This is a genomic window from Hamadaea flava, from assembly GCF_024172085.1.
Classification (GTDB): Bacteria; Actinomycetota; Actinomycetes; order Mycobacteriales; family Micromonosporaceae; genus Hamadaea; species Hamadaea flava.
On sequence record NZ_JAMZDZ010000001.1, the window covers coordinates 8,055,392 to 8,111,492 of the forward strand.

Here is a 56,101-nt window from a genome sequence, read left to right on the forward strand (position 1 = left end):
CGGCTGCATCTGGCCGGTCCGATGTCCCGGGCCGAGCTGGCCGAGGAGATGAACCTCAACCGCAGCACCATCATGGCCCTGACGACCCGGCTGAGCGCCGCCGGTCTCGTGCGCGAACGGCAACCCGGCGGGCTCGGCCGCTCCGGCCGCCCCTCGCTGGTCGTCACGCCCGCCGCCGATCGCGCGTACGTGCTGGCCTTCGACGTCGCGGTGGACCGGCTGACCGCCGCCCGGGTGTCGCTCGGCGGGCAGGTGCAGGACCGGCGGATCGCCACCCGGTCGCGTTCCGGGCCCGACCTGGACGCCGTGGTGGGCGTACTCGCCGAGTTCGGGCGGGACCTGCACCGCGCGGCCCGGCCCGGCGCGGTCTGCGTCGGAGTCGGCGCGTCCTACTGCGGGATGATCCGGCCAGGCGACGGCACCGTCCGGTACGGGCCCTACCTGGGCTGGGTGGACCAGGCCTTCGGCACCGAACTACGCGACCAGCTCGGGCTGGGGCTGCCGGTCCGGGTCGGCAACGAGGCGCACCTTGGGGCGTGGGCCGAATATCTGCGGGGCGCCGGCGTCGGCGTACGCAATCTGATCTATCTGCACGGCGACGTGGGTGTGGGCGGCGGTATCATCGTCGGCGGCGAGGCGCTCGACGGCGAGAGCGGCTACGGCAGCGAACTCGGCCACATGGTGGTCAACCCGCACGACGGCCGGCCGTGCTCCTGTGGCGCCCGCGGCTGCCTGGAAGCGGAGGTGGGGGAGCGGGCGCTGCTCGACGAGGCCGGCCTGCCCGCCGACGTCATCGGCCGCGAAGCCGTCCGTGACGTGGTCGAGGCGGCGCTGCGGGGCGACCCGGCGTCGCGGCGGGCGGTCGACCACGTCGGCGACTGGCTCGGCATCGGGGTCGCGAACCTGATCAACCTGTTCAACCCGGGGATGCTCGTCTTCGGCGGGATCATGCGCGACGTCTACCTGGGCGCCCGCGAACGGGTGGACCGCCGCATCGCCGCCCACGTCCTGCCGGTCTCCCGGCATCGCGTACGCCTGGAGGTGGCCGCGCTCGGCGACGACACCACCTTGGCCGGGGCGGCCGAACTCGGATTCGCCGATCTGCTGGCCAACCCCCTCGGAGTCATGGCTTCACTGGACGCCTAACGGACCCAGAACTCGTAGGGGTGGTGTCCGGGGCGGAAGCCCTGCGCCTCGACCATCGCGGCCGCCTCGGCGAACTGGAAGGCCAGCCCGGTCGGCTGATGGGCGTCGCTGCCGAAGCCGACCGCCTGCCCGCCCTCGTCGTACCACCAACGGACGATCTCGGGATTCCTCGGCCCCCGGGTGTTGACCTCCAGCACCCGGCCGCTGTCGGCCAGCGTACGCAGGGCGTGCCGGAACTCGTCCTCGAAGGCGTACGGGTCGAAGGGCTCGGCGTCGGCCGGCCAGTAGCGGACGGCGTAATCGATGTGAGCCAGTACGCCGAACTCGGCGGCCGTCGTGATCATCGACGGCAACTCGGCCAGATAGTCCCGCAGGACGTCGCCGGGCGGGCGTTGCCGGAAGTGAAAGGGCGGCTCGGAAGCCTTGTCAGCCCAGGGAATCGTGTGCAGTGAGCCGAGGATCCGCTCGAATTCGCCGACGGCCAGCAGCCGCGCAACCTGGTCCCGGTGCCGATGCGGCTCGCCCAGCTCGACGCCGCTGATGATTCGCAGGTCGGGAAACCGGTGCCGGCAGCGGTCAAGGCTTTCGAGGTAGCCCAGCGCGTCGAAGACGGGCGGGACGACCCGGTCGTCGGCGTCGAGGAGCTTCTTGAGGTGGGGGAACGGATCCAGCTCGGCTGGCTCGACCGTCCACTTCGTGTGGTCGACGTGCTCCGTGAACGCGATCGCCGGCAGCCCGAGCGCCACCGCCTGCGCGCAGGTCTCCTCCATCGCGCCGTGGGGCGCGTCCCACGACCATTCGCTGTGCACGTGCCCGTCGGTCGGCAGCATTGCGCCATTCTGCCCCGCCCCCGCCCCCGCGCGCCCGTGGTCGTGTCGCCAACGGGGTTGTCCGCCGGGTGTATACGCCGGGTGTATAGTCCTCGGCATGACGGTGCCTCTGACCCTCCTCGGCTTGCTCGAACGCGAACCGAGTCACGGATACGAGCTGAAGCGGGACTACGACGCCTACTTCGGGCGCGGGCGGCCGCTGCCGTTCGGCCAGGTGTACGCCACCCTCAGCCGGCTGGCCCGGGACGGCAAGGTCGTCATCAGCGACGTCGGCAAGGGCGACGGCCCGGACCGCAAGCGCTACATCATCACCGACGTCGGCGCGACCGAGGTCGACGCCTGGCTGACCGAGCCCGTCGAGCCCGAGCCGCACCTGCAGACCATTCTCTTCTCGAAGGTGGTGCTGGCGCTCATGCTCGGCCGGCCCGCCGAGGAGTACCTCGACACCCAGCGGCGCGCCCACATGCAGCGGATGCGCGAGCTCACCGAGATCCGGCGCAGCGGCGGCATGGTGGACGCCCTGCTCGCCGACCACGGCCTGTTCCACCTCGAAGCCGACCTGCGCTGGATCGACCTGACCGCCGCCCGGCTCGACACGCTGGCGAAGGAGATCCGCCGATGACCGCCCTGATCGAGGCCCGCGACGTCACGCTGTCCTTCGGCGAGACCCCGGCCCTGCGCGGCGCGTCCTTCCGGGCCGAGGCCGGCGAGATCGTCGCGGTCATGGGACCGAGCGGCTCCGGCAAGAGCACCCTGCTGCACTGCCTCGCAGGCATCCTCGTGCCCGACTCCGGCGAGGTGACCTTCACCGGGGACCGGATCGACCAGATGTCCGAGACCCGCCGCAGCGCGCTGCGGCGCGACCGGTTCGGCTTCGTCTTCCAGTTCGGCCAGCTGGTGCCCGAGTTGACCGCCCAGGAGAACGTCGCGCTGCCGCTGCTGCTGGGGGGCGTACGCCGGGCGGCGGCGATGGAACGTGCCCGCGTCTGGTTCGAGCGACTCGGTCTGTCCGGAATGGAGGGTCGCCGGTCGGGTGAGCTGTCGGGCGGGCAGGCACAGCGGGTCGCGCTTGGCCGAGCCTTGGTCGCCGAACCCGAGGTGCTGTTCGCCGACGAGCCGACCGGCGCTCTGGACTCGCTGACCGGCGAGCAGGTCATGGAGTTGCTCGTCGGCTCGGCCAGGGAACAGGGCACCACCGTCGTCCTGGTCACGCATGAGCCCCGCGTCGCCGCGTACGCCGACCGCGAGGTCATCGTCCGGGACGGCCGTGTCGCGATGACCGAAGGCGTCGCGTCGTGATCCGGCTCGGTCTGCGCTTCGCCGTCGCCGGCGGCCGGGAAGCCGTGGTCCGGCTGATCACGATCGCCGCCGCCGTCGCGCTCGGGGTCGGCCTCGTGCTGGCCACGCTCGCCGCGATGAACGCCGTCCATTCGCTCAACCACCGGTACGCGTGGATGAACACCGGCCTCGCCCCGGCGACCGCCATCGACGCCGTGCACGCCGACCCGTTGTGGTGGGCCCCGCGCGAAGACTTCTACGACGCGGACTCCATCGCGCGGGTCGACGTCGCGGCGACCGGCCCCGACTCGCCGATCCCGCCGGGCCTGACCCGGCTGCCCACCGCCGGGGAGTACTTCGTCTCCCCGAAGATGCACGACCTGCTCGCCAAAGCGCCGTCCGAGCTGCTCGGCGAGCGGTTCCCCGGCCACGAGGCCGGCATCATCGGCGACGCCGCGCTGCCGTCGCCCACCTCGCTCGTGATCATCATCGGGCATGATCCGGCCGAGGCCGCCAAGCTGCCGAACGCCCAGCAGGTCACCAGCATCTTCGGCACCTCGCCGGAGGACTGCGCCAGCTGCATCGTCGGCTATCGGTCGGCCGGATTCGACCTCATCCTCGGCGTCGTCGCCGGAGCGCTGCTGTTCCCCGTGCTCATCTTCATCGGCACCGCGACCCGGCTCACCGCAGCCCGTCGGGAACAGCGGTACGCGGCCATGCGGCTGATCGGCGCGACGAGCGGGCAGATCTCGAAGATGGCGGTCGTCGAGGCCGCTGTCGCCGCCGCCATCGGCACGCTCGTCGGCTTCGGCGTCTTCCTCGTCCTGCGAAGGCCGTTGGCGGCGATCCCCTTCACCGGCGCCCCATTCTTTCCGGAGGACATGTCCCTGACGGTCGCCAACGTGTTGTGGGTGGCGGCGGGCGTACCGGCGGCGGCGCTCGTCGTGGCCTGGCTGTCGCTGCGTCGCGTACGCGTCTCGCCGTTGGGTGTGACGCGGCGGGTCACCCCGAAGCCGCCGCGGGCGTACCGGCTTATCCCGCTCGTGGCCGGCCTGGCCTGGCTCTACTACCTGAACGGCCACCGGCCCGACACCAGCATCAAGCAGGTCGCCGTGTTCCTGCCCGGCTTCCTCGTGGTCATGTCCGGACTGGTGCTCGCCGGACCCTGGCTGACCATGGTCGGCTCCCGGCTGCTGGCCCGTCGGGCGCAGCGACCGGCCACCCTGATCGCCGCCCGGCGGCTGTCGGACAATCCGCAAGCCGGCTTCCGGGCGGTCAGCGGACTTGTCCTCGCGATGTTCGTGACCAGCGTGGCGGTCGGTGCCATCGGCACTATCAAGGAGGACCGCGACGCGCTCGTGTACGGCTTCGAGAACGGCTACGTGCGGCAGCTGTTCTGGCCGGGACCCGGGCCCACCGGTACGCCGGCGGTGACTGATCAGCTCAAGACGATCGCCGGGGTGAGCGACGTGTTCTTCCTGCGCTCCAACCCCGGCTTCGGCCCGGATCAGCCCGGCAAGTATGGCGACCAGCCGTACGTGATCGCCTGCGCCGACCTGGCCCGTCATCCTGAACTGGGCAGCTGTCCCGCCGGCGCCGAAGCGGTAGCGATATCCGACTTCGGAATTCCGAAGGGCATGCCGGTGCCGCCCTGGCCGGCGGCGGCGATCACCGCCGAGGAACTGGAGCGGCTGCCGATCGCCTCGATCCAGGTCGCCAACGACGGCTCCATCGGCGCGGTCGAACGGAGCCGGACGCTGCTCGAAGCCGCGTTCACCGGTGTGCACCGCCCGATCGCCGATCGCGACTACACCAAGGACACGACGAACATGTTCACCGGCTGGGTGCAGCTGGCCAACGTGATCATCCTGGCCAGCCTGCCGATCGCCGGATGCAGCCTGGCCGCCAGCGTCGCCGGTGGCCTCAGCGACCGCAAGCGGCCCTTCAGCCTGCTGCGGCTGACCGGCGTCTCGCTGCGCACGCTTCGGCGGGTCGTGCTGCTGGAGAGCGTCCTGCCGATGATGGTGGTGGCTGTCGTGGCCATCGGCGTGGGGTTGCTGTCGGCCCAGCTGTTCCTGCGGGCGCAGATGCACACGACGCTCGTGCCGCCGGGCTGGGACTACTACGCCATGGTCGCGGTCGGCCTGGTCCTGTCGCTCGCGGTCATCGGCGGCACCCTGCCGTTGCTGCGCCGGATGACCGGCCCGGAGGTCGCACGCAACGAGTGACACGCTGCTCACGGGCCAAAAGCGAGCCACGGGTACGCCGTGGGATTCGAACAAATGTTCCCGACACGCGGGACCAGCTCTTGACGGTGTCGTACCTGTGTTCGATAGTCGTCGGGTGGACACGGAACGGGAATCGACCCCCTGGTCCGACGGCACCCGACGGGTGCGCCGCTGGATCGGCCGGGGCAAGCTGTCTGATGAGAAGATGACGATCACGCTGGGCGTCCTGCCCGACGGCCGCTGGTTCGTCGGCTCGGCCCAGGCGAGCTGGACCATGTGGCAGCCGTTCGACCGGGAGCAGGACGCGGTCGCCGTGGCCGAGCGTCTCGCGGCCGGCATGCGCGAAGCGCCGGTGCACCGCGAGCCGGCGGTGTATCGCTCGGTGGCGGCCGTCCCCGATTTGGTCGGAGTCGCAGCCTAGGCTGGACCGGGTGATCATCACCTGGGACCGAGCATTCGCCTGGCGCATGCGCCGTCACCTGCTCGACCGTCCGGCTCGCGGCACCTCCGCCGTCGACGTCGCGCATCGGCTCTGTGGCGTGCAGGCCCAGGTGGCCTCCAGCGCCGAGCAGGCGATCGCGGCCCGGCAGGCCACCGCGCCGGCCGGCCAGGTCGCCCAGGCGCTGCGGGACCGCAAGCTGGTGAAGACCTGGGCGATGCGGGGCACGCTGCACCTGCTGACCCCAGCCGACACTCCGGCCTTGCTGGCTCTGATGGCCGCGACCAAGACCTGGGAGAAACCGGTCTGGCAGCGCAACTTCGTTACCGCGGCCCAACTGGCCGCGATCACCGAGGCCGCCTGGACCGCCCTGGACGGCGCCGCCCTGACCCGGGAGCAGCTCAGCCAGGCCGTCCTCGAGCGCAGCTCCGACCCCTCGCTCGCCGAGCATTTGGCATCCGGCTGGGGCGCGGTGCTCAAACCGCTGGCGTACCAGGGATTGCTCGTCTACGGGCCGAGCGACGGCAGCCGGGTCACCTTCACCCGGCCCGACACCTACCTCGACGGCTGGCCCGGCCTGCCCGACACGGCTGAGGCTGCGCGCGTGGCCATCCCGGCCTACCTGGGTGCGTACGGTCCGGCCGCGCCCGAGGCATTCAATCAGTGGATCGCGCGCGGTGTGCTGCGCAAGACCGACCTCAAGAAGTGGTACGCCGACCTCACGGCCGACGGCGTGATCGCCGCGGTCGAAGTCGACGGGACTCCGGCGTACGCGGTGGCCGACCAGGTCGACGCGATCGCCTCGGCGAAGCCGTTCGATGAAGTACGCCTCCTGCCTGCTTTCGACCAATACGTGCTCGGCCCCGGTACGCAGGACGAGCGGCTGATCGGACCCGGGCGGCGAGCCGAGGTCAGCAAGGCGGCCGGATGGATCTCACCCGTGGTGATCCACCGGGGCCGGGTGGCCGGAGTGTGGGACACCGACGGCGACACCGTGTCGGTGCGGCTGTTCCAGGAACGGTCGGCGGTTCCGAGGAAGCAGATCGAGGCTGAGGCGGCCCGGATCGCCGGTGGCACACCGAAGGTGGAGATCGCCGTCGGTTAGACCGGGACCGGGCGGAAGCTGTCGCCGTCCAGCACCGGAACCACGGTGCTACTGTCTACTTCGGACGCGATCTCGACGTCCTCCGGATAGCCGTAGCCGGCCAGCTCGATGCCGCTGGCACAGGCGTACAACGCGTCTCGCAGGTGGGGGGAGACATGGCGGTACGCCGCCGCCGCCAACTCGGCCTCGGGCGACAGACCGCCAAGCCCCTCGTCGAGCAGACCCTGAAGGAACGCGCCCGCGCCCCACAGATCTTCGATCGCCGGGCGCAGCGAGTCGTCGATCTTCCACCGTTCGCCGGCCGGGACGACCGCGACGGCCGCGCCGCTGGGCAGCGTACGGGCGGTCCACGCGGCGGCGGCGCGAGCGTTGCGCAGCGATACGCCGATGACGGTCGCGCCGGTCTCGGCCAGCCGCCGCGCGACGGTGGAGCCGTTGGGCGACGGCAGGACGAGCCGGGTGACACCGTGCGCGGCGCGGATCGTCGACGGCGACAGGCTGACCGGCTGCGCCGGGCCGACCTCGGACCGGCCGACGGCCAGCGTCGCGTTCTTCTCGGCGGCGAACGCGGCGGCCCGCTCGTCGCGCCAGCGGTAGGGGAAGACCTCGATGCCCTGGTCGGCCGCGACGGTGAGCGTGGTGGTGAAGGAGAGCACATCGACCACGGCCACCACGGCGGTGCCGGGACCGACCTCGTCCGCGCCGATCGGACCCCAGTCGCAGCGCACCGCGTACGGGGTCTGCGCGTATGGACTGATCACCGCGGAAGCCTACGACACCGGCCGCTCATCCCGGATCGCGCAGCCAGTTCCCCGCCGTCTCGTTCTCCATGGAGACGGCCCCTCGTTCGCCCGGTGCCGACGCCGCCTCGTCTTCTCAGGGGAGAAGCGGCAGAATGGGCGGCGAGTACGCCGGTCGCCTCGGGGAGGGGAGGGAACGGTGAGTGAGCTGCGTGCCCGGCTGGATGTGCCGTCTGGGGTCGATGCCCCGCGCGGCGCTCGCAAGACCGTTCGGCAGTTGCTCACGGCGTGGGGGTTCACCGACGGCGATTGGCTGGACATCGCCGATCTGGTCGTCTCGGAGCTGGTGGCCAACGCCGTGCGCCACGGTGGCGGGCTGCTGGAGATCGCCGTGCAGGCGCACGAGACTCAGGTGACCATCAGTGCCGCCGACAGCACGTCGGTGTCGCCCCGGCGGCGTACGCCCGACGACACGGGCGGCTATGGGCTGGCCCTGATCGAACAGCTCGCCGCGGCGTGGGGCGTCGACGACTACGAGGGCGGCAAACTGGTCTGGGTGCGGCTGTGGTCGCATCCGGCGCCGCTGCGCCCCGTCACGTGAGGCGTACGCCGACCACGGCCACGTCGTCGTTGACTGCCTCGTTGTGCAGCATGTTCGCCGTCGCCGAGGCGCACAGGCCCTCGGCGTCGCTCCCGGCCAGCCCGGCCAGCAGCTTCCCGATACCGTCGTCGATCGACTGACGGCGTCGCTCCACCAGCCCGTCGGTGTAGAGCAGTAGGCCGGTCCGGGGCGTCAACGCCAGCGTGGTGGTCCGGCGGGCGGCGTCCGGCAGAGCGCCCAACGGCAGGTCGACCGGGGCGTCGAGCAGGTGCCCACGCCCGCCCGGATCGAGGACGACCGGCATGAGGTGCCCGGCGACCGAGAACGTGACCGAGGTCCGGTCCGGCTCGACGACGCCGTACGCCGCAGTCGCCATCGCGCCCGGCTCGAAGAGCTGGATCTTGCGATCGAGCCGGGTGAGCACGTCGGCCGGGTCGGTCGACTCCAACGCGTACGCCCGCAGCGCGCTGCGGATGCGGCCCATGACGACGGCCGACTGGAGACCGTTCCCGGCGACGTCGCCGATGACCAGGCCGACGTGACCGGACGGCAGGGTGAACATGTCGTACCAGTCGCCGCCGACACCGACGGCGGCGCCGGGGATGTAGCGCACGGCGATGTCGAGGCCCGGGATCTCCGGCGGCCGGACGGGCAGCAGACTGCGTTGCAGGGCGAGGGTCGCCACACGTTCGGTCTGCGACAGCCGCGTGTTCGCGGCCACCCCGGCCCGGTCGGCGACCAGCCGCAGCAGTTCGATGTCGTCCTCGGTGAACGGCCGGGCCGCTATGCTGCCGACCCGCAGCACGCCGACGACGCGGCCCGCGAGCAGCACGGGGACGCCCGCCATCGAGGTCACGTGGTGGTCGATCAGCACATGGCTGAAGACGTCGCCGCGATCGACGTGCTCGATGATCAGCGACTCGCCGCTGGCCGCCACCCGCCCGGCGAAGCCGACGCCCATCGGCACCCGGATGTCGAGCTGCAACTCCTCCTCCAGACCGACGGTCGCGGCGGTGATCAGTTCCCGCCCGGTCGGGTCCAGCAGGAGGATGGTCGCGGTGTCGACGTCCAGCAACGCCCTCGTCCGCACGACGAGCTCGGTGAGCAGCGCGTCCGCGGGCAGGTGTGACAGTTCGGCGTCGGTGACCGCCCTGATGCGGTCGAGCATCTCGGGATCGCGGCTTGCCGTCATCCGTGGGCCTGCCCGGTGAGCAGCGGCCAGACGCCGGTCAGTACCATCACCCGGCGGACGAGGTCGCCGGCGGCGACGACCCGGAAGGTCAGGCCCGCCTCGTCGGCCGCCCGGCGGCCGGTGAGCAGCGTCGACATGCCGGAGGAGTCGAGGAAGTCGACGCCGGACAGGTCGACCTCGACGCCCTGGTCCGCGTCGCGGACGGCGTCGGCGAGGCTCCGCCCGAGCTCCTCCCGGGAGAGCAGGTCCACGTCACCGGTCACCGTGACGGCGACGATGCCGCCCTGCTGCGAAGTGGCGATCTCCATGGGCTCCCCCCGTTCCTCGGTCGTGAGATCATTGTCCCCGCCGCGAACGGTATCGCATCCCCTGGTCGCTCGTTCTGCTCAGATTCCCCGCTCAAACCTGCTCATATCGTGCTCATATCGCGTCTCAGATCGACCTGACGCCGATCTGAGACGCAGGCAGCGGAGCGATCAGGTGCGTCGCCCATATGCGTGCCGCCGTAGCACGAACTCCGCCCCGACGCCGACTTCTTCCTCGGTCTCGACCTGATTCTCGACGGGGTCGCCCAGCGGACCCGCGCGCTCCGCCGCCCCTCGGCGTAAGCCCCCGGCAATTCGGTTCTATCGATCAGCTCGGAGTCGCCTCAGAGCTGCCTTCAATCATAATCTTATATACAAGAGATCTTTTGTATGCCCTCCAGCCATTCGTTACTACGCATGGTGATGGGCTCCATGGCGGGCCGTAAAAGTTGTCCTTGACGATCTTACGTTCATGCATTTACGGTCACCTAACTCATTCGGCACTCACTACGGGGGTAAGCGCCATGTGTAGTACAGTCATACCCTTTTTCGACCGTCTGTATAGGACAGTCAGACCCAGAGCCTTGTGGCGGACCAGCTTCGTCATCGCGTCCATGCTGGTCTCGATGCTGGGCTGGACGCCCGAGGCGCACGCGGCGGCGCCTGATCTGCAGGCCGCGGCGGCGGAGGACCGCTCGGTCGCCGTTTCCGCGATCAAGACCTCGAAGTCGACCGCGCCCAAGATGGAGCAGTACAAGGGCCACGCCACGAAGTGGCCGTCGGCCGGGACAGCGTCGGTCGACCTCCCCATGGGTGGCGACGGCCTGCGGCAATCCGGCTCGACCACGGTGGGCGACCTGCCGGTGACCGTGACGCCGCTCGACGGCGACGGCAAGGCGCTGTCGCGATCCGCGCCCGGAAAGGCGGCCGAGGCGCCGGGGAAGGTCCGGCTGAGCGTCGTCGACCGCAAGCTCACCGAGCCCACGGGGAGCGCTTTGGCGTTCCAGGTCGGCCGCGAGGACGGCAAGCGCGGCGGTGCAGTCCGACTTCGCGTCGACATCTCGTCCTTCTCGCACGCGTACGGCGCGGACTGGGCCTGGCGGCTCAAGGCGACCGCGGTTCCCGAGTGCTACCTGACAACTCCGACGAAGCAAGGCTGCGCGGCGGGCAAGGTGGTGAAGTCCGCCGTTGACGGGGACGCTGGGGTGATCACCTTCGACGTCGCCCTCGACACCGCGTCGGCGGCAACCGAGACTGTGGTGGCGCTCGCCGCGTCGGGATCGTCGACCGAGACAGGCGACTTCACCAAGACCGACCTGAAGGAGTCGTCCACCTGGTCAGCCGGTGGAAACTCCGGCGACTTCACGTACTCGTATCCGCTCCAGGTCCCGCCGGTGCCCAGCAACCTCGTCCCCAGCGTCGCGTTCAACTACAGCTCGGGCGCGGTCGACGGGCAGACCGCCGGTTCCCACACTCAACCGAGTGAGATCGGCGAAGGCTGGTCCTACTCGCCGGGCTACATCGAGCGCACCTATCGGCCGTGCATCCAGGACAACGACAACTCGCCGAACTGGACCATGGTCACTGCGGATCTGTGCTGGCGGCTGCCGAACGCGCAGATCATGCTCAACGGCAAGTCGAGCGAGATCGTGCTGGGCAGCGACAACGTCTGGCGGCTCGCGGACGACGACGGCGAGAAGGTCGAACTGCTGACCGGCGCGACGAACAACGACATCGACGGTGAGCACTGGAAGATCACCACGATGGACGGCACCCAGTACTGGTTCGGCCTGGAGGATCTGCCGAACGGCCGGACGGGCACGGGCTCGGTGATGACTGCACCGGTCTACTCGAACCGGTCCAACGAGCCTTGCTACAACTCGTCTGCCGCCATTTCGTCGCGGTGCAATCGACAGGCGTTGCGCTGGATGCTGGATTACGTCGTCGACCGCAACGGCAACGAGATCTCCTACTGGTACGGCCGGACCGCCAACAACACGGCGATGTTCAACGACTCGACCTTCACGACCGGCTACTACCGCGAACTTCACCTGAACCGGATCGAGTACGGCACCCGTACGACGGATGCCGCGACGGTGACCGCACCGGCCCGAGTGGTATTCAACTACGGCGACCGCTGCGTGACCACGTCCTGCACGACCCACAACGACACCAACTGGCCCGACACACCCTGGGACCTGGTGTGCACCGGCACGACGTGCGCCAACAACATGTCGCCTTCGTTCTTCTCCACGCTCCGGCTGGAGTCGGTGCAGACCCAGGTGCTCGTCAACTCGTCGTACTCGACGGTGGACAAATGGACGCTGGAGCACACCTTCCCCACCCCGGGTGACGCGTCAGCTGTCTTGTGGTTGGCCTCCATCTCGCACACCGGATATTCAGACACTTCGTCGATCGCCACGCCGCAGGTGTCGTTCAACGGCACGCTGATGCAGAACCGCGCCGACTACGACGCCGGCGCCAGCATGCAGTCGCACAAGAAGTGGCGGATCTCCCAGGTTCTGACCGAAACCGGCAAGCAGATCGACGTTACTTACGCCGCGAACGACGTGCACTGCGCAGCCGGGGACACGCCGAATCCGGACAACAACCCGAACCGATGTTTCCCGCAGTACTACACCAACCCGTCCGGTGACTCCGGCTGGTCCTGGTGGCACAAACGGATCGTCAGCAGCGTCGTGGAGACCGACAGGGTCGGCGGTTCACCGGCGGTGGCGACGAACTACGCCTATTCCACGGCAAGCACCAGCACGAATGTGCTCTGGGCGCACGGAGACGGCGCGGCCGTCTGGGGATCCTCGATCGACTACCGGTCGTGGTCGGACTGGCGCGGCTACTCCGATGTCACCGTGACTACCGGCCCGGCGACGGGGACCAGGTCGCAGATGGGTTACGTCTACTTCCGCGGCTTGCACGGTGACCGCACCGACACCGGAAATCGGACGGTGAGCCTTTCGCCCTACAGCGGGTCGTGGAGCGATCAGCAGCAGCGTGCCGGCCACCTCATGAACGAGATCACATACGACCAGGCAGGCGGCACCGCAGAGAGGATCGTCCAGTACAACCCGTACGGGGCGGAGACTGGAACGCGGACGCTCACCGAGGCGTGGGCGATCCCGGCGACCTTCAAGTCATACATCAACCGCACCGACAACGTCACTACGTACGAGGTCGACGACGCCGGCACCATGGCGAGCCGGTCCGGCACGGTGGACACCTTCGACAGTCGGGGCCGCCTCGTCTCACGCTCGGACAAGGGCAACGTCGGCGTGGTCGACGAAACCTGCACGCTCTACGCGTACGCCCAGAACCCGGGTCTCTACTTGTACGCGTTCAAGCAGCGCGAACAGCAGTACTCGGGGGAATGCGACGCCAACGGCGCGGCGACTTCCACGGACCTGCTGTATGACCATGCCTGGCGGTTCGACGGCCAGACGTATGGCGCTGCGCCGTTGGAAGGCAACATCTCCCGGGACTACGTCTGGAATGTGGACGCCGTCAACGGGGTCACCGGTGAGTGGGTTTCCATCGCCGACAACGTGGTGTACGACAGCTACGGGCGTGTCACATCGTCGACCGACGGCGAGAACCACACGACCGCGACGGTCTTTACGGACAACGCCGATCACCTGAACACGTCCAAGGCGGTCACCGTTCCCGGTGGCCTGACGACGACGACCACGTTCAACGTGCGTCGCAGCCTCCCATTGGCCATCACAGATGCCAACAGCAACGTGACCACGGCGACGTACGACGCGCTGGGCCGCCTGTTGACGGTCAAGAAGCCGGGCAACACGTCGTCGACCCCGAATGTCACGTACGCCTACAGCAACAGCCGTGACGCCGCACCGTGGATCAAGACCACCACGCTCGGCCCGAACGGTGGCAACGTCTACACCTTCGAGATCTACGACGGTCTGCTGCGACCCCGTCAGACGCAGACGACCACAGCCGACGGCAAACGGATGATCACCGACACCCAGTACGACGGCCGTGGTCTGGCGGTCAAGGTGACGACTTTCTACAACGCGGAATCCGGTCCGTACTCGACGCTGGTGGCGTTCGCGGATACCGGCGTCGACCGCCAGACTCGGTACACCTATGACGGCCGAGGCCGTCAGCTCACGGACGAGACCTGGTCCCAGAACGTGATGAAGTGGTATTCCGTCAGCAGCTACGGCTTCCACAGCGTCACCACTCAGCCGCCCATCGGCGGCACCGCGACCCAGGAGCGTACCGACAGCCTGGGCAATCTGGTCGAGAAGCGCCAGTACCAGAGCTTCGCCGACTACACCGAGCTGGTCGCCGGTGACTTCACCAACGACGGCAAGAACGACCTGTTCGGCATCCGCCCTGGTAGTGACCGTCGCATCCGATTCGTTGGCAACGGCGACGGCACCTTCGTTCCGAACACCGGCTCGGCGACCACTGGCTGGTCCGCCTACCGCAACTGGGTGTCCGGCAACTTCGACACCGCCGGAAACCTCGACCTCATCGGCATCCGCAAATCCGATGGCGTGCTCATGCGCTACCAAGGTGACGGCACCGGTGGATTCCCCTCGTCCGCCCAGGTGGGCGCCGGGTTCAGCGGCTACAGCGAACTGGCAGCCGGGGACTTCGACGGGGACGGCCTCACCGACCTTGTCGAAATCCGCAGCTCCGACGGCATGCTGCAGTATTCCCATTCCAAATCGACCGGCGGTGCCTTCGACACCCCGGTGGATGTGAGCACCGGCTGGTCCGGCTATGAACACCTGGTCGCCGGGGACGCCAACGGCGATGGCAAGGTCGACCTGCTGGCGATCCGGAGCTCCGACCACGTGCTGCGTCGCTGGCTGGGCAACGGCAACGGCACGTTCGCTGCCGGAACGGATGTCTCCACGGGATGGAAGCGGGCCAACCTGGCCGCGGGCGACTTCACCGGAGACGGCAAGCTGGACCTGTTCGGGGCCTTCCCGCAGGACCAGGGCGACATTCACCTCAAGCGGTGGGCCGGCGACAACACGACCTTCACCTCGATGGGCTCCCTCGTCGCGACGAACGGTCAGGCGTGGGATAGCACGACCTACACCTACGACCGGCGGAACCAGCTGACCTCGACCAAGGGCCCGGACGGCGCCACTTGGACCTACACCTACGACCTGCTCGGCCGTAAGGTGCAGTCGGTGGATCCGGACACGGGCACCAGCACCACCAAGTACGACAAGGTCAACAACGTCATCTCCGCGACCGACGGCCGGGGCCAGCTACTGACCTACAGCTACGACGGTCTTGCTCGCAAGACGGCCATGTACAAGGACGCCGGCAAGACCGCCGCCGGTCAACTCGCCTCCTGGACCTATTACCCCTCCGGCACCACCGGAAAGGCCGGCCAACTCGCAACCGCGACGCGGTACGTGGGTGGCAACCAGGTCGGCGGATCGGCGTACGTGCAGTCGATCACGAGTTACAACGCCGACTATCAGCCGGCACACGTAGATGTCACGGTTCCGGCCGCCGAAGGAGCGTTGGCCAATACCTACGGATTCGACTACACGTACATGAACAACGGCCAGCCGAATACGGTGGTGTCCCCAGCGGCCGGTGGTCTCCCAGCGGAGACCCTGACCTACGGCTACGGCGCCTTCGGGCACCTCACCTCATTGGTCGCTGGATCGACGCGCATCATCGACAGCCAGACGTACACGTATGACGGCCAGGTCTACCAGCAGCTCCTGGGTACCTCGGGCAAGCAGGTTCGGCACACCTTCAGCTATGAAGCGTCCACCGGGCGCCTGCTGACCAGCCAGCTCGACACCCAGAACCAGACCACGCCGACGACCTGGGATGACAAGACAACGGACTCGTACGCCTTCGACGATGCCGGCAACGTCCGCAGCATCGCCACCAAGAACACGGGTACGCAAGACCAGGCCGAGTGCGTCACCTATGACGGTCTCCGCCGGATGACGCAGGCGTGGACGGTCTCGACGTCGAGCTGTTCCAACGGTCCGCAGAAGGCCGGCGTCGACCCGTACCGCCTGAGCTGGACCTTCGACCTCGCGGGCAACCGCAAGACCGAAACCGGCTACAACGCCGACGGCAGCGTCGACTACCTGTCGACCTACACCTACGGCGGGACCGGCAAGCCGCTCCACTCCCTCGCCTCCGTCGTCACCACCGGCACCGGAGCGAGCACGAAGACGTACAACTACGACGCCGCAGGGAACACCACGAGCCGACCCGCCCCCGGCGGCAGCCAGCAGACCCTGAGCTGGACCGAGGACGGCAAGCTCTCCCTCGTCGACGATTCCAGCGACACCAGCATGGTCTACGACGCGAACGGCAACCGCATGATCCGCGTCGAACCCGGTGGCTACCGGACGCTCTACCTGCCAGACGGCAGCGAACTGCGAGCTAATAGCACCGGTGCAGTGGCGGCGACCCGCTACTACGGTGGCGTCGCAGTCCGGTCGGCGAACACGGACTCGTCGGGCAACCTGACCAGTGGGACCACGCTGACCTGGACCATCGCCGACCACCACGGCACCGGGTCCATCGTGGTCGACTCCTCGACGCTGTCGTGTCAGCGTCGACGGAGTACCCCGTTCGGTACGGCTCGTGGCAGCCAGCCCAATGGCTTCGGGAGCAAGGGCTTCGTCGGCGGCACCAACGACCCGACTGGGCTCGTCCATGTCGGAGCTCGAGAGTACGACCCTGTGCTCGGCCGTTTCATCAGCGTCGACCCGATTTACGATCTCGGGGACCCGCAAAGCTGGAACGGATACGCCTACGCGAATAATGCTCCAGCTACTAGAAGCGACCCGAGTGGTACCTACGCTGTGGACGACAGTGAAGCGAATCCAGGCTCACACTCCAGTCAGAGTTGGGATCCTAAGAGCGTGGTCGCCGGGCTGCGTCAAAGCGAGGAGAATGCCAAAAGGGAAGAAAATGAGAATGCGAACAAGCCGACAGTGACTGTCTGTACCGCAACCTCGGTTTGTGTAATCAGTCCTGATGGCAAGGCAGGCCCGACAGTGTACAACTGCAACGGCGTTGGCGCCTGCATAATCCGGAATGGGGGCTTGGGGCCGAAGACCAAATATTACTGCAATGTGCAGAACTCCTGCGACCTGACTGGCTCTCCCTATGGGGCCGTCGGTACGTTGGTTTGCAGGGCAAACCCCTGCCTCCTCACCCCGAAGCCTCAGCGAACGTTGTGTCAACGAGAGCCGGGATCGTTGGCCTGCACTTGGGATCATTTCACCTCATGGGACTATTTGGGCAAAGTTGCGAACGGAGCTGAGGCTGGGGCTACAGCGGGTGGAATCGCTGGATGCGCAGTAGGAGTCTGGGCACTTGGGGTGGGTTGCTTGGTCCTCGGTGAGCCCGGTGCAATGATCGGCGCTGTGGTTGGAGCGCTGAGCGCTACCGCTCTTGCGGGCAAGGAGTACGGCGAAGAAGACTCTAAAGTGACCTGGATTGACGGAGCATGTGGAACGCCAAGTACCTCGCCGTGTAATCCAGGTTCTCCTGAAGTGTTTACTAGTTGAGGACCCGGCATGTCACAGGATGGGCGTCAGGAATTGCGATTTCGTTTCGTGCTCTTTTGGTTGGCGATCCTTGGAGCATTGTCGGGTACGGTGGCGCTTTCGCTGACGCTGGTGGCTGCAGGCGGAGTGGTATTGACCTGCATGTTGTTCGGCATACTCGTACTGTCATCGCTCCTTGCTGCAATTGTTACGAGGTATTTTTCGCCTCGCTAATCTGATAACAAGGTGAATTGGAGCATCGCCTCGGATCGCAGATGATGGGTAGGCCGACTTCGTGTCGGCGTACCCATCATCTTTCATCTTTTCGGACCAGTGTTAGGCGGTTGCGGACGCCGCCTGCTGAATCACCCTCGCCACCACCTCCGCCTTCGTGATGAGCGCAAGGTGCCCCGCGCGTACCTCGGTGATCCGAGAACCGGCCCGCGTCGCCATGAACCGCTGGGCCGTCGGCGTGATGATCTGGTCTTGCGTCCCGAGCACATACCAGGACGGGATCGTCTTCCATGCCGGTACGCCGGCCGGGGTGAATCCGGCGCTCAACGCCAGCGGGCGCTGGGCGGCGTACAGGGACAAGGCTTTGGGCCGGGGGACACCTGCCGCGAACGGGCCGAGGAAGGTGTCCTGCTTGAGGTAGAGGTCGACGTCGCCGGGCGGTGCGCCTGGGTAGGGCACGAAGTCGAAGACGGTGGCGGGGTCGACGTTGAGCGCCGAGTCTTCGCCCGCGAGCGGGAAGATCTGCTCGCCCTCGTCCGGCGCGAACGCGTCCTCGTAGACCAGTGCCTTGACGTTCGCGTTGCCGGTGGCGGCTTGGGTGATGACCGCGCCGCCGTAGGAGTGGCCCACCAGGACGATCGGCCCGGTGAGGGTGGCTAGGAAGTCCGCGATCGTCTGGCCGTCGGTGGTCAGGTTGCGCAGTGGGTTCGGCGGGATGCGCACGGGATACCCGGCTCGCCGCAGCCGGTCGCCGACGGCGGTCCACGACGAGCCGTCGGCCCACGCGCCGTGCACCAGGACGATGGTCGGCTTCGGCTGGGCGTGCCGGTCGCCGGCGGTGGCCCCGGCCGCGGGGAGCAGGACGGTCAGTGCCGCGGCGAGCAGGGCCGCGACGATGAGCCGGAGCCGCCGGGCACCCGTGCGTTGTGGTTCGGACAAGAGGCACTCCTCGATCTACGGGGCGGGGTGGTGTCGCAAGCCGAAACGTGCCGCGCCGAACAACCGTGTCGTGCAATTTGTCGGTGATGTCAGGAGAATAGATGTCCGGACGGTGTTCGGCCGCGTTCACCCTTCGGACGTGGAGCATTCGCCCGCGCGGCATCGATTCACAACGCATCGATGCGTACCATTTCATAAGGTGATCCGCCGACGAAGGAGTCCGATGACCGTCAAACGCCTCACCGTAGTGCTGGCCGCCGTCGTGACGTTGGGCGTCGCGGGCGGCGCCTACGCGCTCCAGCACGGCCCCGGCAATGGCCCTGATCAGAGCGCCGGCCGCGGCCCTGATCCGGTGCCGGCGGCGGTGACCGCGGCCGCCGTGCCCCGGCCTGATCATGTCGTGCTGGTCATGTTCGAGAACAAGAAGTACTCGTCGATCAACGGCAGCTCCAGCGCCCCCTACTTCAATTCGCTGGCCGCGCAGGGCGCGAAGTTCACCAAGTCCTTCGCCATCACCCACCCCAGCCAGCCCAACTACATCGCGCTGTTCTCCGGCTCGGCTCAAGGTGTCACCGACGACAGCTGTCCGCGTACGTTCACCGGGAAGGAGAACCTCGGGCACCAGCTGATCGCCGCCGGGCTGAGTTTCACCGGGTACTCCGAGGCGATGCCGTCCGACGGCTACACCGGCTGCTCGAGCGGCACCTATCGGCGTAAGCACAACAGCTGGGTGGACTTCGACAACGTCCCGGCCGCCAGCAACCTGCGGTACTCGAAGTTCCCGACCGACTTCACGACGCTGCCGACGGTCAGCTTCGTCACCCCGGACATGTGCAACGACATGCATGACTGCTCCGTCGGCACGGGCGACACCTGGCTCAAAGCCAAGCTCGACGCGTACGCCCAATGGGCCAAGACCCACAACAGCCTGCTGATCGTCACGTTCGACGAGGACAGCGGCACGTCGGTGAACCAGATCTTCACCGCGTTCGTCGGCCAGCACGTCAAGGTCGGCAGCTATGCCGAGACGATCAACCACTACACGGTCCTGCGGACCATCGAGGACGCGTACGGGCTCACGCCGATCAACAACGCGGCGAGCGCCACGCCGATCACCGACATCTGGCAGTGACGTGTACCTGTCGACCGTAGATCGCCCGGCGGCGACCGGCGCGGGTCGCCGCTGGACGGCCATCGGGGCCAACGTCTTCGCGCTCGGTCTGGTCAGCCTGGTCACCGACGTGTCGGCCGAGATGGTCACCGCCGTCCTGCCCGCGTACCTGGTGCTCGGGCTCGGGCTGACGCCACTGGCGTACGGGGCAGTCGACGGGCTCTACACGGGGGCGACCGCTGTGCTCCGGCTCGCCGGGGGCTGGCTCGCCGACCGTACGCGCCAACGCAAGACCGTCGCGGGCATCGGCTACGGCGTCTCCGCGGTCGCCAAGCTCGGCCTGCTCGTGATGGGTACGCAGACCGCCGCCATCGGCGGGGTGATCGCCGCCGACCGGATGGGCAAGGGACTGCGTACCGCGCCCCGGGACGCGCTGATCACCCTGTCCGCCCCGCCGGGTCTGCTGGGCCGGGCGTTCGGCGTACACCGGACCCTGGACGCGGCGGGCGCCTTCCTCGGGCCGCTGGTCGCGCTCGGCGTCCTGACCGCCACCGGCTCCGCGGCGGTGACGGCCGCCTCGCGGGACGCGTTCGACGCCGTCTTCGTGTGCAGCTTCTGTGTCGCTGCCTTCGGCGTACTCCTGCTTGTGCTTTTCGTGAAGGAGCATCGCGACCCGCTGGCCGCGAGCCGGCCGCGCGCCCGTGACCTGGCCGCGCTGGCCGCTGATCCGCGAGCCCGGCGGCTGACCGCGGCCGGCTGCGTGCTGGGCTTGGCGACGATCGGCGACGGCTTCGTGTACCTGCTGTTGCAGCGGCGATCGGGCTTGGCGATCGGCTGGTTCCCGATGCTCGCGGTCGGCACGAACCTGACCTATCTGCTGCTCGCGGGCCTGGCCGGGGCGACGGCCGACCGCCTCGGGCGGCAGCGCGTGCTGCTCGGCGGATACGTGCTGCTCGCAGCGATCTATCTGGTGCTGGCTACCCCGTGGCAGGGCACACCGATGATCGCAATCGTCCTGCTGCTCAATGGCGCCTTCTACGCGAGCACCGACGGCGTGCTCATGGCGTTGGCGGGTCCGGTGCTGCCCCAAACGCTGCGGACCACCGGCCTCGCGATGATCCAGACCGGGCAGGCCGTCGCCTACCTCGGCTCGTCGGTCCTGTTCGGCCTCGTCTGGCAGCGCTGGGACACGACCACCGCCGTGCTGGTCGCGTTCACGCTCACGCTGCTCGCCGGGGTCGCGACCGCCGTCCTGGTGCGGCCACGTGCGCGCTAAGCTCCTGCTCACGGCGGCGGCCTTCGCACTGCTGATCGCGGTGACGGCCGGCGTCATCCGGCACGCGCGCCACCCGGCCGTCTACGGCTCCGCGCCACTCACGCTCCATTCCGGCTTGTACGCCGTGAGCACCGCACCGGCGACGCAAGGCCACCTGATCTCCGGCGGCGAGGTGGCCGCCCTGACGTGCAGCCGCTTCTACGCCGCCGCGGGGACGGGAATCTGTCTGCGCCCGGACGGGCCGCTGGCGACGTACCAGGTCGTGCAGGTCGACGCCCAGTTGCGGGAGAAGGACAAGTTCCCGCTGGTCGGCGTACCGAACCGGGCTCGGGTCTCACCCAGCGGCCGGCTGCTCGCCTGGACCGTCTTCGTCGCCGGAGACTCCTACAACAACGGCAAGTTCTCCACCCGCGCCGGCATCCTCGACACCGTCAGCGGCGACCTCGTCGGCACGCTCGAAGACTTCACGGTCACGCCCCCGGCGGCGGCCGACCGCAACTTCTGGGGTGTCACGTTCACCGCCGACGACGACCACTTCTACGCCACGATGTCGACGCGCAACCATCGCTACCTGGTGTACGGCTCTGTGTCGCAGCAGGCCGTGGCCGTTGTGCGCGACGGCGTCGAGTGCCCATCCCTGTCGCCCGACGGTACGCGCATCGCGTACAAGTCCGCCGTGGCCGGCGATCCCGCGCGGGGCTGGCGTTTGTCAGTGCTGACCCTGTCCACCGGCCGCGTCGTGCCGCTCGCCGAGACCCGCAGCGTCGACGACCAGGCGATCTGGCTCTCCGCCGACTCCCTGGGGTATGCCCTCCGCCGCCCGGGTGGTGCGGACGTCTGGTCCGTCCCCGCCGACGGCACCGGTACGCCGTCGCTGCTGCTGGCCGACGCGGAATCGCCCGTCATGCTCGCGCCCTGACCCCGGTCGCCCTGACCCCGGTCGCCCTGACCCCGGTCGCCCTGACCCCGGCCGCCCTGACCCCGGTCGCCCTGACCCGGGCCGCCCTGACCCGGGCGTCGCCCGCCCGGGGCGGCTCGTTGATCTTGAACGAAAAGTGCTGCCATGGCGACGCTTTCTGTTCAAGGTCAGGTGGTGCGGCCGGCATGGTCAGCCTCGCTCGCGTCCGGGCAGCGGACTCCCGTCGAGGAACGCCTGATACACCCCGCGGACGTCGTCGTCGACGATCGGCTGGATGTTGCTGTATCGCGTGTCGCCGCGGTCGCGACGCGGCCCGGACAGCCAGTACTCGTCCTGGGTGGCCACGTCGTAGAAGTTCGCGTCGATCAACCCGGGGAACCGCCGCAGTGTCAGTCCGTGCCAGTAGGCGGTCTTCCATGTCCGGTTGAAGCGCACCCAGCTGATCCAGGCCGGACCTCGGTCGGTTCCGTGCCCGGTCTTCAGGTGCACGAACATCACGCGCGTCGCCATGACAGCATGGTCGCCGAGGCGCGTACGGGCCGCAACGCAATTGGGATCAAGGGCTGTCGGCGGGGTCGGTCCGGGGAGCGGTGGCGCGATACGCTGGCGCGCGTCGAAGGGGGAACGCGGATGGGCGGGCTCAAGCCGTGGCACGTGCTGATGCTGCTGTGCTGCATGGTCGGGGTGACGGGCATCGTCGCCGCCGTCGTGGCCATCGTGTTCGCCACGAAGAAGAACCGCCGGTAGCGACTCTCAGTGGGCGCTGAAATACCAGGCGGCCGAGGTGAGGACGGTTCCGACGAGCACAGTGAAGACCGTGCCGCCCAGGACGGGCAGCACCCAGCCGGCCACCCCGGGCTTGGTCAGCACCAGCATCTTCACCGTGAAGACGCCGAAGAACAGGCAGCCCAGCAGGGAGTGCACGAACACCCGCGCGTCGTACGCCTGGAAGCCGATGCCGTAGAGGCAGAAGACGGCGACCGGGACGGCGATGAAGAAGGCGAGCCGGCCGGACCAGCGATGCAGGACACCGATCCACGACGGCGCGCGGATCGCCTTGATCCTGCCGTACATGATCAGCGCCGACGCGGCCTGGACGAGCGCGAAGACGCCGGCCGCCACGGCCATCCAGCTCTTCACCTTGATCAGGTCTTCGAAGCCGGAGACCTTGAAGACGATGCTGTCGCCCTTGTGCTGCCCGCCGTAGACGCCGAGCGCGACCGACACCAGGGCGCCGATCAGCAGTGGGACGAGAAGCTTGCTGTTGTTCTTGGTGGACGTGGTCGTCATCGGGCCACCGCCACGGGAGCCGGCGCGCCGTAGGGCTCGGTCGGCTTCTCGGGCTTGGCCCGGACGCTGAGGATCGCGACGATCACAGCGATCAGAACGCCCACCAGCAGAGTGACGATGGGGGTCGGGACCTTCATCCACCCGATTATTCCCGCGATCGGCCATGATCGTTGCGTTCTCGCATACCTAGAAGTATTATGCATTGAATCTCTAGGCTTATGGGAGACGGCGTGCACATCACGAAGGACCTGGTCGCGGCATCGGCGACGCCGCTCGTCCTCGGCATCCTCGCCGACGGGGAGAGCTACGGCTACGCCATCCTCAAACAGATCGGCGACCTGTCCGGCGGCCGTCTGGAATGGACGGACGGACTGCTCTACCCGCTGCTGCACCGGCTGGAGCGGCTGGGCCATGTCGAGTCGGTGTGGCGCGGCCCCGAAGGCGGGCGGCGCCGCAAGTACTACCGCATCACCGACCAGGGACTGGGCGAGCTGGCCGAGCAACGCAGGCAGTGGTCAGCCGTCGTCGACGCGCTGCAGAACATCTGGAACGACGCTCAGTCGAGCGGCCCGCGACTCGCCTGGGAGGGGTGACCGGTGGATACCGAGGGCACCGTCCCGGAGGCGGGCACGGGGCAGGACGTCGCCGACGACCCCGCGCTGGAGGCGCAGATCGGCGAATGGGTGGCGTATATGCGCCGCCGTCGCGAGCTGAGCGCCGCCGACGCCGACGAACTCGAAGACCACCTGCGCAACCGGATCGACGAACTGACCGAGGCCGGGCTCCAGCCGGACGAGGCCTTCCTCATCGCCGTCAAGCGCATGGGCAGCCTGGACGAGGTGTCGCGCGAGTTCGCCCGGGAGCACTCCGAGCGGCTCTGGAAGCAATTGGTGCTCGCCGGTGGCGGCGAGCCGGCCAAGACCGGGCCGGCCCGCAAAGACCTGTTGATCATGATCGCCTGCGCTGCCGTCGCGGCGATCGGGGTGAAGATCCCCGGCCTGTTCGGGCAGACCTTCGAGCACGACTTCGGCTTCTTCGCCCGCAACATCAGTCTTTTCGCGCTGGTGCCGCTGGCGGCGTACTTCGTGTGGCGGCGGCAGGTGCGCCCGGCCGTCGTCGGCGTGCTCGCGCTGCTGTTCGTGCTCGGGGCGATCGGGGCGAACGTCTACCCGCTGGCCGACGACGCGGACACCACCATCCTCACCGGCATTCATCTGCCGATCGCGTTGTGGCTGGTCGTCGGCGTCGCGTACGCCGGGGGCGACTGGCGGTCCGGCTCACGGCGGATGGACTTCATCCGGTTCACCGGCGAGTTCTTCATCTACTACGTTCTCATCGCCTTGGGCGGTGGGGTGCTGACCGCGTTCACCGCCGGGGTGTTCAACGCGATCGGGGTCGATGCCGAGACGTTCCTCGGCGAATGGATGTTGCCCTGCGGCGCGATGGCGGCCGTGGTCGTGGCGGCCTGGCTCGTGGAGGCCAAGCAAAGCGTCATCGAGAACATGGCGCCGGTGCTGACCCGAGTGTTCACCCCGCTGTTCGCGGTCGCGCTGCTGGCCTTCCTGGCGGCGATCGTCTGGACCGGCAACGGCATCGACATCGAACGGGACGTCCTGATCCTGTTCAACCTGGTGCTCGTCGCGGTCCTCGGGCTGCTGCTCTACGGCATCTCGGCCCGGGAACCCGCGGCTCCCCGGGGCTGGTTCGACCGGCTGCAGTTCGTGCTGGTGGTCAGTGCTCTGGTGATCGACGTACTGGTGCTGCTCGCCGTCAACACCCGGATCGCCGAGTTCGGCTTCAGCGCGAACAAGACGGCCGCGCTGGGGGAGAACGTCGTCCTGCTGGCCAACCTGGGCTGGTCGGCCTGGCTGCTGTACGGGTTCCTCTGGCGGCGGGCGCCGTTCGCCCGGCTGGAGAGATGGCAGACCGGCTACCTCGTCGTGTACGCCGCCTGGGCCTGGTTCGTGGTGCTGGCCTTCCCCCCGCTCTTCGACTTCGTCTAGCCGCCGGAGCCGGGGTCAGCCCGACCAACCAGGATTTGTGGCTGCCCAGCACGCGAGTACCCCCGAACTCAAGCGGCGCCGGGCGGCCACGTCCTTCAGCGTACCCCTGTCTGAGCTGGGCAAACGTGGACCCGGCGGCGTGCCGGGTCCACGACGGGTGATCAGACCCCGGCGCTGACCGTGACGCCGGTGCCGACGGTGCGGGCGGTGCCCACCGAGGTGACGACGTTGCCGGTGGAGGCCACGGTGAGCGCGGTCCCGCTGCCCTTCTGGTAGTTGAGGCCGGTCTCGCGGGTGGTGCCCTTGCCCAGGACGCCGTTGCCGGTGACGCTGACGAAGCCGGTTCCGCCGCCGTTGACCCCGTCCAATCCGATGTAGACGAAGGTGCCGGTGCTCGGGAAGGTCCCGAACTGGTTGATCGTGTTGCCGCTGATCGAGGACGGTGCCTTGTCCTGGACCGTGCACCGGATGCCGTAGTAGGTGGTGCCCGAGGTGCCCTGCGAGCCGAAGTCCTCGATGTAGTTGTCGTGGATGCCGGTGTTGTAGCAGCGGTTGGCGTCGATGCCGTTCTTGGTCACCTCGTAGAGGTGGAGGTCGCGGATCTGCCAGCCGGCCGCGTTGTCGGTGGCGACCGCGCTGCCACCGGTGCCGGCGATCCAGCTGCGTTCGATCACGGTGTCGGTGAGCAGGTTGGCCGGGTCGTGGCCGTGGATGCCCGAGCCGCCGGCACCCTCGATGTAGATGTCGCTGAGGACGTTGTTCACCGCGGTGTTGGTGATCTGCGTGCCGTTGGCCGTCACGGTGGTCAGCAGGATGGCGTCGACCGGGGCGTTGTAGACCCGGATGTCGTAGACCCGGCTGTCCCAGGTCTGGAGGACCAGCGGCGAGGTGCCGGTGTTGTTGGCCGAGTTGCCGTCGAGGGTGAGCCGCTCGACGCGTACGCCGGAGCCAACCCAGGTGTTGTTGGCGACCCAGGGTGCGGAGGCGAGCATCGCCTTCAGGTTCGCCCCGTTGGCCTGCTTGAGCGTGGTGCCGGCGCCGTCGCCGCGGTAGGTGCGGTCGTCGGCGAGGCTGATCGTGGCGTTGATCAGGCAGGGCCCCTTGATGACGATCTCATCGCCGGCCGCCGAGGAGTTGATCGCGGTCTGGATGGTCGCCGCGTCCGCGGTGGTGTTCGCACAGGTCGCGTTGACCCGGGCGGCGTGGGCGGGCGGCACGTCGCCGGCGAGGACGGCCGCGCCGGTCAGCGCCAGCAGGGCCGCGCCGGCGGCGAGGTGGCGTACGCCGAGGTGGAGTCGGGTGGGGGAGAGCTCGTTCGGGGAGGCGATCATGCTGGCGTGTCCTCCTTGGACTGATCAACTGAGGGGCTTCGATGGTAGGAAGATCACCTTCAGTCCGCCTACAGCTTCTCTACACGGGCTCGTACCTCTTTGGTGGTAACAGTGGCATATATCGGATAAGTCAGGCCATGCTGGGGAATTGGTCGACGGCCTCATCTCGTCCTTTCCGGTCGTCGATCCACTTCTCTCGAAAGGCGGGTATGACATGACCGCCCCGAACACCGCCCCCAACCACCGGCTGTCCCTGCGCAACGGCGTCCTCGTGGTCACCACCGACGTGGTCCACGGCCGCACCGTCCAGCACGTCCTCGGTCAGGTTCTCGGCATCGCGGCGCGGTCGAAGAACCCGTACGGCGAGGGTTTCGTCAATCTGCGTACCGGCGGCAGCAACGGCGCCGAAGTGCGCCGGGATCTGCTCGTCGCCTGCCGGTGGGAGGCGGTCGACGACATGACGGCCGCCGCCGCCCAGTTCGGGGCGGACGCCGTCATCGCCATGCGCTTCGATCATCGCCAGGTCACCGAGAGCTGGTTCGAGGTGTGCGCGTACGGGACCGCCGTCATCCTCACCCCGCCGCCGACCGACATTCCAGTAGCTCGTCGGGCACCCGCGTACGCGGAGGCCACACGCCGGCAGTGATTCGCCCGCACTTTTCTGAGAGATTCGCGAAGTGCGGTTTGCCGCGAAACCGCACGGGGTACCGCGCTCGCGTTCGGGCTCACGGTTCCCCACGGAACGTGACCCTATTGTCATGGAAAGTAGTACCTCGACCGACATAGGTGAAAACCGTGGTTGGCCGCTATTGTCGGCGCAACAACGGCCTACGCGTCATGGCGGTGACGCGTCCATCGGGGGTGAACGGGAGGAGCGGGCAATCATGTCCGACCAAGCGGACGGCGGCTCCACAGCCGACCGCGTAGCAGGAGCGCGCCTGGTGCCGGAGCAGGCGGAGAGCCTGCTCGACATCGGGTTCGCCGCCGGCCAGCTGTACCAGGTGAGGCAGACCGTCGTGGCGCACGCCCAATCGGGCGGGGCCGGGCCGACGACGGTCGAGGCGGTTCTGCTGATCGCGAGCGAACTGGCCGTCAACGCGATCCGCCACGGCGGCGGACGCGGGCGGCTACGGCTGTGGCGGACCAACGACGCCGTCTACTGCCAGGTCGAGGATGCCGGTCCGGGCATCGCCGAACCCGAGTCGGCGGGAGCGGATCCGTCCGTGGCCGCGGACTCGGCTGAGACCGGCCAGGCCGGCCGTCGCGGGCTGTGGATCGTCCGCATGGTCGCCGACGACGTCGACATCGAGACCGGACCGGCCGGGACGACGGTCACCACCCGCGTACGCCTGCGGGGTCCCGGCGACCGTAATCACGGGCGCGGCGGGCTGCGTACGTCGGTCTTCGACGACTCGCGAGCGAGGGCCTGACCGCGCGATAAACGACACCCCGATAAACGACACCCCGATAAACGACGCCTCAGCCCCTGCCCTTGCCCCGATTGCCGTGACTGCCCTTGCCGTTGCCATTGGCCGCCACGGAGGACCCCTCCGAGGACGGCGCCGACGTCTGACTCGGCGTCACCATCGGGGCCACCACCCCCAGAACGGTCGGTACGCAGCTCGCCACAGCGTCCGCGTCGCGCAGGGTGAACGCGACCGGCAACTGGTTGCCGCCGGTGTAGCGGCCGGTCACCGAGAGCTTCGCCGTCCCGCCGGCGGCCAGCGCCTGGGTCTGGACTCGGGAGCTGACGGTCGTCCCGTCCTGCTCCCACCACTGCGCCAGCGCCTCGTCGACCTGCTGCCGGCCGGGCAGTTGGAAGGTCAGCCGCCAGTCGCGTACCGGGTCGGGTCCGGTGTTGGTCACCGTCACCGCGGCGGTGAAGCGTTCCCCGGTGTCCCCGAGCACCTGATAGGTGACCTGACAGGCCGGGGGCGCCGGGGTGTTCGTCCATTCCGGAGTCCCGGCCGCCTGCGGGCCGACTGCCGGCAGCCGCGCCGCGGCGAGCCAGACCAGCGCCACCACCGCGATCGCCGCGACCGATCCCACCACGGCTCGCGCGGAGCGCCGCGACGATCCGGCGACGACCAGCGTCGGCCACGCGAGAACGCGAGTCACCGTCTCTGACGACTCCCGAGTCGGGTACGTGTCCAGCAGCGTGAGCCCGTCCACCGGGGCCGCTTCGCCCAGGATGCGGGCGAGGTCGGCGGCGGACGGCCGGTCGGCGGGATTCTTCGCCAGACAGGCGTGGCACGCCTGCGCGACGGACTCCGGCAGCCCGTCGATCTCGGGCAACGGCTCCGGGGCCAGGTTCCGGTGCGCCGACAGCAGCTCCAGCAGGGACGCCGGCCGCCAGGGCAGCCGCCCGGCGAGCATCAGGTAGAGCATGACGCCGACGGCGTACACGTCGGCTGAGGGATGGACCGGCGCGCCGTCGAGCCGCTCAGGTGCGGTGTACGCGGGCGTCCCGACGACCTCCGCGCCGGGCTCGCCGCCCGGCTCGTCCTGGAACGCGCTGATCCCGAAGTCGATCACCTTGACGTCGTCGGCGGTGAGCAACACGTTGCGGGGACTGACGTCGCGGTGCACCACGCCGCGGGAGTGGGCCGCCGCGAGCGCCTCGGCCATCCGGGCGGCGACGGTCACCGCCGACCCCCACGGCAGCGGCCGCCCGGCCAGCAGGTCGGCCAGCGGCACGCCGTCGACCACCTCCATCACCAGGAACGGGACCGGCTGCCCGGTTCGTGTGGAGACTGCGACGCCGTAGTCGTGGATCACCGCGATCGACGGGTGCGACAGCCGGGCCAGCACGCGGGCCTCCGCGCCCAGCCGGGCCCGCGACATCGGGTCGCTGAGCAGCTTGCGGTCGAGGGCCTTCACCGCCACCACCCGGCCCAGGCGTTCGTCGCGCGCCCGCCAGACCGTCGCCGTGCCGCCCGAGGCGATCGGCTCGATCAGGCGATAACGGTCCTCCAGCAGGTCGCCCGCCTCGAAGATCTCCTCTGGTACGCCGGTCATCGCGCTCCTCCACGGCTGTTCCTTCACCGGCGGCCACCGGGCTCCTACTAGTACCCGGCCTCGGCGCTCGTCATACGACGGTCCGGATAACGGATACGTATCGCTATTAGTAGTCGTGTCGCTACCAAACGTTGCGATCGCGGCGTGGCAGGCTTTTCTCGCATCCCTCGCGACATGTGCCAGGCGTCGGCCTGGTCAGCGAAGGGTGGCACCGTTGCGCCGACCGTCTTCCGGCCGCCTCGCGGCGTACGCCGTCGTGCTCGCCGTGCTCGCCAGTCCGACGCTGTGGACGTTGTGGCGATCCGGCCCGGCCGAGGCGGCAGCGGGCGCCACCATCACCATCGAGAAGGGCGCGGACCGCACCGGCGCGCAGACCGTGTCCGGATTGGCCGGGGCGACCTTCGACCTGTACGCCGGACTGTCGACCGGGTCGCCGAGCGGTACCCCGGCCGCGACCTGCACGACGGGCGCCGACGGCACCTGCACTGTCACCGTGCCCGCCCGTACCGGCAACAACCAGGGGTACTGGGTGGTCGAACGGACCGCCCCGGCGGGCTACTCGATCATCTCTCAGCTCAACACCGGCGGCGGCAGCACGACGCCGACGACCTACAACCAGTACTTCACCGGCAACGTCAGCAACAATCAGAGCTACCAGGTGCCGAATCCGGCGACCGGTAACACGAACGCGACGGCCCGCGGCGACTTCTGGGCCGACGTTCGCGACAACCCGTCGGTGCCCGACCGTTGCGGGCTGAACATCGCGCTGCTCGTGGACGTGTCCGGGTCGATCGCGGCGTCCCTGCCGACCGTGCAGGACGCCGCGAACGGGTTCGTCGACGCGCTCACCGGCACGCCGTCGCGGATCGCCGTCTACAGCTTCGCCACCAATGCGAGCGCGCTGCTGGGACCGACCGCGGTGCCGGACAGCGGATCGGCGCAGACCGTCAAGAACGTGATCAACGGCCTGACCGCCGGCGGCGGCACGAACTGGGACTCCGGCCTGTGGACGATCGCCGCCGCGACCACCACCTTCGACGCGGTCGTCATGCTCACCGACGGCAACCCGACGTTCTACGGGCCGAACGCCGACGGCCCCGGCAACTTCACCCGCTTTCGCGAGGTCGAGAACGGCATCTTCTCCGCCAACGCGCTGAAGGCACTCGGAACCAAGGTCGTCGCGGTCGGAGTGGGCGCCGGGATCAGCGGCTCACCCCTCAACCTTCAGGCGATCTCCGGGCCGGTCGAGGGCACGGACTACGTGCAGACCGGCTACGACCAACTCGCCGCGGTCTTCCGCGAGATCGCGCTGCGGACCTGCTCGGGGTCGATCAGTGTGGTCAAGCGGATCGTGCCGCCCCTCGGCACGATCGACGACGGCGTTCCGGCCGGTGGCTGGGAGTTCACCACCACGACGTCCGGCGTCACCCCGGCGTCGGGCACGACCGCCGGCGACTCCGGTGCGGTCAGCTTCGAGGCCGACCTCGCGGGCGCGCCGTCGCTGCCGGTCACGCTGACCGAGACGCCGCAGGCCGGTTTCACCTTGGTGCAGAACGAGGGCCAGAACGCCACCTGCACTTCGGACGGCGACACCATCACGTCGACGAATGCGGGCGCGACCGGCTTCACCGTGCCCGCCATCAGCAACGCGATCGTCACCTGCACCGTCTACAACCGAGCCCCGGAGCCGCCCGCCACGGTGACCGTGAACAAGAAGTGGGTCATCCAGGGCACCCCGTACGACGAGCCCAGCCAGCCCGCCGAGTTCCAGGCGGCGCTGACCCTGACGGGGCAGACCACACCGGTCTGGGGCCAGACCTACGGCGGCTACCTCACGGATGACGTGGTCACGATCGGGGAGACCGTGAACATGGACCTGCTGCCGCCGGGCTGCTCGGTCAGTGCGACCCAGGGCGACATCGGTACCAAGACCCTGGTGGCCGGAGACAACGTCTTCACCGTCACGAACACGGTCACCTGCGAGACCACGCTGAAGCTGGTCAAGAACGTGATCAACCCCTATTCCGACGCCGAACCCGCCGACAGCTGGACGCTCACCGCGTACGCCGAGGACGGGACCGTCGTCTTCAGCGGAACCACGGGCGTCCAGTCGGCGATCAATCCCGGCACCCTCCACCTGCTCGGTGAGACCACCGTGACCGGGTACGCCCAGGACCGGGGTCCCCACGCGGTGATCGTGCCGCCGTCCACCGGCAGTTGGAGTTGCGCGCTGCGGCAGCGTGACGGCACGCTCGGCCCGGAGTACGACGGGCTCAACGGCGGCGTCACAGTCCAGCTGGGACAGCAGGCCGAGTGCACGGCGACCAACCGCGCTCAGCGCGCCAAGCTGACCCTGCGCAAGCAGGTCGACAACACCGGCGGCGGCGACGCCGAGCCGGCGGACTGGCGCCTCAACGCGGTGGCGGGCGGCGGCGCGACCGCGATCACCGGCCGCGACGGCGACGCATCGGTCACCGCCGCCGACGCGGTTCCGGGCGCCGTGTACGCCCTGAGCGAGATCGACGGCCCCACCGATTACACACTGAACTCGGTGACATGTGTGCTCACGGGAACCGACACCGTCGTGCCGACGCCGGGTGACACGCTGACCCCGGGTATCGGGCAGGACATCACCTGCACCTTCGCCAACGCGTTCGTGGCCCCGACGCCGACGCCGACCGAATCGCCGTCCCCATCGGAGTCTCCGTCGCCGTCTGAGTCGCCGTCCCCGTCGGACTCGGCTTCGCCGAGCGTGAGCAGCACGACGCCGCCACCCATTCCCGTGACGGGAACCCCGACGGGACGGATGGCGGCGTACGCGGTGGGTCTGCTGGCGCTCGGCGCCGGGTTGCTGCTGCTGGCCCGCTTGCGACGGCGTACCTGACGGGACGGGCCGGTCGCGGTCAGAAGACCGGACCGTGACCGGTCGCCCCGGTGATCGTGATGATCATGATGGTGCGGCGGCGACGCCGGGTCATCACGGCGAACACGGCGCTGAGCACGACCAGTTCGAGATCCGGCCAGTCACCGGTGACCTTGACCTGGGCCTCGCCCCGGGAGAACGCCGGCAGCCGCAGCTCGATGGTCCGGCCGTCGCGCTCCAAGCGGGCGCCCCGGCGGCCGATCTGCCACCGGACCGGGCCACCGGGACCGGGCACGTGCGAGTTCTGCGGATGCAACCGCACGGCCGGGCCGCTGCCGGCCTGCGCCGTGACGCCGATCCGATAACGGTCGGTGGGATGGACGGTCCATTCGCGGTCACCGAGCCGGATGACGGCCCGCCGCCACCCCACCCCCGTACGCAGTGTCGCCGCACCGAAGTGATACAAGCCGTGGCTCTTGCGTACCTCGGTCATCGGGCGCTCCAGCGCAGGCCCGGGATCACCACGGCGCCGACCGCGAGGTGCAGCGCTGCCAGACCGAGCTTGGCCGCACCGGACACTCCGCCGGTCGGCCCCAGCAGGAGCGACAGCAGCAGGAACCCGCTGGCGATCAGGGTCCAGATCAGCAGCGCCCGGCCGGTCACACGTTCCAGCAGGGCGAGCAGGCCCCAGCCGGCGAGGGCGGAGACGGCGCCGGCGATCAGCGCAGCGGCGAGCGTCACCTCCATGGTCGAGGTGCCGGTCTGCACGGCGAGGTCGATTCCGGCCGGTCCGGACAGCAGGGCGAACCCCGCTCCGGCGACGGCGACGGCGGCGGCGGTGACGCTGAGGCGGCGTACTGATTTCGTCATGCCGGAAGCTTCGCCCCGGCGCACCGGGCGGGTCATCGGTCCGCAAGCCGCCCCGTCTCCTGCTTTGGTCGCGCGCCTACTTCTTAAGTAGGTGGTCGCCGGGCTCCGTCCCTGGTTAGCCTGCCAGCGTGAACGCCCGAAAAGCCGGCCTGACGATCACGCTCGCCGTGATCGGCGCTCTGATCGCGTACGCCCTGTGGGGTGCGAGCCAGAACGACCCCGACAGCTTCCCGCTCGACGTGATCGTCGCGCTCGTGTCGCTCGGCGTCACCGCGTGGCTCTACCGGCAGCCGTTCGCCGGTGGGGTGACCGCCGCAGTGCTCGCCGCGGTCTCCCCGGTCGCGACGCCGGTCGCCAGCTTCGCCGCGTTCCACACCGCCCGGCGACGGCCGTTCCGCGAAGCGCTCGTCGTCACCGTGCTCGGCATACTCGCCCAGGCGGTGCAGGGGATCTGGCGTACTCCGGCAGGGGTTTCCTACGGGTGGTGGCTGCTGCTGATGACGGCGGCGTACGCGGCGCTGCTGGGCTGGGGAACGTGGGCGCAGGCCCGCGCGAACCTGCTCCGGGCGTTGCACGAACGGGCTCGGCGAGCCGAGGAGGAGCAGGAACGCCGGATCGGCGAGGCCCGCCGGGCCGAACGCAACCGCATCGCTCGCGAGATGCACGACGTTCTCGCCCACCGGCTGTCGTTGCTGGCCACCTACGCGGGCGCGGTCGAGTATCGGCCGGACGCCCCGCCCGAGCGGCTGACCGAGGCCGCCCGGGTCATCCGGGCCGGCGCCCACCAGGCCCTCGAGGATCTGCGCGAGGTGATCACCCTGATGCGCTCCGGCGACGACGACAACCCGGACGCCCCCGCCGGACAGACCCTCGCCGACCTGCCCGGACTGCTCGCCGAGGCGCGGGCGGCCGGCCAGCGCGTCGACTTCGACGACGGCCTCGACCTGGACGGCATGCCGCCGGCACTCGGGCGGTGTGCGTATCGCGTGGTGCAGGAAGGACTGACGAACGCGCGCAAGCACGCCCCCGGGCAGGCGGTGACGCTCCAGCTCACGTCCCACCCGGCGACCATCGTGGTACGCAACAAGACGGTCCCGGGCGAGTCGGGACCGGGAGCCGGGACCGGGCTGGCCGGGCTGACCGAGCGGGTGACCCTGGTCGGCGGCGAGCTGGAGCACGAGATCGACGCCGACGGCGAGTTCCGGCTCACCGTGCGACTACCGTGGCCGTCATGATCAGAGTGGTGATCGTCGACGACGACCCGTTGGTACGCGGGGCGCTGACGATGATGCTGGACGGCGCGGACGGCATCGCGGTCGTCGGCGAGGCCGCCGACGGCGCGCAGGCGCTGACGGCGGTCGAGCGGCACGGCCCGGACGTGGTGCTGATGGACATCCGGATGCCCGGCGTGAGCGGCATCGCCGCGACCGAGCGGATCCGGCGGCGCGCCCGGCCGCCCGAGATCATCATGCTGACCACGTTCGACTCCGACGACCACATCGTGCGTGCGCTGCGTGCGGGCGCGAGCGGTTTCCTGCTCAAGGACACCCCGCCGGACCGCATCGCGGCCGCCGTCCGCAGCGTGGCCGCCGGGGAGCCGATCCTGTCGCCGAGCGTGACCCGCCGCCTGGTCGACCAGGTGACGACGGGCGCGGCGGCGGGCGAGAGCGCGCGTGCGACCCTGGCCGCCCTCACCCCGCGCGAACGGGACGTCGTCCTCGCGATCGCCCAAGGACGCTCGAACGCCGAAATCGCCGGAGAACTGCTGATGAGCCTCACGACGGTCAAAGCGCACGTGTCGCACATCCTCACCAAACTCGACCTGACCAACCGTACGCAGATCGCTCTGCTCGCCCACGACGCCGGCCTGATCTGACCGAACCCGCACCTGCGTGCTCGGGATGGCATAGCGTCGAAATCATGATCGGCACGATTTTGTGGGGGATCATCGGCGGCGCCATCGTGGGCATCCTCGCCCGTCTGCTGCTGCCGGGCAAGCAACACATTTCCATGCTCGTGACAGTGATCGTCGGTATCGTCGCCGCGACGCTGGGCGGGCTGATCGCCGACTGGATCGGGGTGGGCGACACCAAGGGCATCGACTGGATCCGGCACTTCATCCAGATCGCCCTGGCCATCCTGTTCGTGTGGCTCGCCGACCGGATGTTCAGCAGCCGGCGTTCGCCACCGGCCGTTCCGGCCCGCTAGCCGGATTCACGGGTATCACCAGACTGTGTGCAGCAGGTGGTTCACGGCCAACGCCGTGACCGCCTGCGCCACGAGCCACGCTTTCCGCCTCGGCAGCAGTGCGGCTGCGGCCGGCAGCCAGATCGCGAACGGCAGCCAGATTCGTTCCACCTCGGCTTTGCTCAGGCCGGACAGGTCCGCCACGACGATCGCCGCGACCGCGCCCAGCGCCAGGATCGCGACCTTCTGCGCTGGATCAGGGTTCTCGGTCGAATCTTGGCCCAAGATTCGACCCGGAACCCTGATCCAATGCGGGCTGCGAGCGCGGCGAGCCCAGCGAGTGGCGTGGCGAGCGGCTGCGGCGACGGCGGCGTACCCGGCTGGGCCGGCGCTGAACGCCAACGCCGCGAGGTTCGCCCACACCCAGTACCAGTAGGGACGCTGGGCGGCGATGCCCTGGTAGTAGCGCACACGGACAGCGGCGTACCCGTCGAACCACCAGAACCCGGCGGCGGCGAACGCGGCGATCGGGAGCACCGCGCCAGCCGACGCCCACAGCAGCGGTCGCCAGCGCCGGGCGGCGACGGCGACCGCCACGGCGAGGAAGGCCATCAGGACCAATCCGTACGACAGGAACACCGCGTATCCGAAGAGTAATCCGGCCGGCAGCGCCCAGACCGCACGGCCGGTGGCCAGCAGGGCGACCGCGACCGACGTGACCCCGAGGAACAGGCCGTCGGCGGAGACGCCGACCCAGACCGCGCCCGGGAACAGGATCACGAAGGGCACGGCGGCGCGAGCGACCTCGGGAGAGCCCAACGAGCGGAGCGTGGCCGGGACGGCCACCGCAGCCAGTGATCCGACCGCGATGCACACCAACGCCGCAGGTACGCCGCCCGCCAACCCGATCCGGTCGAGCCCGGCGAAGACCAGCAATGCCCCGGGTGGATGCCCGGCCGCCTGCGTGTTCCACGAATCGGGCTGGAAGTCCAGGATGCGGTCGGCGTACCCGCGGATCATCGAGGGGATATCCCCGGTGTGGGGGAGCGCGGCGAGGTATTCCGCGTCGACGGTCAGCCGGGTGGCGACCCCGTCGTGCCAGCCGTCCACCAGCGCCAGGCTCAGCGTCCAGCCGAATGCGGCGGCGTAGGACACCGCCATGAGGCGACCCCACGGCCAGGACGTGGGCAGCGCGAAGATCACCAGCGCTGCGATCACGACGGCGGGGATGGTTCCGGGACCTGCATGGGGATCCCGGAGGGCGTACAGGGGAGCGGTGGCGGCCTGGACGTCGACGTGCTGTCCGACGAGGACCGCCGCCACGACCAGCGCGATCGTGCCGGCCAGGACGAGGAGGTCAGGCCGCCGCAAACTCCGCCATCCCCTCCTCGAACGGGACGGCCGCAGTGAAGCCGAGTTCGGTGCCCGCGCGGGCGGGTGAGGCGACGATGTGCCGGACGTCGCCCGCCCGGAACTGCCCGGTGACGACCGGATCCGGCCCGGCCATCACGCCGGCCAACGCGATGGCCAGATCGCCGACCGTCCGGGGCGCGCCTGAGGCGATGTTGAACGCCCGGAACGACGCGGTCGCCGGATCATCCACCCAGGACAGTGCGGCCAGGTTGGCGGCGGCGACGTCGCGTACGTGGACGAAGTCGCGGCGCTGGCCGCCGTCCTCGAACACCTGTGGCGCACGCCCTGCGGCCAGCGCTGACCGGAACAACGCGGCGACCCCGGCGTACGGGGTATCGCGGGGCATCCCGGGACCGTAGACGTTGTGGTAGCGCAGGGCGGCGCACCGGCTGCCCGACGCGTGCGCCCAGGCAGCCGCGAGGTGCTCCTGCGCCAGCTTCGTGGCCGCGTACACGCTGCGGGGGTCGAGCGCCGCGTCCTCGTCGATCACCTCCGGCGTCACGCCCGCGCCACACCGCGGGCAGGTGGGCTCGAACAGGCCCGCGCTCAGATCCTGCTCGTGGCGCACTCCCGCCCGCACCGGGCCGTGCTCCAGGCACGTGTACGCGCCATCGCCGTACACCACCATGGAGGACGCGAGCACCAGCCGGCGTACGCCGTGCCGGGCCATCGCCGCCAGCAGCACGGCGGTGCCCAGGTCGTTGCAGCCCGCGTACTCGGGCAAGTCCTGCAGGTCGACGCCGAGGCCGACCATGGCCGCCTGATGGACGACGGCGTCGACGCCGGAGACCGCTCGGTCCATGGCGGCGGGGTCGCGGAGGTCCGCTCCGCCGGGCAGCGCCCGGTCGAAGACGCGGACGTCGTGTCCGGACGCGGTCAGCAGATCGACGACGGAACGGCCGATGAACCCGGCCCCGCCGGTCACGAGAACCTTCACGCCACTGACGGTAAGGGCCGCGGAGCGCCGCGCCGGGGAGGTGTCACGGGTTCGTAAGGATTTCGCCGGAGTCGTTAAGAATATGCGGCGGACTTCGACGGTACTTTGCCTTCATGGTCGACATAATATTGCCGTGCCTCAATGAAGCTGCCGCATTGCCGCTGGTGCTGACCGGTCTGCCGACCGGCTATCGAGCCATCGTGGCGGACAACGGATCGACCGACGACTCGGTCGCGGTGGCCCGCGCGTTCGGCGCCGAGGTGGTCCACGTGCCGCAGCGCGGGTTCGGCGCGGCCGTCCACGCTGGACTCGAAGCGGCCACCGCCGACGTGGTCTGCATAGTGGACGCCGATGGCTCGTTCGACCTGCGCGACCTGCCCCGGGTCGTCGAACCGGTGGTCGCCGGGCAGGCCGACCTGATGCTCGGCCGGCGTACGCCCGGCCCCGGCGCCTGGCCATGGCACGCCCAGCAGGCCAACCGGCTGCTCGCCTGGTGGCTGCGCGGCGAACTGGACGTCGACATCCACGATCTCGGTCCGATGCGGGCCGCCCGCCGAACGGAGTTGCTGGGTCTCGGTCTGCGGGACCGGCGGTTCGGCTATCCACTGGAGATGATCGTCGCCGCCGCCCGGGCCGGCTGGCGCATCGCCGAGGTGCCCGTCGCGTACGCCCCGCGCGCCGAGGGCACGAAGTCGAAGGTGACCGGCACCGTGCTCGGCACCGCCCGCACCGTCCGGGACATGACCAAGGTGCTGGCCGGATGAGGGCGCAGGTGCTCGTACTGGCCAAGGAGCCGGTGCCGGGCCGGGTGAAGACCCGCCTCTGCCCGCCGTGCACGCCCGAACAGGCGGCGGCGTTGGCGTACGCGGCGATCGAGGACACGCTCGACGCCGTCGACGGCAGCTCGGCACGCCGACGGACGCTGGTCGCCGACGGAGTCCTGCGACCGCGTACGAGGTGGCGTCTCGTCCCGCAGAGCGCCGGTGACCTCGACGTACGCCTCGCGCACGCGTTCTCGCGTACCGCCGCGCCGGCAACGGCGACGCTGCTGATCGGCATGGACACGCCGCAGGCGACGCCGGCCCTGCTGGACGAGGCGGCGAAGGCGGTCGAGGACGCGGACGCCGCGCTCGGGCTGGCCGAGGACGGCGGCTGGTGGGCGCTGACTCTGCGCGATCCGGCCCACGCCGAGCTGCTGCGGGGCATCCCGACCTCTCGGCCGGACACCGGCGAGCGGACGCTGCGGCGGCTGCGGGCCACCGGGCTGAGCGTCGTCGACCTGCCTGTGCTGCGCGACGTCGACACCGCCGCCGACGCCGTGGAGGTCGCCCAGCAGTGTCCGGACGGCCGCTTCGCCGCCGCCGTAGCGAAGTGCCTCGGATGATCACCGCCCTCGCCCTCTACGGTGGAGCGCTGCGGCGCGACACCCGGTTGCACGTGCTCGACCTGGCCGGGCGTTCGCTGCGGCACCTCGACACCGGCGCGTGGCACCGGCTGCGTCCCGGTGACCGCGGTGTCCTCGACCGGTGCGGCGGTCCGACGCTGGACGTCGGCTGCGGACCGGGCCGGCTGGCCGCCGCCCTCGGCGCGACCGGGATCGCCGCGCTCGGCATCGACGTCAGCCCGACCGCCGTACGCCTAGCCCGCCGCCGCGGCGCGACCGCCGTGCACGCCGACGTCTTCGGCCCCGTCCCCGGGGCGGGAACCTGGCGGCACGCGCTGCTCATCGACGGCAACATCGGCATCGGTGGCGACCCGGCACGGCTGCTGCGCCGGTGCGCCGAACTGGTCGGCTCGACCGGTACGGTGCTGGTGGAGACCGATCCGCCCGGGACCGCCTGCTGGTCCGGCCCGGTCGTGCTGCACGACGGCGACCGCGAGAGCACGCCGTTCCCGTGGGCCCTGGTCGCGGCGGACCGGCTCGGCGGGCCGGCGGCCGAAGCGGGCCTGCGCGTTTACGAGACCTGGCATGAGACCGGGCACGAGGAGGGTCGATGGTTCACCTGCCTCGGGCGGTGAGCCGCCTGCGGTCGCCCCGGCTGACCAGCCAGCTCGGCCTGATGCTCGGCGTCGCGTTCGCGATCTGCCTGCTCACCGGGTATCTCAGCCATGCGATCCAGCACCCGCCCGGCTGGTTCTTCTGGCCGCCGCGGCCGGTCGGCCTCTACCGGGTCACCCAAGGCCTCCACGTCGCGACCGGCATCGCGATCGTCCCGCTGCTCGGCGCGAAGATCTGGTCGGTCTACCCCAAGCTCTTCCGCTGGCCACCCGCCCGCGACGTCGCGCACGGCCTCGAACGGCTGAGCCTCGCGTTGCTCGTGGCTGCGGCCGGCTTCCAGGTGCTCACCGGCCTGCTCAACATCGCCAGATGGTACGCGCCGATGGGGTTCTTCTTCACCGTCGCTCACTTCTGGACCGCCTGGATCGCCGCAGGCGCGATCGCAATCCACATCGGAGTGAAGCTGCCCGTGATCCGCCGCGCCCTGACGGCCAAGGTACGCCCGGCTCCGGCCGATGACGGGTGGACCCGGCGCGGTTTCCTCGCCACCGTCGGGGCGGCGATCGGCGTCGTCACCGTGGCCACGGTCGGCCAGACGGTACGCCCGCTGGCCGGGATCTCCGTGCTCGCGCCGCGCGATCCCCGGGTCGGAGTCCAGGGTGTGCCGGTCAACGGGTCCGCCGCGGCGGCCGGCGTACGCGACCGGGCGCTGCATTCGGCGTACCAGCTGGAAGTGATCGGCCCGAGCGGCACGAAGCGGTTGTCGCTCGCGGACCTGACGGCTCTGCCGCAGCGGGCCGCAAGCCTGCCGATCACCTGTGTGGAGGGCTGGAGCGCGGACGCCGTGTGGACCGGAGTGCGGCTGCGCGACCTGGTGGCGCTGGTCGGCGGGGGACCGGACGACACGGTGACGGTGGAGTCGTTACAGGAGAACGGCCCCTATCGGCTGTCAACTGTGGAGCCGCCGCACGCGCGCGATCCGCTGACGCTGGTGGCGTTGCGATTGCACGGCGAACCGCTGGATCTGGACCACGGCTACCCGTGCCGGCTGATCGCGCCGAACCGGCCCGGCGTCCTGCAGACCAAATGGCTCGCCCGGATCACGGTAGGCGTGGCATGACCCTGATCCGCCGCCTGCTCGTCGCCTCGGGCGTCGTCCTCGTAGTGGTCGGCGCGGTCGGCGTCCTGCGCTCGGCCTCGGTCGGGCTGTGGCCCTACCTCCGGTTCCTCGTCGTCAGCGCGCTGTACGCCGACCTGCTGGTGATGCCGCTCGTGCTGCTCGCGGGAGTGCTCGCGACGCGGCTCCTGCCGCCGTGGCTGCGGGTGCCCGTGCAGGGTGCGCTCTACGTCTCCGCCGTCGTCACGTTCGTCTCGCTCCCGCTGCTCCTGGGCTACGGGCGGGACGTCAGACTGCCGTCCGCGCTGCCCCGCGACTACCCGCGCGGCCTGCTTCTCGTGCTGGCCGCCGTGTGGACCGTCGCCCTCCTCCTCGCCCTGTACCGCCTCCTCCGCCGTCCTCCCGCGCGCCCTCCCGCGCGCTGACCTCCGCCGCCCTCCCGGGCGCCCCTCCCGGGCGCCCCTCCCGGGCCGCCCTCCCGACGCTCTGGTGCAGATCACGGTTACGCAGGCTTCCCCAGCCCGTTTTTGCCTGCGTAACCGTGATCTGCAACGATCCCGGCTTACCAGGTCTTGCCGGCCTGCTCCCGGATCGTCCGGTTGATCCGGTTAAAGAAGTTGGTCAGCGCGATATTGAGGATGATCGCCGAGAGCTGCTTGTCCCCGAAGTGGGCGGCGGCGTCAGCCCAGATCTCGTCGGTGACTCCTGCCGCGCCGTCCTGAATCCGGGTGGCCGCCTCGGTCAACGCCAGCGCCGCCCGCTCCGGCTCGGAGTAGAACGGCGTCTCGCGCCAGGTGACCACGTTGTGCAGGCGCTCGTCGGTCTCCCCGTTCTTCTTCGCCGTCGCGACGGCGGCGTACACGCACGGGCTGCACCCGTTGATCTGGCTCGCGCGCAGGTGAACCAGCTCCAGTACGCGCGGATCGACGCCGCCGGAGTGGATCTCCTTGTACAGGTGCTGGATGGCGGTCATCACATCGGGACTCGCCGCGCTCTTCAGCCGTGCTTCCATCGAACTGCTCCCTCATTCGGTTACCTGAGCCCTTCCGGGCCCGTCATCACCCATGACGGAGCGGTTCTGAGGAAGGTAACAACATGCCCGACACCAGCCCGGCGGACCTTGTGGCCGCGGCCTTCGAAGCTCAGCGCGATCGACTGCACGCGGTGGCGTACCGCATGCTCGGGTCGCACGCGGACGCCGACGACGTGGTTCAGGAGGCCTGGCTGCGGCTCTCCCGCCAGGACACGGACGTCATCCAGAACCTCGCCGCCTGGTTGACCACCGTCGTCGGCCGGATCAGCCTCGACGTGCTGCGTTCGCGTCAGACCCGGCCGGAGGCCGCCTACGACGGGCTGACCGATCTCGTGGTGACCGCCGACGACGGCGGCGATCCGGAAGAGGACGCCGCACTGGCCGATTCGGTCGGGCTCGCGCTGCTCGTCGTCCTTGAATCGCTGGGACCGAGCGAGCGGCTGGCCTTCGTGCTGCACGACCTGTTCGGGGTGCCGTTCGACGAGATCGCCCAGATCCTCGGCAAGTCCACCGACGCCGCCAAGATGATGGCCAGCCGCGCCCGTCGGAAGGTACGGGCGAACGAGCCACCGTCGTCCGCGCCACCGGAGCAGCGTGCGGTCGTCGACGCGTTCCTGACGGCGGCCCGGAACGGGGACTTCGCGGGCCTGCTGCGCGTCCTGGATCCCGAGGTGAGACTGACCATCGACGCCCCGGGCGGCGAGATCGTCGTGCTCGGCGCGACGAAGGTCGCCACCGGCGCGCAGCTCGGCGTCGGAGCCGGCGCGGCCTCGGCGGGCCGTTCGGTGCTGGTCGACGGCCGCCCCGGAATGCTGGTCTGGCGGGCGAACGGCAGCCCGATGTCGCTGCTCGCGTTCACGGTCGTGGACGGTCGCATCGCGGCCATCCTCGCGGTCACCGACCCGGCCCGGCTCGCCTCCCTGGACCTCCCCGAGCCCCTGTGACCCGCTTGCCGTCGGCCGCTCGTTGGCCGCTGCCGCTTGTTAGGCGCTGGATCAGGGTTCCCGGTCGAATCTCGCCGGGGAGCCTCTCGGGCGAGCCGCCAGGAGTGCAGTCAGCCAAGATTCGACACGGATCCCTGATCCGGTGCCCGGACGAGCGGTGCGCCTAGGCGGGGAGGCGTACCTCGAAGCGGCAGCCGTCGCCCGCGTTGCGCGCCGCCACGGTGCCGCCGTGCGCTTCGACCAGTCCGCGGACGATCGCCAACCCGAGGCCGCCGCCCGCGCCGGTGTCCGGCGTACGCGCGCGTGACCCTCGGAAGGCCACGTCGAAGACCCGGTCGAGGTCGGCCTCGGGGATGCCGCCGCAGGTGTCGCTCACGGCCAGCCAGGGTCCGGCGGCGTCCCGCCCGCCGTCGATGGTGACGGTGCCGTCCGGCGGCGTGTAGCGCACGGCGTTGAGCACCAGGTTCGCCACGACCCGGCCTAGTTCCCGCTCGCTGGCCTTCACCGTCGGCCAGGCCGCGTGGACCGGCGTACGCAGTCGCACGCTGCGGCTCGTGGCGATGGGCGAGGCGGCGGCGAGGGCGTCGGAGACGACGTCGCCGAGCCCGACGTCGGCCACCGTCAGATTCAGCGCCCCGGCGTGGATGCGCGACAACTCGAAGAGGTCGTCGACCAGCCGGGCCATCCGGTCGGCTTCCATGCGCAGCCGGTGGTGGTACTCCCGCATCGACTCGGCGTCGTCGACCACGCCGTCCTCGAGCGCCTCGGCCATCGCCCGCATCCCGGCCAGCGGCGTACGCAGATCGTGGCTGACCCACGCGATGAGCTGCCGGCGGCTCGCCTCCAGCTCCCGCTCCCGGTGGCGGGCGTCGGCGGCCCACACGGCGGCACGCGCCATGCGGCGGCCCATCCAGAGCCCGATCGCGAGGGACAGCACTCCGGCGATCGGCACCACGATGAGGACGACCTGAAGGTCGTGGCCGGAGATGAACATCTCCTCGGCGACGGCGAGCACACCGGCCGCGACCGCCAGCACCACCACCAGCACCAGTACGCCGACGTTGGCGGTGATGGAGCGTCGCTGCAGGAACCGCAGCGCGATCGCGCCCGGTACGCACACGACCAGCGCGCCGAGCAGCGCGGCCAGCCCGATGAGCAGGACGTCACGCATCGGCCGCCACCGGTTCGTAGCGGTAGCCGATGCCCCACACCGTCTGGATGCGGGCCGGGCTGGCCGGATCCGGCTCGATCTTCTCCCTGAGTCGTCTGATGTGGACGGTCACGGTGGACTGGTCGCCGAAGGTCCAGCCCCAGACCTGGTCCAGCAGCTGCGCCCGTTTCAGGGCGACGCCCGGCTGCGACATGAGCGCGGCGAGCAGATCGAATTCGCGTACGGTCAGCGACAGCGGCATTCCGCCGAGCGCTGCGGTCCGGCGCGCCGGGTCCACCACGAGGTCGCCGTCGCGCAACAAGTCCCGTGGCTGCTGCGGCTGCGCCACCGTACGCCGCAACACCGACTGCACTCGCAGCACCAGTTCCCGTGGCGAGAACGGCTTGGTGACGTAGTCGTCCGCGCCGAGCTGCAGGCCGACGATCCGATCGATCTCCTCGCCCATCGCGGTCAGCATGATGATCGGCAGGTCGGCCGAGGACTGCCGCATCCGCCGGCACACCTCCAGCCCGTCGACGCCGGGCAGCATCAGGTCCAGCACGACCAGGTCCGGCGGGCGGGCGGCGTACGCGGCCAGGGCGGTGTCGCCGTCGGCGGCCAGCTCGACCGTCATCCCGGCCCGTTCGAGGTAGCGGCGGACGACGTCGGCGACGGTGGGATCGTCGTCGACGACGAGGATGCTGGGCGCGCCGGGTCTGGTCACCCGACCAGCGTAGGTCCGCCGGGGTCGCGAACGGGGTCGCCGCCCGGTTCCGTCAGCGCTTCGTAAGACGCTCTTGTACTATCGTACAAGTCCATGGGCTACCTCTACCTGCTCGGCGCCATCACCGCCGAGGTCATCGCGACCAGTCTGCTGAAAGCGACCGAGGGCTTCAGCAAGCTGTGGCCGACCGTCGCGGTCCTGGTCGGCTACGCACTCGCCTTCGTGGCCCTCTCCCAAGTGGTCAAGTCCGTCCCGGTCGGCGTCGCGTACGCGGTCTGGTCGGGGCTGGGCACGGCGGCGATCGTCGCCATCGGCGCGGTCTTCCTGGGCGAGCCGATCACCGTCGTGAAGGTGATCGGCATCGGCCTGATCGTGGCGGGCGTGGTGATCCTCAACGTCGGCGGGGCGGCGGCCCATTGAGCGCGGCACCGCGGCGGGCGCAGCGACCCCGTGACCCGCAGGCCCGTCGCGACGCCCTCGCGGCGGCCGTCATCGACAGCATCGCCGAGGTCGGCCTCGGGCGTACGACGCATCGCAGCGTGGCCAACCGGGCCGCATTGCCGCTCGGTGCGACGACCTACTACTTCCCGACGCTCGACGACCTGATCGAGGCCGGGCTCCGGCAGGCGCTCGACGACCTCGACCGCGAACTGGGGCAGTGGAAGGAACGGCTGTGCGCCGCCGCCGGCGCTGCCGATCTCGCCGGGGAACTGGCACTGCTCGCCGCGCAGCACGCCGCCGATCCGCGCCGAGTCCGGGTCGAATACGAGTTGTACGCGGCCGCGATGCGCGATCCGCGGCTGCGCCCGCTGGCGCGGCGCCGGCTCGACGGCGTACGCGAGCTGCTCGAACCCCGGCTCGGCGGGTCGATCGCGGAGGCCGTCGCAGCCTTGCTGGACGGTGTCGTCCTGCGAGCGGCGACGACCGGCGAACCAGTGGACCAGGCGGCCCTCGCCGCCGCTGTTCGCCGGGTCGCCACCGAATGACGCGATGCCACGCCACGAGCGGAGGCCCGTCCGCACTATCGTCCGTCCGTGAACCCACCTGCCCCGATCGGGCATGAACAAGTGTGACCGAACTACGACTGCCGCCCGCGGACAGCGTCGACGAGGCGCTCATCCGCGAGTCGATCGACGTTCCGGAACGGTTCGCGCCGCTGTTCGACCGGCACGCCGCAGCCGTACATCGCTATCTGAGCCGGCGGATCGGCGAACCGGCAGACGATCTTCTGGCGGAGACGTTTCTGGTCGCGTTCCGGCGAAGAACCTCCTTCGAGCCGATCCGGCTCGACGCGAGGGCATGGCTGTTCGGCATCGCCACGAACGTCTTACGGCGGCACGTCCGGCAGGAAGAGCGCCGGTACCGTGCTATGGCCCGATCGGCCGGGCTGGTCGCGCACGTACACGTCGACGAGCCGACGGACGACCGACTCGACGCGCAAGCCTTGCGTGCCGCGCTCGCGGCGGCGCTCGCAGCGCTCAAGCCACCGGACCGGGACGCGCTCCTGCTTCTTGCCTGGGCCGAGCTCACGTACGCGGAGATCGCCGCCGCGCTCGGCATACCCCTCGGGACGGTGCGCTCGAGGATCAATCGGGCCCGCCGCCTGACCCGTTCCGCGCTCGATCTACCGGAGGAACCGTGAACGAGATCTCGCTGTTGAACGCGTACGGACCGCAAGCCGCCGAATTGTCCGACGCGGCGCGGCGCGCGGCCCGCGAGCGGCTTCTCGCCGAATGCCGTGCGCCGGGCATGGCGGGCGACGGGATCGCCCTGGGCGGAGCCCTGGGTAAAGGCACCCGGATCGGCACCGGCCGCGGGCTCCGCCGTCGCACGCCTCGCTGGGCGTTCGTGAGCGTGGGCCTGGCCATCGCAGCCATGACGGCCGGGGTCCTGCTACCCGCGCTCTGGCGCACCGCATCGCCTGGGCAGACAGCCGACCCGATCCGGCTGGTCGCGGCGGCGGCCTTCGAATTCCCCTACGCCCTCCCGGGACTTGGCAAGCCCTCGTTCACCGCCGAGCCGGGCGGACCCATCATGGCCGTCTACCCCGAGCCCGACGGGAGTGAAGTCGTCCTCACCACCACGACCGCACCGACGGGCGAAGCCGGCCGGGGAGAGCGGGAGATCACCCTGGACGGGCGTCCAGGCCGCATCACCGTCGGGACGAAGGAGTCGGGCGTCGTCATGTTCGTGGCGCTCACCTGGGAACACCGTCCTGGGGTGTGGTTGTCGCTGACCCGGGCCGGCGAGAACGCCACCGAAAAGGTCGTCCTGACGCTCGCCCGTGAGGTGACCGATCAGCCGCAGGAAGTCGGCTTGATGCTCACCGTGGGCCTCGTGCCGGACGGATGGCGTCTCGGAATGTTCAAGGATGACGGTGCGATCCTGTCCTACATCGACCCGGCTGTCCCGAGCCGAGCGCTGACGGTCTGGCGTACGCCTCAGCCCGACACCAGTCCCGACGCCGAGATCGAGGGATTCGAGGCTGCTCAGGCCGTGACCGTCGGGGGCAGGCCGGCGAGACTGGTGCGGACCGCCGATTTCTGGCGGTTGACCGCCACACTGCCCGACGGGTCTGGCGTCAACCTGATGGCACCCCGCTCGTTCCGCTCGGAACAGGTGGTCGCCGTGGCCGAGAGCGTGAGATTGACGATGCCGTAGCGGAAGGCCACCGGCCCGCTTCGAGCTGCGTAAACGACTGATGCCGCCCGGTCGGGCCGGTTAAGGTGAGGCGAAGCCGAGCGGACGGGGGCGTGCGATGCGGGCTTTGCAGCTGGTCTCACCTGGCAAGATCGAGGTACGCGAGGTCGACGTGCCGGAGATCGCCTCCGACGAAGTGCTCGTGAAGGTCGCCGGGGCCGGGTTGTGCCACTCCGACGTCCACGTGCTGCACGCGCCGGAGTGGCCGATCCCGAACATGACCCTGGGCCATGAGACCTCCGGGCATGTGGAGAAGCTGGGCGACACGGTGACGGGGTTCGCCAAGGGCGACGCTGTGCTCGTCTACCTGATCTGGGCCTGCGGCGTGTGCCGGCCGTGCATCGAGGGCCGCGACAACGTGTGCGTGAACCAGGGCGGCCGGTATGCGTACCCGCCGTGCCCGGGGCTCGGGCCGAACGGCGGCATGGCCGAGTACATGAAGGTCAAGGCGCGGTACCTGGAACCTCTGGGCGACCTGGATCCGGTGCAGGCCGCGCCGCTGGCCGATGCCGGGCTGACCCCGATGCACGCGATCAACGGCGCGCGCCATCGGCTCGGACCGGGCTCGACCGCGGTCGTCATCGCGGTCGGCGGGCTGGGGCACGTGGGCTTGCAGATCTTGGCCGCCACGACCTCGGCGCGCATCATCGCGGTGGATTCCAGCGAGCAGAAGCTGGAGCTCGCCAAGGAACACGGGGCGGATCTCGTGCTCAAGAGCGACGAGATGGCCGTGAAGCGGATCCTGGAGGAGACCGGCGGCTACGGGGCCGACGCGGTCTTCGACTTCGTCGGCGTCCAGCCGACCATCGACCTGGCCACTCACACGATCGCGCCGGACGGTGCGTTGCGCTTCGTCGGCCTGGGCGGCGGCAAGTTCACCTACGAGGCGAACGGGGCGGCCGAGCCGCTGCCGTGGGGTGTCGACGTTCGCCGTTCCTTCGGCGGGACGCGTACCGATCAACGGCAGGTCATCTCGCTGGCCCAGCAGGGCAAGATCAGCGTGGAGGTCCAGACCTATCCGCTGGTCGACGGCCTCAAGGCGTTCGCCGATCTCGAAGCGGGCAGGGTGCCTGGACGCGCCGTCCTCGTCCCCTGACGCGGTCCTGACGACGTCTGGCGTCCCGTGGCGTCACCTGCGGATCACGGATGCGCAGCCCAAAAGCGCGGCCGGAAGCACGCGTAACCGTGATCTGCACCCCAAACAGGGAGCGCGGGCTTAACAAACCGTACGTTCGTACTGTTACGCTGCCCGCGTGCTGCTCCCACCCCGCGGCAACGCCCGCATCCTCATCGGCGCCCACTTCGTCAACACCCTCGGCAACGGCGCGTACCTGACGACGAGCACGCTGTTCCTCACGCGCTCGATCGGGCTGAGCCCGGCCGAGGTCGCGCTCGGGCTCGCGATCGCGGCCGGGGCTGGGATGGCGCTGAGCACCCCGATGGGCTACGTCGCCGACAGGTACGGCCCGAAGCGCGTCATGCTCGGGCTGCTGATCCTGCAGGCGGTGTGCTTCGCCGGCCTGATCGGCGTACGCGGGCTGTGGTCGTTCGCCCCGATCGCCGGCCTCATCGCGGTCGGGGAGTCCGGCGCGAAGGCGGCCAACGGCGCGATGATCGCCGCCGCCGTCGAACCGGCCCAGCGGCTGCGCGTACGCGCTTTCCTGCGCTCGGCCAACAACGCCGGGATCGGCTTGGGGGCTTTGATCGGCAGCATCCCGCTGATGCTCGACACCCGCTCGGCGTACGCCGTGATGCTGCTGGCGAACTCGGTCACCTTCCTGCTTGCGGCAGCCGTGCTGACCCGGGTGCGACTGGACAAGCCGGTCGCCGCACGCCCGGCCGAACAGCCGCGCCTGGTCGCCTTGCGCGACCGCCCGTTCCTCAGCTTCGCGCTGGTCGACGGGCTCGTCGCCGCGCTCTACAACGAGCTGCTCACGCTCGGGCTGCCGTTGTGGCTCACCGTGCACACGGGCGGTCCATTGTGGTTGGTGTCGGCCGCCTTGCTCATCAACACCACCGGTTGCGTCCTGTTGCAGGTGTGGGCGTCCGGCGGCACCGACGGGTTGGCGAGCGCCGCGCGTACGGGGCGCCGGGGCGCGCTGATCATCGCCGTGGCGTGTGTCCTCTTCGGAGCGTCGACCGGGATGCCCACGTGGGCGGTCTGCGTCGGCGTCCTGGCGGCGGCGTGCGTACACGTGCTGGGTGAACTGTTCAGCTCCACGGCCACCTGGGCCGTGATCTTCGGAATGGCCCCCGACTGGGCGCAGGGCCAGTACCAAGGGGCCTACCTGACCGGTCGGCAGATCGGCAACATGGTCACGCCACCGCTGCTCACGGCTCTGGTCGTGGGTGGTGGCGGACCAGGTTGGCTGGTTGTCGGGGTACTGTTCGCGGTCGCTGGTACGGCGTACCCGTCGCTGGTTCGGTGGGGCGAGCGGACCCGCGCCGAGCCGGTGACGGCCTGAGGACTGAGGGCACCCTTACCGTGCATCGATGTCGATATGCGATCATGGGGGGCCGACGAGGCGAAAGGGGCTGATCTAGGTGGAGGTCGAGCGGACGGCGCTGCCGGGGATCGGGCTGCGGCACGAGTTCCGGACTGCGCGGGGACAGCACGCCGCAGTGATCTCTCACCACAACGGTCGCCGGGATCTGGTGGTGTACGACCCACGAGATCCAGATACCACCCTGGCCGCCCTCGCGCTGACGAACGAGGAGGCCAACGGAGTCGCCGAGTTGCTCGGCACCGCGCGGCTCGTCGAGCGGCTCGCGGATCTGCAGCGGCAGGTGACCGGCCTGGTCACCGTCCAGATCCAGGTGGCCGAGGGCTCGCCCTACGCCGGTCGCTTCATGGGCGACGCCCGGGTGCGTACGCGCACCGGCGCCTCGATCGTCGCGATCGTGCGCGACGCGGAGGTCGTCGCGAGCCCTGGTCCGGATACCCGTCTGCGGTCCGGTGACCTCGTGGTGATAGTCGGCACCGCCGACGGCACCGCGGGAGCCGCCGAGATCTTCACGCGCGGATAGGCCGGCGTATGGAAGCTGCCTTCACGCTGATCGAGATCGGCGCCATCATCCTTGCCCTCGGGCTGCTCGGCGCGCTGTCACTGCGCTGGAGCATCTCTCCCATTCCGCTGTACCTGCTCGCCGGGCTGGCCTTCGGCCACGGTGGCATCCTGCCGCTCACGACGAGCGAGGAGTTCACCGCGACCGGCGCCGAGATCGGCGTCATCCTGCTGCTGTTCACGCTGGGCCTGGAATACACCGCGCCCGAACTCGTGGGCACCTTGCGTACCAACGCTCCGGCCGGCCTGGTCGACCTCGTCCTCAACTCGCTGCCCGGCGTCGCCGTCGCGCTGTTGATGGGCTGGGGCCCGGTCGCGGCCGTCGCGCTCGGCGGCATCACCTACGTCACCTCGTCCGGCATCACCGCCAAGGTGATGGCCGACCTCGACTGGCTCGGTAACCGGGAAGTCCCGGTCGTGCTGTCGCTGCTGGTCTTCGAAGACCTCACGATGGCCGTCTACCTGCCGATCCTGACCGCGATGCTGGCCGGGGCCGGGTTCCTCACCGGCGCCATCACCCTCGGCATCGCCGCCGCGACCATCACCGTGATCCTCATCGTGGCGCTGCGCTTCGGCCACATCGTGGAGAGGCTGGTCGCCTCGCCCAGCCAGGAAGTGCTGCTGCTGAAGGTGCTCGGCCTGACCGTGCTGGTCGCCGGGGTCGCCCAGATGCTTCAGGTCTCGGCCGCGGTGGGCGCGTTCCTGGTCGGCATCGCGCTGTCCGGGCCGCTCGCGCATCAGGCCCGCGAACTGCTCACGCCCCTGCGAGATCTGTTCGCGGCGGTCTTCTTCGTGTTCTTCGGCCTGCACACCAACCCCAGGGATCTGCCGCCGGTGGCGGGCATCGCGATCGCCCTGGCGATCGTGGGCATGCTGACGAAGATGGCCACCGGCTGGTGGGCCGCCCGCCGGGCCGGTGTCTCGACGCTCGGCCGGTTGCGCGCCGGGGCGGCGTTGCTGCCGCGTGGCGAGTTCAACATCGTCATCGCCGGGCTCGCGGTCACCGCCGGGGTCAATTCCGAACTCGGCCCGCTGGCGGCGGCTTACGTGCTGGTGCTCGCGGTCACCGGTCCGCTTACGGCCCGAGCCATCATTCCGATCGCCAAGCGGTACGCCAAACGCCGTGCACCGGTTCTGGAGAATCCGTCGCCGGCGCCGACGGTGCCTCATCAGGCGACCGCCCCGGAGGAGCTGACGCCGGATCACAGTCCCGGTTGAGCCCGGCCCGTAACATGTCGGCATGCGGCCGGTGCTCGGGTTGTTCCTGTTGGCGCCCTTCGTCGGAGAGTTCCTGCTCGGCAACCTGACGGTCGATTCGCTGTGGGTGGGCGTGCTGCTGATCCCGTTGTACGGGTGCGGTGCGGTGCTCGTCCGCGAACTCGGCCGTCGGGCCGGCGGCTGGCCGACGATGGCGTTGCTGGCGGTGGCGTACGCGTTGATCGAAGAGGGGCCGGTCGATCAGCTGCTCTGGACGGACGCGTACGCCGGGCACGACTACCTCGCCGGTCCGGCGTTCGTGCCGTGGCTCGGGATGAACGTGCAGACGACGCTGATCATCATCGCGCTGCACGCGGTGTGGAGCATCAGCGTGCCGATCGCCCTCGTCGAGTCGCTGACCCCCGCCCGGCGTACGACGCCGTGGCTGGGCGGCTTCGGGCTGACCGTCGTGGGCGTCCTGTACGCAGTCGGCTGCGTCCTGGTGTTCTACGGCAACTACCTGGACACCCGGTTCCTTGCCTCGCCGGCTCAGCAGATCGGCATGGCGGTCGTCATCGCCGGAGTGATCGTGGCGGCTTTCCTGCTTCCGCGCCGCATCCGGTTGCCGCGCTTGACCGGTCGGCGGCCGGAACCAGGGGGCGCCGCACTGTCCGCCTTCTTCTTGACTAGTGCGTTCTGGGCTCCGGCGGTGCTGGTCACCGCGGCCTGGTATCAGTGGGTGACCGTGGCCGCCTGGTTGGTCGTCGCCGTGACCGGGATCACCGCCGTCTCCCGGTGGTCGCGCCGCGACGGTTGGAGCCAGCAGCACGTCTGCGCCCTCGCGATCGGGGCGGCCGCGACCTACACCTGGGTGGCGTTCCCGCAGCGTCCGGAGGAGGGCGGCCCGCTGGTCACCGACCTCGCCACCAACGTGATGTGCGCGGCGATCATCGGGGTGGTCGTGGTGCTGGCGGCCCGTAAAGCGCGTGAGAATACGATGCTCGGGTAATACCCGAGCTAGCGTGTACGCTTCTGTATACGATCGACTCTTCGGCAGGAATGGGACAAGGAATGGCCGCGCGCAGCACCGAGTTCATGGCGGACGTCGTGCACGAGCGGCTTCGCGAGGCGATCCTGTCCGCGCAGTTCCGCCCGAACCACCGCCTCGTGGAGGAGGAGTTGGCGGACTGGCTCAAGGTCAGCCGCACCCCCGTCCGCGAAGCGCTGCTGCGGCTGCGCCAGGAAGGCTTGGTCGAACAGCGCCGGGGCTGGATCGTCCGCGACCACGCCCCCGAGGAGATGCTGGAGATCATCGAGGCGCGGGCCGGCATCGAGGCGCACGCGGCGTACCTGGCGGCCGGCCGCCTCAAGCAGGACGACTTCGCCCGGCTCGACGAGCTGCTGGAGCTGATGGAGCAGCCGGGCGCCTCCCGGGTCCGGCTCAACGAGCTGAACACCGAGTTCCACGACCTCGTCACCAAGGCCGCCGCCAACACTCTGGTGAGCCAGTTCTACCGGCGTACCAAGGTGAACTACTGGAACTTCCACCAGCCGGTCGTCTTCACCCCGACCGACGATGAGATCGTCAACCGGCAGCACCGGGACCTCGTGGCCGCGCTGCGGGCGCAGGACGGCGAGGCGGCCGCGAAGATCGCCCGCGAGCACGTCGAGAACACGGCCCGCATCATCATGTCGGCGCTCGGCCGCTGACACCGTTTTAACAACGCCTTGGGTACGCTCGGCCCGGTGACCCGCCGCCGCATCATCTGGGCGATCGCCATCGCCGCCGCCACCACCTTGCTGACCGCCACCGCGATCGTGGTCGTGCCGATGCTCCTGCCGCCCGGGCCACGCCCGCTGTTCCAGCTGCCGGTCGCATGTGGAGAGACGTGGGAACTGGGCACCTATCCCGGCCACGACGACTTCGACCTCGACATGTTCCCCACCAAGGGCTCCGCCTGGGGCCGTCCCGTGTACGCCTCCTTCGGCGGCACCGTGATCGAAGCCGGAGTAAACGGCGAACTGGGCGGGCGTACGCAGCAGAACCCGAAGGGGCCCAAAGGGCGCGGCGGCGGCTACTGGGTGAAGATCGACCACGGTGGGAAGTGGACGACGCAGTACCTGCACATGATCGAGATGCCGATGGTGGAGGTCGGCGACAAGGTGGTGCAGGGGCAGCAGCTCGGCAAGGTCGGCAGCACCGGCAACTCCGGGGCTCCGCACCTGCACTACGAGCAGCACCGGGGCTGGGAGAAGGTGGAGGCCTACTTCGACGGCCAGCCGTCCGGCATCACCACCGACGATCACGAATACACCGTGAAGCGGACGAGCAAGAACTGCCCGGGAGTATCCTCCCGTGGTGTCCCTGACTGATCATGGAGTCGCCCTCGCGGCGGCCGAAGCCGGCGCCGCGATCGTCCGGGCGAAGTTCGGCGGATCGCTCGCCCGGCAGGCCAAGGGCCCCGGCGACTTCGCGACCGAGGCCGACCTCGCCGCCGAACAGGCGATCCTCGGCGTACTGCGGGAGACCCGGCCGGACGACGCGGTGCTCGGCGAGGAGACCGGCGGCGTCATCGGCGACCGCACCTGGTTCGTCGACCCGCTCTGCGGCACCCTCAACTACGCCGCCGAGACGACCATGGTCGCCGTCAACGTCGCACTGCGTACCGGATCGGCGGTCACCGCGGCCGCCAGCGCCGACCCCTTCACCGGCGAGACCTTCTGGACCGACGGCCACCGCGCCTCGGTACGCCGCGGCGGCGAGGACCGGCCGGCCGTTCCGTCGGCCGAATCGCGCCTGGTCGACATCAACCTCGACCCGCATCCGGACAGCCCCGAGTTCTCCGCGACCGCGCTGCTCGCCGACGTCGAGTTCAACCGGCTCTTCCGGCCCCGCGTCCTGTCCACCACGCTGGCGGTCGCCTGGGTCGGCGCGGGGCGGCGGGCGGCGTACCTGACGGCGGGGGACCTGCGCGACAGCGTGCACTTCGCGGCCGGCATCGCCTTCTGCCGGGCCGCCGGTTGCGTCGTCACCGGCATCCAGGGTCAGCCGCTGCACACCGGGGTCGGCGGGCTCCTCGTCGCGGCAGACGAAGCCACGCACGCGTCTCTGCTGGCGCTGCTGCGCCGGCCCGCGTAGTCACGCCTCGGCCGGCTCGGCGCCCCGACCCCTCCAGAGGAGACGGATCGGGGCGCTGGCGTCGCTCAGTAGCGGGTGTACACGAGGAAGGCGTATCCCACGACCTTGGTGCCGGCCGAGTTGTACATCGGGTAGCACGGGCCTGGCGACGTCCACGTCGAGACGTAGTGCGGCCGTGCGGCCTTGCACTTGGCCATCGTCGAGTACAGCGGGCTGGTGTAGTTGGCCTGAGCGGGCGAGGCCATCCCCAGCACCACACCACCGGCGACGGCGACGGCGCCGAGCGCGGCGCCGACCCGAGCGCCGAGGCGGCGACGAGGCATTCGCATATCTACTCCTAACAGTTGCTTTCGGCCGGATCGGCCGTTCGCGGCAAGACCTTATAGCACCGGAGCAAAACCACCGGTCGCCGCAAATGCCGCACCGCGTACAAGCTGCGAGCAACGTGCCCGTGACCTGCAGGTCCAGCTGATCTTGCCGTTCAAGTGCTGCTCAGCCGGGCCGCGCGGTGTTCACGTGCGGTCGGCCCACTCGGGGTGCGCGCGAACGAGGGTGATCGAGCTCTATCTCGGCACGCCGGCCGCCGACTGACGGTACATTCCGGATTGTGGTTCAGATAAAGCGCATATATGACCCGCCGGCCGACGACGACGGCCGGCGGGTCCTGGCCGACCGGCTCTGGCCGCGCGGCATCAGCAAGGACGAGGCCGACGTCGACGAGTGGGTCAAGGACGTCACGCCGTCGACGGAGCTGCGCAAGTGGTATCACGAGGATCCCCAGACACGGCACGCCGAGTTCGTCCGGCGCTACGAGCGGGAGCTGGCCGGGCCGGAACAGCAGGCTGGGCTCACCCAACTCCGGGATCTGGCCGCCCACGGCACGGTGACCCTGCTGACCTCGTCGAAGGACTTGCCACACAGCCACCTCGCGGTGCTCGCCGACGTACTGTCGCACTAATCGGATGCCCCGGGGCGGGTCGGCAGGGTGAGCACGACCTCGAAGCCGCCCTCGGGCCGCCGTCCGGCGGTCAGCGTGCCGCCGTAGACCTGCGCCCGTTCGCGCATGCCGAGGATGCCGTGCCCGCCCGGGGCCGCCCCGGCGGCTGCGCTCGGCGTACGCCGTCGCCCGTTGTCCAGGATCCGCACGACCAGGGCGTCGGGGCGGTACTCCAGGCGTACCTGGGCCTGGGCGGGTGACGCGTGCTTGATCACGTTGGTCAGCGACTCCTGGATGACGCGGAAGACG

The 56,101-nt window shown here is 69.8% G+C and carries 57 protein-coding genes (2 of these 57 cut by a window edge); 38 read left to right on the plus strand and 19 right to left on the minus strand.

All coding sequences use genetic code 11. The features are described 5' to 3' along the window. Positions 1-1,146: the 3' portion of an ROK family transcriptional regulator gene (locus HDA40_RS37575; protein WP_253762691.1), read on the plus strand. It extends 81 nt beyond the left edge of the window; only the last 1,146 of its 1,227 coding nucleotides appear in the window; the start codon falls outside the window, past its left edge; its stop codon occupies positions 1,144-1,146. Here the strand turns inward: HDA40_RS37575 and HDA40_RS37580 are convergent. Next, entirely contained in the window at positions 1,143-1,976 is an 834-nt protein-coding gene (locus HDA40_RS37580; RefSeq protein ID WP_253762693.1) for a PHP domain-containing protein, read from the minus strand. The two genes, HDA40_RS37575 and HDA40_RS37580, sit on opposite strands and share 4 nt — an antisense overlap. 97 nt (positions 1,977-2,073) lie before the next feature. On the opposite strand from HDA40_RS37580, the gene HDA40_RS37585 reads away from it, so the two are divergent. The 5 genes from HDA40_RS37585 (at position 2,074) to HDA40_RS37605 (ending at position 7,026) form a co-directional block, all read left to right on the plus strand. After that, positions 2,074-2,598, plus strand: coding sequence for a PadR family transcriptional regulator (locus HDA40_RS37585; RefSeq protein ID WP_253762694.1), 525 nt, complete (start codon positions 2,074-2,076; stop codon positions 2,596-2,598). After that, positions 2,595-3,275, plus strand: coding sequence for an ABC transporter ATP-binding protein (locus HDA40_RS37590; RefSeq protein WP_253762696.1), 681 nt, complete (start codon positions 2,595-2,597; stop codon positions 3,273-3,275). Before HDA40_RS37585 ends, HDA40_RS37590 begins: the two co-directional genes overlap by 4 nt. Continuing rightward, entirely contained in the window at positions 3,272-5,482 is a 2,211-nt protein-coding gene (locus HDA40_RS37595) for an ABC transporter permease (RefSeq protein WP_253762698.1), read from the plus strand. The genes HDA40_RS37590 and HDA40_RS37595 overlap by 4 nt, the downstream gene beginning before the upstream one ends. Positions 5,483-5,597: 115 nt before the next feature. Beyond that, on the plus strand, positions 5,598-5,903 hold the full coding sequence (locus HDA40_RS37600; RefSeq protein ID WP_253762699.1) for a hypothetical protein: 306 nt from the start codon (positions 5,598-5,600) through the stop codon (positions 5,901-5,903). Positions 5,904-5,913: 10 nt separating this feature from the next. Next, positions 5,914-7,026, plus strand: coding sequence for a winged helix DNA-binding domain-containing protein (locus HDA40_RS37605; RefSeq protein WP_253762701.1), 1,113 nt, complete (start codon positions 5,914-5,916; stop codon positions 7,024-7,026). On the opposite strand, the gene HDA40_RS37610 is transcribed toward HDA40_RS37605, so the two are convergent. Continuing rightward, the gene (locus HDA40_RS37610; protein ID WP_253762704.1) at positions 7,023-7,787 is read right to left on the minus strand and encodes a 2-phosphosulfolactate phosphatase; all 765 of its coding nucleotides are present in this window, start codon (positions 7,785-7,787) and stop codon (positions 7,023-7,025) included. The two genes, HDA40_RS37605 and HDA40_RS37610, sit on opposite strands and share 4 nt — an antisense overlap. 178 nt (positions 7,788-7,965) lie before the next feature. On the opposite strand from HDA40_RS37610, the gene HDA40_RS37615 reads away from it, so the two are divergent. Then, entirely contained in the window at positions 7,966-8,367 is a 402-nt protein-coding gene (locus HDA40_RS37615; protein WP_253762706.1) for an ATP-binding protein, read from the plus strand. On the opposite strand, the gene HDA40_RS37620 is transcribed toward HDA40_RS37615, so the two are convergent. Together HDA40_RS37620 and HDA40_RS37625 are read right to left on the minus strand one after the other, a co-directional pair. Next, a complete protein-coding gene (locus HDA40_RS37620) occupies positions 8,360-9,559 on the minus strand; it encodes a PP2C family protein-serine/threonine phosphatase (protein WP_253762708.1) in 1,200 nt (399 codons plus the stop codon). The two genes, HDA40_RS37615 and HDA40_RS37620, sit on opposite strands and share 8 nt — an antisense overlap. After that, positions 9,556-9,867, minus strand: coding sequence for an STAS domain-containing protein (locus HDA40_RS37625; protein ID WP_253762710.1), 312 nt, complete (start codon positions 9,865-9,867; stop codon positions 9,556-9,558). Before HDA40_RS37625 ends, HDA40_RS37620 begins: the two co-directional genes overlap by 4 nt. Before the next feature lie 611 nt (positions 9,868-10,478). Between HDA40_RS37625 and HDA40_RS37630 the strand changes: the two genes are divergently transcribed. After that, positions 10,479-17,417 carry an FG-GAP-like repeat-containing protein gene (locus HDA40_RS37630; protein WP_253762712.1) on the plus strand — a complete coding sequence of 2,313 codons (6,939 nt, stop codon included), beginning with the start codon at positions 10,479-10,481 and terminating at the stop codon, positions 17,415-17,417. A 315-nt stretch (positions 17,418-17,732) separates the two neighbouring features. Here HDA40_RS37630 and HDA40_RS37635 read toward each other — a convergent pair whose 3' ends face one another. Next, entirely contained in the window at positions 17,733-18,569 is an 837-nt protein-coding gene (locus HDA40_RS37635; protein ID WP_253762714.1) for an alpha/beta hydrolase, read from the minus strand. 223 nt (positions 18,570-18,792) lie between these two features. On the opposite strand from HDA40_RS37635, the gene HDA40_RS37640 reads away from it, so the two are divergent. From HDA40_RS37640 to HDA40_RS37650, 3 genes are read left to right on the plus strand one after another with little or no spacing between them, the layout of a single operon-like run. Beyond that, complete coding sequence (locus HDA40_RS37640; RefSeq protein WP_253762716.1) at positions 18,793-19,701, plus strand: alkaline phosphatase family protein; 909 nt, start codon at positions 18,793-18,795, stop codon at positions 19,699-19,701. A gap of 1 nt (position 19,702) precedes the next feature. Next, positions 19,703-20,956 (plus strand): MFS transporter, encoded by a 1,254-nt coding sequence (locus HDA40_RS37645; RefSeq protein WP_253762717.1) that lies wholly within the window; start codon positions 19,703-19,705, stop codon positions 20,954-20,956. Then, entirely contained in the window at positions 20,946-21,875 is a 930-nt protein-coding gene (locus tag HDA40_RS37650) for a TolB-like translocation protein (RefSeq protein WP_253762718.1), read from the plus strand. Before HDA40_RS37645 ends, HDA40_RS37650 begins: the two co-directional genes overlap by 11 nt. Before the next feature lie 189 nt (positions 21,876-22,064). On the opposite strand, the gene HDA40_RS37655 is transcribed toward HDA40_RS37650, so the two are convergent. From HDA40_RS37655 to HDA40_RS37665, 3 genes are all read right to left on the minus strand, one after another. Continuing rightward, complete coding sequence (locus HDA40_RS37655) at positions 22,065-22,385, minus strand: hypothetical protein (RefSeq protein WP_253762719.1); 321 nt, start codon at positions 22,383-22,385, stop codon at positions 22,065-22,067. 243 nt (positions 22,386-22,628) lie between these two features. After that, on the minus strand, positions 22,629-23,165 hold the full coding sequence (locus tag HDA40_RS37660; RefSeq protein WP_253762720.1) for a DUF6529 family protein: 537 nt from the start codon (positions 23,163-23,165) through the stop codon (positions 22,629-22,631). Further along, complete coding sequence (locus tag HDA40_RS37665) at positions 23,162-23,302, minus strand: hypothetical protein (protein WP_253762736.1); 141 nt, start codon at positions 23,300-23,302, stop codon at positions 23,162-23,164. Before HDA40_RS37665 ends, HDA40_RS37660 begins: the two co-directional genes overlap by 4 nt. A 93-nt stretch (positions 23,303-23,395) precedes the next feature. Here HDA40_RS37665 and HDA40_RS37670 point away from each other — a divergent pair, with 93 nt between their 5' ends. Next, positions 23,396-23,758, plus strand: coding sequence for a PadR family transcriptional regulator (locus HDA40_RS37670; protein ID WP_253762738.1), 363 nt, complete (start codon positions 23,396-23,398; stop codon positions 23,756-23,758). Between the two features lie 3 nt (positions 23,759-23,761). Next, complete coding sequence (locus HDA40_RS37675) at positions 23,762-25,168, plus strand: permease prefix domain 1-containing protein (protein WP_253762740.1); 1,407 nt, start codon at positions 23,762-23,764, stop codon at positions 25,166-25,168. Positions 25,169-25,329: 161 nt separating this feature from the next. Here the strand turns inward: HDA40_RS37675 and HDA40_RS37680 are convergent, their stop codons facing one another. Beyond that, positions 25,330-26,499, minus strand: a complete 1,170-nt coding sequence (locus tag HDA40_RS37680; RefSeq protein WP_253762741.1) for a right-handed parallel beta-helix repeat-containing protein — start codon at positions 26,497-26,499, stop codon at positions 25,330-25,332. 214 nt (positions 26,500-26,713) lie between these two features. Between HDA40_RS37680 and HDA40_RS37685 the strand changes: the two genes are divergently transcribed. Next, on the plus strand, positions 26,714-27,145 hold the full coding sequence (locus HDA40_RS37685; protein WP_253762743.1) for a heavy metal-binding domain-containing protein: 432 nt from the start codon (positions 26,714-26,716) through the stop codon (positions 27,143-27,145). Between the two features lie 238 nt (positions 27,146-27,383). Further along, complete coding sequence (locus HDA40_RS37690; protein WP_253762745.1) at positions 27,384-27,929, plus strand: ATP-binding protein; 546 nt, start codon at positions 27,384-27,386, stop codon at positions 27,927-27,929. 49 nt (positions 27,930-27,978) lie between these two features. Here the strand turns inward: HDA40_RS37690 and HDA40_RS37695 are convergent, their stop codons facing one another. Further along, the gene (locus tag HDA40_RS37695; protein ID WP_253762747.1) at positions 27,979-29,517 is read right to left on the minus strand and encodes a serine/threonine-protein kinase; all 1,539 of its coding nucleotides are present in this window, start codon (positions 29,515-29,517) and stop codon (positions 27,979-27,981) included. 214 nt (positions 29,518-29,731) lie between these two features. On the opposite strand from HDA40_RS37695, the gene HDA40_RS37700 reads away from it, so the two are divergent. Then, complete coding sequence (locus tag HDA40_RS37700; protein WP_253762749.1) at positions 29,732-32,401, plus strand: SpaA isopeptide-forming pilin-related protein; 2,670 nt, start codon at positions 29,732-29,734, stop codon at positions 32,399-32,401. A 19-nt stretch (positions 32,402-32,420) separates the two neighbouring features. On the opposite strand, the gene HDA40_RS37705 is transcribed toward HDA40_RS37700, so the two are convergent. Beyond that, positions 32,421-32,873: a hypothetical protein gene (locus tag HDA40_RS37705; RefSeq protein ID WP_253762751.1), complete on the minus strand. Its 453-nt coding sequence runs from the start codon at positions 32,871-32,873 to the stop codon at positions 32,421-32,423. After that, complete coding sequence (locus HDA40_RS37710; RefSeq protein ID WP_253762752.1) at positions 32,870-33,250, minus strand: DUF6069 family protein; 381 nt, start codon at positions 33,248-33,250, stop codon at positions 32,870-32,872. The genes HDA40_RS37705 and HDA40_RS37710 overlap by 4 nt, the downstream gene beginning before the upstream one ends. Positions 33,251-33,378: 128 nt before the next feature. On the opposite strand from HDA40_RS37710, the gene HDA40_RS37715 reads away from it, so the two are divergent. Genes HDA40_RS37715 through HDA40_RS37725 form a run of 3 tightly spaced genes read left to right on the plus strand, consistent with a single transcriptional unit; the run spans position 33,379 to position 35,458 of the window. Further along, complete coding sequence (locus tag HDA40_RS37715) at positions 33,379-34,485, plus strand: sensor histidine kinase (protein ID WP_253762753.1); 1,107 nt, start codon at positions 33,379-33,381, stop codon at positions 34,483-34,485. Next, positions 34,482-35,126 (plus strand): response regulator, encoded by a 645-nt coding sequence (locus HDA40_RS37720; protein WP_253762754.1) that lies wholly within the window; start codon positions 34,482-34,484, stop codon positions 35,124-35,126. The genes HDA40_RS37715 and HDA40_RS37720 overlap by 4 nt, the downstream gene beginning before the upstream one ends. A gap of 44 nt (positions 35,127-35,170) precedes the next feature. Next, positions 35,171-35,458: a GlsB/YeaQ/YmgE family stress response membrane protein gene (locus tag HDA40_RS37725; RefSeq protein WP_253762756.1), complete on the plus strand. Its 288-nt coding sequence runs from the start codon at positions 35,171-35,173 to the stop codon at positions 35,456-35,458. 15 nt (positions 35,459-35,473) lie between these two features. Here HDA40_RS37725 and HDA40_RS37730 read toward each other — a convergent pair whose 3' ends face one another. Then, positions 35,474-36,808, minus strand: a complete 1,335-nt coding sequence (locus HDA40_RS37730; protein WP_253762758.1) for a hypothetical protein — start codon at positions 36,806-36,808, stop codon at positions 35,474-35,476. Further along, positions 36,795-37,787 carry an NAD-dependent epimerase/dehydratase family protein gene (locus HDA40_RS37735; RefSeq protein WP_253762760.1) on the minus strand — a complete coding sequence of 331 codons (993 nt, stop codon included), beginning with the start codon at positions 37,785-37,787 and terminating at the stop codon, positions 36,795-36,797. Before HDA40_RS37735 ends, HDA40_RS37730 begins: the two co-directional genes overlap by 14 nt. A 113-nt stretch (positions 37,788-37,900) precedes the next feature. Here HDA40_RS37735 and HDA40_RS37740 point away from each other — a divergent pair, with 113 nt between their 5' ends. The 5 genes from HDA40_RS37740 to HDA40_RS37760 are packed head-to-tail and all read left to right on the plus strand — an operon-like array spanning position 37,901 to position 41,328. Next, positions 37,901-38,551 carry a glycosyltransferase family 2 protein gene (locus HDA40_RS37740; protein WP_253762761.1) on the plus strand — a complete coding sequence of 217 codons (651 nt, stop codon included), beginning with the start codon at positions 37,901-37,903 and terminating at the stop codon, positions 38,549-38,551. Further along, positions 38,548-39,171, plus strand: coding sequence for a TIGR04282 family arsenosugar biosynthesis glycosyltransferase (locus HDA40_RS37745; protein WP_253762762.1), 624 nt, complete (start codon positions 38,548-38,550; stop codon positions 39,169-39,171). Before HDA40_RS37740 ends, HDA40_RS37745 begins: the two co-directional genes overlap by 4 nt. Further along, on the plus strand, positions 39,168-39,806 hold the full coding sequence (locus tag HDA40_RS37750) for a class I SAM-dependent methyltransferase (protein WP_253762763.1): 639 nt from the start codon (positions 39,168-39,170) through the stop codon (positions 39,804-39,806). The genes HDA40_RS37745 and HDA40_RS37750 overlap by 4 nt, the downstream gene beginning before the upstream one ends. Beyond that, complete coding sequence (locus tag HDA40_RS37755) at positions 39,782-40,906, plus strand: molybdopterin-dependent oxidoreductase (RefSeq protein WP_253762764.1); 1,125 nt, start codon at positions 39,782-39,784, stop codon at positions 40,904-40,906. Before HDA40_RS37750 ends, HDA40_RS37755 begins: the two co-directional genes overlap by 25 nt. Further along, positions 40,903-41,328 (plus strand): hypothetical protein, encoded by a 426-nt coding sequence (locus tag HDA40_RS37760; RefSeq protein WP_253762765.1) that lies wholly within the window; start codon positions 40,903-40,905, stop codon positions 41,326-41,328. Before HDA40_RS37755 ends, HDA40_RS37760 begins: the two co-directional genes overlap by 4 nt. A gap of 137 nt (positions 41,329-41,465) precedes the next feature. On the opposite strand, the gene HDA40_RS37765 is transcribed toward HDA40_RS37760, so the two are convergent. Further along, positions 41,466-41,915: a carboxymuconolactone decarboxylase family protein gene (locus tag HDA40_RS37765; protein ID WP_253762766.1), complete on the minus strand. Its 450-nt coding sequence runs from the start codon at positions 41,913-41,915 to the stop codon at positions 41,466-41,468. 83 nt (positions 41,916-41,998) lie between these two features. Here HDA40_RS37765 and HDA40_RS37770 point away from each other — a divergent pair, with 83 nt between their 5' ends. After that, positions 41,999-42,880, plus strand: a complete 882-nt coding sequence (locus tag HDA40_RS37770) for a sigma-70 family RNA polymerase sigma factor (protein ID WP_253762768.1) — start codon at positions 41,999-42,001, stop codon at positions 42,878-42,880. A 163-nt stretch (positions 42,881-43,043) separates the two neighbouring features. Here the strand turns inward: HDA40_RS37770 and HDA40_RS37775 are convergent, their stop codons facing one another. Both HDA40_RS37775 and HDA40_RS37780 read right to left on the minus strand, forming a co-directional pair. Further along, the gene (locus HDA40_RS37775) at positions 43,044-44,051 is read right to left on the minus strand and encodes a sensor histidine kinase (RefSeq protein WP_253762770.1); all 1,008 of its coding nucleotides are present in this window, start codon (positions 44,049-44,051) and stop codon (positions 43,044-43,046) included. Further along, positions 44,044-44,754, minus strand: coding sequence for a response regulator transcription factor (locus HDA40_RS37780; RefSeq protein WP_253762772.1), 711 nt, complete (start codon positions 44,752-44,754; stop codon positions 44,044-44,046). Before HDA40_RS37780 ends, HDA40_RS37775 begins: the two co-directional genes overlap by 8 nt. 93 nt (positions 44,755-44,847) lie before the next feature. On the opposite strand from HDA40_RS37780, the gene HDA40_RS37785 reads away from it, so the two are divergent. From HDA40_RS37785 to HDA40_RS37840, 12 genes are all read left to right on the plus strand, one after another. After that, a complete protein-coding gene (locus HDA40_RS37785; protein WP_253762774.1) occupies positions 44,848-45,174 on the plus strand; it encodes a DMT family transporter in 327 nt (108 codons plus the stop codon). After that, positions 45,171-45,740, plus strand: a complete 570-nt coding sequence (locus HDA40_RS37790; protein ID WP_253762775.1) for a TetR/AcrR family transcriptional regulator — start codon at positions 45,171-45,173, stop codon at positions 45,738-45,740. The genes HDA40_RS37785 and HDA40_RS37790 overlap by 4 nt, the downstream gene beginning before the upstream one ends. Before the next feature lie 83 nt (positions 45,741-45,823). Beyond that, positions 45,824-46,396: an RNA polymerase sigma factor gene (locus HDA40_RS37795; protein WP_253762776.1), complete on the plus strand. Its 573-nt coding sequence runs from the start codon at positions 45,824-45,826 to the stop codon at positions 46,394-46,396. Further along, positions 46,393-47,415 carry a hypothetical protein gene (locus HDA40_RS37800; protein WP_253762778.1) on the plus strand — a complete coding sequence of 341 codons (1,023 nt, stop codon included), beginning with the start codon at positions 46,393-46,395 and terminating at the stop codon, positions 47,413-47,415. Before HDA40_RS37795 ends, HDA40_RS37800 begins: the two co-directional genes overlap by 4 nt. A gap of 97 nt (positions 47,416-47,512) precedes the next feature. Beyond that, complete coding sequence (locus tag HDA40_RS37805) at positions 47,513-48,550, plus strand: NAD(P)-dependent alcohol dehydrogenase (RefSeq protein ID WP_253762779.1); 1,038 nt, start codon at positions 47,513-47,515, stop codon at positions 48,548-48,550. Between the two features lie 157 nt (positions 48,551-48,707). Then, complete coding sequence (locus tag HDA40_RS37810) at positions 48,708-49,919, plus strand: MFS transporter (protein WP_253762781.1); 1,212 nt, start codon at positions 48,708-48,710, stop codon at positions 49,917-49,919. Positions 49,920-49,998: 79 nt separating this feature from the next. Then, a complete protein-coding gene (locus HDA40_RS37815) occupies positions 49,999-50,481 on the plus strand; it encodes a cation:proton antiporter regulatory subunit (protein ID WP_253762782.1) in 483 nt (160 codons plus the stop codon). 8 nt (positions 50,482-50,489) lie between these two features. Beyond that, positions 50,490-51,737 carry a cation:proton antiporter gene (locus HDA40_RS37820; protein ID WP_253762785.1) on the plus strand — a complete coding sequence of 416 codons (1,248 nt, stop codon included), beginning with the start codon at positions 50,490-50,492 and terminating at the stop codon, positions 51,735-51,737. Positions 51,738-51,759: 22 nt separating this feature from the next. Continuing rightward, positions 51,760-52,725, plus strand: coding sequence for an AF_0692 family protein (locus HDA40_RS37825; protein ID WP_253762787.1), 966 nt, complete (start codon positions 51,760-51,762; stop codon positions 52,723-52,725). A 62-nt stretch (positions 52,726-52,787) separates the two neighbouring features. After that, the gene (locus HDA40_RS37830) at positions 52,788-53,426 is read left to right on the plus strand and encodes a GntR family transcriptional regulator (RefSeq protein ID WP_253762789.1); all 639 of its coding nucleotides are present in this window, start codon (positions 52,788-52,790) and stop codon (positions 53,424-53,426) included. Positions 53,427-53,462: 36 nt separating this feature from the next. After that, positions 53,463-54,089: a M23 family metallopeptidase gene (locus HDA40_RS37835; RefSeq protein WP_253762791.1), complete on the plus strand. Its 627-nt coding sequence runs from the start codon at positions 53,463-53,465 to the stop codon at positions 54,087-54,089. Continuing rightward, complete coding sequence (locus tag HDA40_RS37840; RefSeq protein WP_253762793.1) at positions 54,076-54,855, plus strand: inositol monophosphatase family protein; 780 nt, start codon at positions 54,076-54,078, stop codon at positions 54,853-54,855. Before HDA40_RS37835 ends, HDA40_RS37840 begins: the two co-directional genes overlap by 14 nt. A gap of 65 nt (positions 54,856-54,920) precedes the next feature. Here the strand turns inward: HDA40_RS37840 and HDA40_RS37845 are convergent, their stop codons facing one another. Beyond that, the gene (locus HDA40_RS37845) at positions 54,921-55,184 is read right to left on the minus strand and encodes a hypothetical protein (RefSeq protein WP_253762795.1); all 264 of its coding nucleotides are present in this window, start codon (positions 55,182-55,184) and stop codon (positions 54,921-54,923) included. A gap of 278 nt (positions 55,185-55,462) precedes the next feature. Here HDA40_RS37845 and HDA40_RS37850 point away from each other — a divergent pair, with 278 nt between their 5' ends. Then, positions 55,463-55,813: a DUF488 domain-containing protein gene (locus tag HDA40_RS37850; protein ID WP_253762797.1), complete on the plus strand. Its 351-nt coding sequence runs from the start codon at positions 55,463-55,465 to the stop codon at positions 55,811-55,813. Here the strand turns inward: HDA40_RS37850 and HDA40_RS37855 are convergent. Beyond that, a protein-coding gene (locus HDA40_RS37855) for a sensor histidine kinase (protein ID WP_253762799.1) crosses the window boundary here: on the minus strand, positions 55,810-56,101 show its 3' portion. 878 nt of this gene lie beyond the right edge of the window; 292 of the gene's 1,170 nt are visible here — the last part of the coding sequence; the start codon falls outside the window, past its right edge — the gene reads right to left on this strand; the stop codon is at positions 55,810-55,812. The genes HDA40_RS37850 and HDA40_RS37855 overlap by 4 nt on opposite strands.

Excerpts from the sequence above, each read along its gene's own strand:
- HDA40_RS37665 (WP_253762736.1), bottom strand. The coding sequence starts at position 23,302 with ATGAAGGTCCCGACCCCCATCGTCACTCTGCTGGTGGGCGTTCTGATC.
- HDA40_RS37655 (WP_253762719.1), bottom strand. The coding sequence starts at position 22,385 with ATGGCGACGCGCGTGATGTTCGTGCACCTGAAGACCGGGCACGGAACC.
- HDA40_RS37685 (WP_253762743.1), top strand. The coding sequence starts at position 26,714 with ATGACCGCCCCGAACACCGCCCCCAACCACCGGCTGTCCCTGCGCAAC.
- HDA40_RS37680 (WP_253762741.1), bottom strand. The coding sequence starts at position 26,499 with ATGATCGCCTCCCCGAACGAGCTCTCCCCCACCCGACTCCACCTCGGC.
- HDA40_RS37585 (WP_253762694.1), top strand. The coding sequence starts at position 2,074 with ATGACGGTGCCTCTGACCCTCCTCGGCTTGCTCGAACGCGAACCGAGT.
- HDA40_RS37750 (WP_253762763.1), top strand. The coding sequence starts at position 39,168 with ATGATCACCGCCCTCGCCCTCTACGGTGGAGCGCTGCGGCGCGACACC.
- HDA40_RS37720 (WP_253762754.1), top strand. The coding sequence starts at position 34,482 with ATGATCAGAGTGGTGATCGTCGACGACGACCCGTTGGTACGCGGGGCG.
- HDA40_RS37775 (WP_253762770.1), bottom strand. The coding sequence starts at position 44,051 with ATGCGTGACGTCCTGCTCATCGGGCTGGCCGCGCTGCTCGGCGCGCTG.
- HDA40_RS37760 (WP_253762765.1), top strand. The coding sequence starts at position 40,903 with ATGACCCTGATCCGCCGCCTGCTCGTCGCCTCGGGCGTCGTCCTCGTA.
- HDA40_RS37590 (WP_253762696.1), top strand. The coding sequence starts at position 2,595 with ATGACCGCCCTGATCGAGGCCCGCGACGTCACGCTGTCCTTCGGCGAG.
- HDA40_RS37745 (WP_253762762.1), top strand. The coding sequence starts at position 38,548 with ATGAGGGCGCAGGTGCTCGTACTGGCCAAGGAGCCGGTGCCGGGCCGG.
- HDA40_RS37625 (WP_253762710.1), bottom strand. The coding sequence starts at position 9,867 with ATGGAGATCGCCACTTCGCAGCAGGGCGGCATCGTCGCCGTCACGGTG.
- HDA40_RS37770 (WP_253762768.1), top strand. The coding sequence starts at position 41,999 with ATGCCCGACACCAGCCCGGCGGACCTTGTGGCCGCGGCCTTCGAAGCT.
- HDA40_RS37845 (WP_253762795.1), bottom strand. The coding sequence starts at position 55,184 with ATGCGAATGCCTCGTCGCCGCCTCGGCGCTCGGGTCGGCGCCGCGCTC.
- HDA40_RS37830 (WP_253762789.1), top strand. The coding sequence starts at position 52,788 with ATGGCCGCGCGCAGCACCGAGTTCATGGCGGACGTCGTGCACGAGCGG.
- HDA40_RS37705 (WP_253762751.1), bottom strand. The coding sequence starts at position 32,873 with ATGACCGAGGTACGCAAGAGCCACGGCTTGTATCACTTCGGTGCGGCG.
- HDA40_RS37695 (WP_253762747.1), bottom strand. The coding sequence starts at position 29,517 with ATGACCGGCGTACCAGAGGAGATCTTCGAGGCGGGCGACCTGCTGGAG.
- HDA40_RS37755 (WP_253762764.1), top strand. The coding sequence starts at position 39,782 with ATGGTTCACCTGCCTCGGGCGGTGAGCCGCCTGCGGTCGCCCCGGCTG.
- HDA40_RS37785 (WP_253762774.1), top strand. The coding sequence starts at position 44,848 with ATGGGCTACCTCTACCTGCTCGGCGCCATCACCGCCGAGGTCATCGCG.
- HDA40_RS37765 (WP_253762766.1), bottom strand. The coding sequence starts at position 41,915 with ATGGAAGCACGGCTGAAGAGCGCGGCGAGTCCCGATGTGATGACCGCC.
- HDA40_RS37805 (WP_253762779.1), top strand. The coding sequence starts at position 47,513 with ATGCGGGCTTTGCAGCTGGTCTCACCTGGCAAGATCGAGGTACGCGAG.
- HDA40_RS37660 (WP_253762720.1), bottom strand. The coding sequence starts at position 23,165 with ATGACGACCACGTCCACCAAGAACAACAGCAAGCTTCTCGTCCCACTG.
- HDA40_RS37640 (WP_253762716.1), top strand. The coding sequence starts at position 18,793 with ATGACCGTCAAACGCCTCACCGTAGTGCTGGCCGCCGTCGTGACGTTG.
- HDA40_RS37620 (WP_253762708.1), bottom strand. The coding sequence starts at position 9,559 with ATGACGGCAAGCCGCGATCCCGAGATGCTCGACCGCATCAGGGCGGTC.
- HDA40_RS37630 (WP_253762712.1), top strand. The coding sequence starts at position 10,479 with ATGCTGGTCTCGATGCTGGGCTGGACGCCCGAGGCGCACGCGGCGGCG.
- HDA40_RS37820 (WP_253762785.1), top strand. The coding sequence starts at position 50,490 with ATGGAAGCTGCCTTCACGCTGATCGAGATCGGCGCCATCATCCTTGCC.
- HDA40_RS37580 (WP_253762693.1), bottom strand. The coding sequence starts at position 1,976 with ATGCTGCCGACCGACGGGCACGTGCACAGCGAATGGTCGTGGGACGCG.
- HDA40_RS37740 (WP_253762761.1), top strand. The coding sequence starts at position 37,901 with ATGGTCGACATAATATTGCCGTGCCTCAATGAAGCTGCCGCATTGCCG.
- HDA40_RS37710 (WP_253762752.1), bottom strand. The coding sequence starts at position 33,250 with ATGACGAAATCAGTACGCCGCCTCAGCGTCACCGCCGCCGCCGTCGCC.
- HDA40_RS37825 (WP_253762787.1), top strand. The coding sequence starts at position 51,760 with ATGCGGCCGGTGCTCGGGTTGTTCCTGTTGGCGCCCTTCGTCGGAGAG.
- HDA40_RS37690 (WP_253762745.1), top strand. The coding sequence starts at position 27,384 with ATGTCCGACCAAGCGGACGGCGGCTCCACAGCCGACCGCGTAGCAGGA.
- HDA40_RS37725 (WP_253762756.1), top strand. The coding sequence starts at position 35,171 with ATGATCGGCACGATTTTGTGGGGGATCATCGGCGGCGCCATCGTGGGC.